The 56878-nt window shown below is 65.1% G+C and carries 53 protein-coding genes, 1 tRNA gene and 1 pseudogene (2 of these 55 only partly in view); 29 read left to right on the top strand and 26 right to left on the bottom strand.

The window, feature by feature from the left end; genetic code table 11:
- The 3 genes and pseudogenes from AC5V87_RS00240 to AC5V87_RS00250 all read left to right on the top strand — a co-directional run.
- Positions 1 to 169, top strand: partial view of a hydrogen peroxide-inducible genes activator gene (locus tag AC5V87_RS00240; RefSeq protein ID WP_456841628.1) — the final stretch only. 758 nt of this gene lie to the left of the window's left edge; only the last 169 of its 927 coding nucleotides appear in the window; its start codon lies off the left edge, out of view; it ends in the stop codon at positions 167 to 169.
- 1 nt (position 170) lies between these two features.
- Positions 171 to 614: pseudogene (locus AC5V87_RS00245) on the top strand (GNAT family N-acetyltransferase); the annotation flags it as partial.
- A 12-nt stretch (positions 615 to 626) separates the two neighbouring features.
- Positions 627 to 1223, top strand: a complete 597-nt coding sequence (locus AC5V87_RS00250; protein ID WP_495372014.1) for a glutathione S-transferase family protein — start codon at positions 627 to 629, stop codon at positions 1221 to 1223.
- 9 nt (positions 1224 to 1232) lie between these two features.
- Here the strand turns inward: AC5V87_RS00250 and AC5V87_RS00255 are convergent, their stop codons facing one another.
- The 4 genes from AC5V87_RS00255 to fabA all read right to left on the bottom strand — a co-directional run bounded on the left by AC5V87_RS00255 (position 1233) and on the right by fabA (position 4161).
- Positions 1233 to 1370 carry a hypothetical protein gene (locus tag AC5V87_RS00255; RefSeq protein ID WP_456841631.1) on the bottom strand — a complete coding sequence of 46 codons (138 nt, stop codon included), beginning with the start codon at positions 1368 to 1370 and terminating at the stop codon, positions 1233 to 1235.
- 74 nt (positions 1371 to 1444) lie between these two features.
- Positions 1445 to 2242 carry an enoyl-ACP reductase FabI gene (fabI, locus tag AC5V87_RS00260; RefSeq protein WP_495369657.1) on the bottom strand — a complete coding sequence of 266 codons (798 nt, stop codon included), beginning with the start codon at positions 2240 to 2242 and terminating at the stop codon, positions 1445 to 1447.
- 134 nt (positions 2243 to 2376) lie between these two features.
- Positions 2377 to 3600, bottom strand: coding sequence for a beta-ketoacyl-ACP synthase I (gene fabB, locus AC5V87_RS00265; RefSeq protein ID WP_456841633.1), 1224 nt, complete (start codon positions 3598 to 3600; stop codon positions 2377 to 2379).
- A gap of 39 nt (positions 3601 to 3639) precedes the next feature.
- Positions 3640 to 4161: a bifunctional 3-hydroxydecanoyl-ACP dehydratase/trans-2-decenoyl-ACP isomerase gene (gene fabA / locus AC5V87_RS00270; protein WP_456841634.1), complete on the bottom strand. Its 522-nt coding sequence runs from the start codon at positions 4159 to 4161 to the stop codon at positions 3640 to 3642.
- 356 nt (positions 4162 to 4517) lie between these two features.
- Here fabA and irrA point away from each other — a divergent pair, with 356 nt between their 5' ends.
- A complete protein-coding gene (gene irrA, locus AC5V87_RS00275) occupies positions 4518 to 5009 on the top strand; it encodes an iron response transcriptional regulator IrrA (RefSeq protein ID WP_456841635.1) in 492 nt (163 codons plus the stop codon).
- Positions 5010 to 5171: 162 nt separating this feature from the next.
- Here the strand turns inward: irrA and AC5V87_RS00280 are convergent, their stop codons facing one another.
- Complete coding sequence (locus AC5V87_RS00280) at positions 5172 to 5702, bottom strand: SH3 domain-containing protein (RefSeq protein WP_456841636.1); 531 nt, start codon at positions 5700 to 5702, stop codon at positions 5172 to 5174.
- 319 nt (positions 5703 to 6021) lie between these two features.
- On the opposite strand from AC5V87_RS00280, the gene AC5V87_RS00285 reads away from it, so the two are divergent.
- A complete protein-coding gene (locus AC5V87_RS00285; protein ID WP_456841637.1) occupies positions 6022 to 7023 on the top strand; it encodes a 2-hydroxyacid dehydrogenase in 1002 nt (333 codons plus the stop codon).
- Between the two features lie 318 nt (positions 7024 to 7341).
- Here the strand turns inward: AC5V87_RS00285 and AC5V87_RS00290 are convergent, their stop codons facing one another.
- Positions 7342 to 8145 carry a HesA/MoeB/ThiF family protein gene (locus AC5V87_RS00290; protein WP_456841638.1) on the bottom strand — a complete coding sequence of 268 codons (804 nt, stop codon included), beginning with the start codon at positions 8143 to 8145 and terminating at the stop codon, positions 7342 to 7344.
- A 267-nt stretch (positions 8146 to 8412) separates the two neighbouring features.
- On the opposite strand from AC5V87_RS00290, the gene AC5V87_RS00295 reads away from it, so the two are divergent.
- A complete protein-coding gene (locus AC5V87_RS00295) occupies positions 8413 to 9774 on the top strand; it encodes a serine protease (RefSeq protein ID WP_495369658.1) in 1362 nt (453 codons plus the stop codon).
- 244 nt (positions 9775 to 10018) lie between these two features.
- Positions 10019 to 10762: a nucleotide-binding protein gene (locus AC5V87_RS00300; protein ID WP_495369659.1), complete on the top strand. Its 744-nt coding sequence runs from the start codon at positions 10019 to 10021 to the stop codon at positions 10760 to 10762.
- Between the two features lie 166 nt (positions 10763 to 10928).
- Here AC5V87_RS00300 and mutM read toward each other — a convergent pair whose 3' ends face one another.
- Positions 10929 to 11828: a bifunctional DNA-formamidopyrimidine glycosylase/DNA-(apurinic or apyrimidinic site) lyase gene (gene mutM, locus AC5V87_RS00305; protein ID WP_456841641.1), complete on the bottom strand. Its 900-nt coding sequence runs from the start codon at positions 11826 to 11828 to the stop codon at positions 10929 to 10931.
- An 81-nt stretch (positions 11829 to 11909) separates the two neighbouring features.
- Between mutM and ubiE the strand changes: the two genes are divergently transcribed.
- From ubiE to AC5V87_RS00365, 12 genes are all read left to right on the top strand, one after another.
- Positions 11910 to 12671 carry a bifunctional demethylmenaquinone methyltransferase/2-methoxy-6-polyprenyl-1,4-benzoquinol methylase UbiE gene (ubiE, locus tag AC5V87_RS00310; protein ID WP_495369660.1) on the top strand — a complete coding sequence of 254 codons (762 nt, stop codon included), beginning with the start codon at positions 11910 to 11912 and terminating at the stop codon, positions 12669 to 12671.
- On the top strand, positions 12668 to 14242 hold the full coding sequence (ubiB, locus tag AC5V87_RS00315) for a 2-polyprenylphenol 6-hydroxylase (protein ID WP_456841643.1): 1575 nt from the start codon (positions 12668 to 12670) through the stop codon (positions 14240 to 14242). The genes ubiE and ubiB overlap by 4 nt, the downstream gene beginning before the upstream one ends.
- Positions 14243 to 14299: 57 nt before the next feature.
- Positions 14300 to 15751 carry a bifunctional phosphopantothenoylcysteine decarboxylase/phosphopantothenate--cysteine ligase CoaBC gene (gene coaBC, locus AC5V87_RS00320; protein WP_495369661.1) on the top strand — a complete coding sequence of 484 codons (1452 nt, stop codon included), beginning with the start codon at positions 14300 to 14302 and terminating at the stop codon, positions 15749 to 15751.
- Positions 15748 to 16206: a dUTP diphosphatase gene (dut, locus tag AC5V87_RS00325; protein ID WP_456841645.1), complete on the top strand. Its 459-nt coding sequence runs from the start codon at positions 15748 to 15750 to the stop codon at positions 16204 to 16206. Before coaBC ends, dut begins: the two co-directional genes overlap by 4 nt.
- 299 nt (positions 16207 to 16505) lie before the next feature.
- Positions 16506 to 19010 (top strand): sensor histidine kinase, encoded by a 2505-nt coding sequence (locus AC5V87_RS00330; RefSeq protein ID WP_456841646.1) that lies wholly within the window; start codon positions 16506 to 16508, stop codon positions 19008 to 19010.
- Positions 19007 to 20539 (top strand): tRNA (adenosine(37)-N6)-threonylcarbamoyltransferase complex ATPase subunit type 1 TsaE, encoded by a 1533-nt coding sequence (gene tsaE, locus AC5V87_RS00335; RefSeq protein ID WP_456841647.1) that lies wholly within the window; start codon positions 19007 to 19009, stop codon positions 20537 to 20539. The genes AC5V87_RS00330 and tsaE overlap by 4 nt, the downstream gene beginning before the upstream one ends.
- 77 nt (positions 20540 to 20616) lie before the next feature.
- Positions 20617 to 20934: a PilZ domain-containing protein gene (locus AC5V87_RS00340; protein WP_495372015.1), complete on the top strand. Its 318-nt coding sequence runs from the start codon at positions 20617 to 20619 to the stop codon at positions 20932 to 20934.
- Between the two features lie 138 nt (positions 20935 to 21072).
- A complete protein-coding gene (locus AC5V87_RS00345) occupies positions 21073 to 21795 on the top strand; it encodes a nucleotidyltransferase family protein (RefSeq protein WP_495369662.1) in 723 nt (240 codons plus the stop codon).
- 282 nt (positions 21796 to 22077) lie between these two features.
- On the top strand, positions 22078 to 25224 hold the full coding sequence (gene addB, locus AC5V87_RS00350) for a double-strand break repair protein AddB (protein WP_495369663.1): 3147 nt from the start codon (positions 22078 to 22080) through the stop codon (positions 25222 to 25224).
- Positions 25218 to 28727, top strand: a complete 3510-nt coding sequence (gene addA / locus AC5V87_RS00355) for a double-strand break repair helicase AddA (RefSeq protein ID WP_456841651.1) — start codon at positions 25218 to 25220, stop codon at positions 28725 to 28727. Before addB ends, addA begins: the two co-directional genes overlap by 7 nt.
- Before the next feature lie 67 nt (positions 28728 to 28794).
- Positions 28795 to 29115 (top strand): thioredoxin, encoded by a 321-nt coding sequence (gene trxA / locus AC5V87_RS00360; protein WP_008540017.1) that lies wholly within the window; start codon positions 28795 to 28797, stop codon positions 29113 to 29115.
- A gap of 144 nt (positions 29116 to 29259) precedes the next feature.
- Positions 29260 to 30267: an ATP-dependent DNA ligase gene (locus AC5V87_RS00365; protein ID WP_495372016.1), complete on the top strand. Its 1008-nt coding sequence runs from the start codon at positions 29260 to 29262 to the stop codon at positions 30265 to 30267.
- A gap of 16 nt (positions 30268 to 30283) precedes the next feature.
- On the opposite strand, the gene AC5V87_RS00370 is transcribed toward AC5V87_RS00365, so the two are convergent.
- From AC5V87_RS00370 to aroA, 12 genes are all read right to left on the bottom strand, one after another.
- Positions 30284 to 31024 (bottom strand): metallophosphoesterase family protein, encoded by a 741-nt coding sequence (locus AC5V87_RS00370; RefSeq protein ID WP_495369664.1) that lies wholly within the window; start codon positions 31022 to 31024, stop codon positions 30284 to 30286.
- 159 nt (positions 31025 to 31183) lie between these two features.
- Positions 31184 to 32527: a bifunctional folylpolyglutamate synthase/dihydrofolate synthase gene (locus AC5V87_RS00375; RefSeq protein WP_495369665.1), complete on the bottom strand. Its 1344-nt coding sequence runs from the start codon at positions 32525 to 32527 to the stop codon at positions 31184 to 31186.
- Positions 32524 to 33465, bottom strand: coding sequence for an acetyl-CoA carboxylase, carboxyltransferase subunit beta (gene accD / locus AC5V87_RS00380; protein WP_456841654.1), 942 nt, complete (start codon positions 33463 to 33465; stop codon positions 32524 to 32526). Before accD ends, AC5V87_RS00375 begins: the two co-directional genes overlap by 4 nt.
- A gap of 172 nt (positions 33466 to 33637) precedes the next feature.
- Entirely contained in the window at positions 33638 to 34474 is an 837-nt protein-coding gene (trpA, locus tag AC5V87_RS00385) for a tryptophan synthase subunit alpha (RefSeq protein WP_495369666.1), read from the bottom strand.
- Complete coding sequence (gene trpB / locus AC5V87_RS00390; protein WP_495369667.1) at positions 34471 to 35688, bottom strand: tryptophan synthase subunit beta; 1218 nt, start codon at positions 35686 to 35688, stop codon at positions 34471 to 34473. The genes trpA and trpB overlap by 4 nt, the downstream gene beginning before the upstream one ends.
- Positions 35685 to 36356, bottom strand: a complete 672-nt coding sequence (locus tag AC5V87_RS00395; RefSeq protein WP_495369668.1) for a phosphoribosylanthranilate isomerase — start codon at positions 36354 to 36356, stop codon at positions 35685 to 35687. The genes trpB and AC5V87_RS00395 overlap by 4 nt, the downstream gene beginning before the upstream one ends.
- Positions 36357 to 36420: 64 nt before the next feature.
- Entirely contained in the window at positions 36421 to 36813 is a 393-nt protein-coding gene (locus tag AC5V87_RS00400) for a lipopolysaccharide assembly protein LapA domain-containing protein (protein ID WP_456841658.1), read from the bottom strand.
- Positions 36814 to 36884: 71 nt separating this feature from the next.
- Entirely contained in the window at positions 36885 to 37190 is a 306-nt protein-coding gene (locus tag AC5V87_RS00405) for an integration host factor subunit beta (protein ID WP_008539997.1), read from the bottom strand.
- A gap of 171 nt (positions 37191 to 37361) precedes the next feature.
- Positions 37362 to 38342 (bottom strand): signal peptide peptidase SppA, encoded by a 981-nt coding sequence (sppA, locus tag AC5V87_RS00410; RefSeq protein ID WP_456841659.1) that lies wholly within the window; start codon positions 38340 to 38342, stop codon positions 37362 to 37364.
- A gap of 274 nt (positions 38343 to 38616) precedes the next feature.
- On the bottom strand, positions 38617 to 40323 hold the full coding sequence (gene rpsA, locus AC5V87_RS00415; RefSeq protein WP_456841660.1) for a 30S ribosomal protein S1: 1707 nt from the start codon (positions 40321 to 40323) through the stop codon (positions 38617 to 38619).
- A gap of 269 nt (positions 40324 to 40592) precedes the next feature.
- Positions 40593 to 41231 carry a (d)CMP kinase gene (gene cmk, locus AC5V87_RS00420; RefSeq protein ID WP_456841661.1) on the bottom strand — a complete coding sequence of 213 codons (639 nt, stop codon included), beginning with the start codon at positions 41229 to 41231 and terminating at the stop codon, positions 40593 to 40595.
- The gene (gene aroA / locus AC5V87_RS00425) at positions 41228 to 42565 is read right to left on the bottom strand and encodes a 3-phosphoshikimate 1-carboxyvinyltransferase (RefSeq protein ID WP_495369669.1); all 1338 of its coding nucleotides are present in this window, start codon (positions 42563 to 42565) and stop codon (positions 41228 to 41230) included. Before aroA ends, cmk begins: the two co-directional genes overlap by 4 nt.
- A gap of 170 nt (positions 42566 to 42735) precedes the next feature.
- Between aroA and AC5V87_RS00430 the strand changes: the two genes are divergently transcribed.
- Both AC5V87_RS00430 and AC5V87_RS00435 read left to right on the top strand, forming a co-directional pair.
- The gene (locus tag AC5V87_RS00430; protein WP_456843489.1) at positions 42736 to 43143 is read left to right on the top strand and encodes a TIGR02300 family protein; all 408 of its coding nucleotides are present in this window, start codon (positions 42736 to 42738) and stop codon (positions 43141 to 43143) included.
- Between the two features lie 91 nt (positions 43144 to 43234).
- Positions 43235 to 43310, top strand: a tRNA-Ala gene (locus AC5V87_RS00435).
- Between the two features lie 99 nt (positions 43311 to 43409).
- Here AC5V87_RS00435 and AC5V87_RS00440 read toward each other — a convergent pair.
- Complete coding sequence (locus AC5V87_RS00440) at positions 43410 to 43868, bottom strand: MarR family winged helix-turn-helix transcriptional regulator (protein WP_283082904.1); 459 nt, start codon at positions 43866 to 43868, stop codon at positions 43410 to 43412.
- Between the two features lie 155 nt (positions 43869 to 44023).
- On the opposite strand from AC5V87_RS00440, the gene AC5V87_RS00445 reads away from it, so the two are divergent.
- From AC5V87_RS00445 to AC5V87_RS00480, 8 genes are all read left to right on the top strand, one after another.
- Complete coding sequence (locus AC5V87_RS00445) at positions 44024 to 44449, top strand: organic hydroperoxide resistance protein (RefSeq protein ID WP_495369670.1); 426 nt, start codon at positions 44024 to 44026, stop codon at positions 44447 to 44449.
- Between the two features lie 176 nt (positions 44450 to 44625).
- A complete protein-coding gene (locus AC5V87_RS00450) occupies positions 44626 to 45843 on the top strand; it encodes a CaiB/BaiF CoA transferase family protein (RefSeq protein ID WP_495369671.1) in 1218 nt (405 codons plus the stop codon).
- Positions 45844 to 46060: 217 nt separating this feature from the next.
- Positions 46061 to 47377: a sn-glycerol-3-phosphate ABC transporter substrate-binding protein UgpB gene (gene ugpB, locus AC5V87_RS00455; protein ID WP_495369672.1), complete on the top strand. Its 1317-nt coding sequence runs from the start codon at positions 46061 to 46063 to the stop codon at positions 47375 to 47377.
- 48 nt (positions 47378 to 47425) lie between these two features.
- Positions 47426 to 48307 (top strand): sn-glycerol-3-phosphate ABC transporter permease UgpA, encoded by an 882-nt coding sequence (gene ugpA, locus AC5V87_RS00460; protein WP_495369673.1) that lies wholly within the window; start codon positions 47426 to 47428, stop codon positions 48305 to 48307.
- Complete coding sequence (gene ugpE / locus AC5V87_RS00465) at positions 48307 to 49155, top strand: sn-glycerol-3-phosphate ABC transporter permease UgpE (RefSeq protein ID WP_456841666.1); 849 nt, start codon at positions 48307 to 48309, stop codon at positions 49153 to 49155. Before ugpA ends, ugpE begins: the two co-directional genes overlap by 1 nt.
- Before the next feature lie 13 nt (positions 49156 to 49168).
- On the top strand, positions 49169 to 50254 hold the full coding sequence (locus AC5V87_RS00470; RefSeq protein ID WP_495369674.1) for a sn-glycerol-3-phosphate import ATP-binding protein UgpC: 1086 nt from the start codon (positions 49169 to 49171) through the stop codon (positions 50252 to 50254).
- Between the two features lie 291 nt (positions 50255 to 50545).
- Positions 50546 to 50971: an Hsp20 family protein gene (locus AC5V87_RS00475; RefSeq protein ID WP_024338612.1), complete on the top strand. Its 426-nt coding sequence runs from the start codon at positions 50546 to 50548 to the stop codon at positions 50969 to 50971.
- A gap of 50 nt (positions 50972 to 51021) precedes the next feature.
- Positions 51022 to 51294, top strand: coding sequence for a BQ00720 family protein (locus tag AC5V87_RS00480; protein ID WP_007598581.1), 273 nt, complete (start codon positions 51022 to 51024; stop codon positions 51292 to 51294).
- Positions 51295 to 51505: 211 nt separating this feature from the next.
- On the opposite strand, the gene AC5V87_RS00485 is transcribed toward AC5V87_RS00480, so the two are convergent.
- The 6 genes from AC5V87_RS00485 to AC5V87_RS00510 form a co-directional block, all read right to left on the bottom strand.
- Positions 51506 to 51736: a hypothetical protein gene (locus tag AC5V87_RS00485; protein WP_456841668.1), complete on the bottom strand. Its 231-nt coding sequence runs from the start codon at positions 51734 to 51736 to the stop codon at positions 51506 to 51508.
- Positions 51737 to 51853: 117 nt separating this feature from the next.
- Positions 51854 to 52315, bottom strand: coding sequence for a PTS IIA-like nitrogen regulatory protein PtsN (gene ptsN / locus AC5V87_RS00490; RefSeq protein WP_008141251.1), 462 nt, complete (start codon positions 52313 to 52315; stop codon positions 51854 to 51856).
- 238 nt (positions 52316 to 52553) lie between these two features.
- Positions 52554 to 53165, bottom strand: a complete 612-nt coding sequence (gene hpf / locus AC5V87_RS00495) for a ribosome hibernation-promoting factor, HPF/YfiA family (protein ID WP_495369675.1) — start codon at positions 53163 to 53165, stop codon at positions 52554 to 52556.
- A gap of 171 nt (positions 53166 to 53336) precedes the next feature.
- Positions 53337 to 54965: an RNA polymerase factor sigma-54 gene (gene rpoN / locus AC5V87_RS00500; protein WP_495369676.1), complete on the bottom strand. Its 1629-nt coding sequence runs from the start codon at positions 54963 to 54965 to the stop codon at positions 53337 to 53339.
- A gap of 89 nt (positions 54966 to 55054) precedes the next feature.
- Positions 55055 to 56068, bottom strand: a complete 1014-nt coding sequence (gene lptB, locus AC5V87_RS00505; protein WP_495369677.1) for an LPS export ABC transporter ATP-binding protein — start codon at positions 56066 to 56068, stop codon at positions 55055 to 55057.
- A gap of 245 nt (positions 56069 to 56313) precedes the next feature.
- Positions 56314 to 56878: the 3' portion of an LptA/OstA family protein gene (locus AC5V87_RS00510; RefSeq protein ID WP_495369678.1), read on the bottom strand. 161 nt of this gene lie beyond the right edge of the window; only the last 565 of its 726 coding nucleotides appear in the window; the start codon falls outside the window, past its right edge; the stop codon is at positions 56314 to 56316.

A 56878-nucleotide genomic window follows, 5' to 3' on the forward strand; every position in this document is an offset into this window, starting at 1 on the left:
TTCGGTCTCGCTAGCGCGCTTCCGCGACCCGCAACCCTCGCGCACCATTGGGATGGTCTGGCGCAAGACCAGCCCGCTGGCGCGCCAGCTCCTGCAAATCTCCGAGGTGGTGTGCCTGTCGGCCGGCAAGGCAAGACCGCGCCAGGCCGCGCGCAGCCCGCGGGCTTGAGATGCCGCATCTGGTCATCCGCCCCGCGCGCACCGGGGAATATGACGAGATCGGCCGGGTCTGGATGGAGAGCTGGGTCTCGACCGGGCTCGCCGAGGCCAGCGACTTCCTGCTCGCGAACCTGCGCGCGCGGATCCGGCGCGAGATGGAGAACGGCTGGAGCCTGTACGTCGCCGACGACAACGGCACCATCGCAGCGATGCTGGCGCTGCATCTGCCAAAGCTCTGTCTCGACATGCTGTTCGTCGCGCCCGCCTATCAGGGACAATCAATCGGGCGGCAATTGCTCGCCTTCACGCGCACGCAAATGCCGGACGAAATGCATCTTCGTTGCGTGCGCGAGAACGAAAAGGCCTGGCGCTGGTATGAGCGCGAAGGCTTTGTGTTCGAGAAGGAAGAGATCGAACCGTCGAACGGGTTTGTGATGAAGTACTACCGGTGGAAAGGGAATCTCTCCATGATCAAACTCTACTGGTCGCCCCGCTCGCGCTCGTTTACGACGCTCTGGTTGATGGAAGAGAGCGGCCTGCCTTATGAGCGCGTGCTGACCGACATCTCGACCGGCGCGCAGAAGGCGCCCGAGTTCCTCAAGATCAATCCCATGGGCAAGGTGCCGGCACTCAGCGACGGCGATGCTGCGCTCGGCGAAGCCGCCGCAATCTGCGCCTACATCGCCGACCGCTATACCGAGACGAAGCTGGCGCCGGCCGTGACCGATCCACGCCGCGCGCGCTACCTGCAGTGGCTGTTCTTCTCGCCCGGCTGCATCGAGCCGGCCATCATCCAGATCTTCACCAAGATCGAGGTGCCGACCTCGACCGCGGCCTGGGGCAGCGCGACGCAAGTCTTTGACGTGCTGGAAGCTGCGCTCGAGAAGGGCCCGTGGATTCTCGGCGAGGAATTTTCGGCCGCCGACGTCACGGTCGGCTCGGGCCTGAACTTTGCGGTTCGCTTGTTCAAGATGGTGCCGTCGCGCCCCGCGTTCGACGCTTATATCGCGCGCTGCATGGCGCGGCCCGCGTTTCAGCGCGCGGAGAAGATCGCGGCGGGCTGAACAGCCCGCTTAGAGTTTGATCTTGAGGACGGCGAGCCCGGATTGCTGGACCAGTCCGGAGGACGTCGCCGACAGGCCATAGCGGAGGCCGAGATCAAAACCCTTGCCGTCGGCCGCAACGAGCCCCAGCGCGGTCGAGGGTGGCAAAGGAACGCAAGCGACGTGCCCAAGTACCAGATGGTGGGCAAGCTGCGCTTGGCCCACCCTACGGAAAATCGCGGCTATTCCGTCTTCAAATCGTCGGGGCGCGGCATCAGCACGATGTTGTAGCCGGAATCGACATAGTGGATTTCGCCGGTGACCCCGCCTGACAGCTCCGACAGCAGATACAGCGCCGAGCCGCCGAGCTCCTCGAGCGTGACACCGCGGCGGAGCGGCGAATGCTTTTGCATGAAGGCGAACATGGCGCGCGCCTCGCCGATGCCGGAGCCGGCGAGCGTGCGGATGGGGCCGGCGGAGATCGCGTTGACGCGGATGCCGCGCGGTCCGAAATCGGCGGCGAGGTAGCGCACGGAGGCTTCCAGCGCCGCCTTGGCGACGCCCATAACGTTGTAATTCGGCATCGCGCGCTCGGAGGCGCCGAAGGTCAGTGTGATCATGCTGCCGCCGTCGGTCATGAGCTCGGCCGCGCGTTTTGCAACCTCCGTGAAGGAGAAGCAGGAGATCACCATGGTGCGCGAAAAATTCTCGCGGCTGGTGTCGGCGTAGCGGCCCTTCAGCTCGTTCTTGTCGGCGAAGCCGATCGCGTGAATGACGAAATCGAGCTTGCCCCATTTTTCGCGGAGTGCAGCGAAGGTGGCATCGACGCTGGAGATGTCCTCGACGTCGCACGGCAGCACCAGATCGACGCCAAGGGATTCCGCCAGCGGCTTGACGCGCTTGCCGAGAGCCTCGCCCTGGAAGGTGAAGGCAAGCTCGGCACCGTGGGCATGCAGCGTCTTCGCCATGCCCCAAGCGATCGAATGATCATTGGCGATGCCCATGATCAGACCGCGCTTGCCTTTCATCAAACCTTCCATCTCGTAATTACGCTCCGCTCTCCGTCATGCCCGGGCTTGTCCCGGGCATCCACGTACTCTCGCAGCTAGTAGCAAAGACGTGGATGGCCGGGACGAGCCCGGCCATGACGAAAACTACCAGCGTATGCAAGGCCTCACGCATCCAGCCGACTGAACACCAGCGTGGCGTTGGTGCCGCCGAAGCCGAAGGAGTTCGACAGCACGGTGCCGATCTTGGCGTTGTCGATCCGCTTGCGCACGATCGGCATGTCGGCAAACACCGGATCGAGCTCCTGGATGTGCGCGCTCTCGCAGATGAAGCCGTTGTTCATCATCAGCAGCGAATAGATCGCCTCCTGCACGCCGGTGGCGCCGAGCGAGTGGCCGGTCAGCGCCTTGGTCGCCGAGATCGGCGGACACTTCTCGCCGACGCCGAACACTTTGCGGATCGCCTCGATTTCCGGAGGATCGCCGGCGGGCGTCGAGGTCGCGTGCGGGTTGATGTAGTCGACCTTGGTCTTCACCGTCGACATCGCCATGCGCATGCAGCGCTCGGCGCCTTCACCCGACGGCGCAACCATGTCGTAGCCGTCCGAGGTCGCGCCGTAGCCGACGATCTCGCCGTAAATGCGCGCGCCGCGCGCCTTGGCATGCTCGAGCTCTTCCAGCACCAGCACGCCGGCGCCGCCGGCAATGACGAAACCGTCGCGATTGAGGTCGTAGGGACGCGAGGCGGTGGCGGGCGTGTCGTTGTATTTCGAGGACATCGCGCCCATGGCGTCGAACAGCACGGACAGCGACCAGTCGAGCTCCTCGCAGCCTCCGGCGAAGATGACGTCCTGCTTGCCGATCTGGATCGTCTCATAGGCGTTGCCGACGCAGTGGTTCGAGGTCGCACAGGCCGAGGAGATCGAGTAGTTCACACCCTTGATCTTGAACCAGGTCGCGAGCGTCGCGGAGGCCGTGGACGACATCGCCTTCGGCACCGCAAACGGACCGACGCGCTTCGGGCCCTTGGTGCGGGTGATGTCGGCGGATTCGACGATGGTGCGCGCCGAGGGGCCGCCGGAGCCCATGATGATGCCGGTGCGGATGTTGGAGACCTCGTCGGGCGACAGGCCGGAGTCCTGGATCGCCTGCTCCATGGCGATGTGATTCCACGCCGCGCCCTGTCCGAGAAAGCGCATCGCGCGGCGGTCGACCACCGTCGCGGGATCGATCGTCGGCGCACCCGCGACCTGCGAACGGAAGCCGAGTTCGGCATATTTCTCAGCCCGCGAAATGCCCGACTTCGCCTCGTGAAGGCTCGCAAGCACTTCCTGGGTGTTGTTTCCGATCGACGAGACGATGCCCATCCCGGTGACCACAACCCGCCTCATGACAGCCTCGCCTTAATCGTTGTCTTCTTGCTAATGCGCTCAGCCCAGGCTCGTGCCCTGCTTGAACAGGCCGACCTTCAGATCCTTGGCGCGATAAATAATCTGGTCATCGACCGAAAGCCACCCGTCGGCGATACCGAGCACCAGCTTTGAACGCATCACGCGTTTGATATCGACGTTGTACACAACCTTGCGGGCCTCGGGCAGCACCTGGCCACCGAACTTCAATTCGCTGAGGCCGAGGGCGCGGCCACGACCTTCGCCGCCGATCCAGCCCAGATAGAAGCCGACCATTTGCCACAGCGCATCGAGGCCGAGGCAGCCGGGCATCACCGGATCATTCTTGAAGTGGCAGCCGAAGAACCAGAGATCGGGCTTCACGTCGAGCTCGGCGCGGACCAGGCCCTTGCCGAACTCGCCGCCGGTGTCGGTAATTTCCGTGATGCGGTCGAACATCAGCATCGGCGGCAACGGCAGCTGGGCATTGCCTGGACCGAACATCTCGCCGCGGGCACATGCCAGCAGATCTTCATATTCGTAACCGTTGCGCTTGTTCAGCATGCACGAGCCTCTGTTCTAATCCCGATTGAGCGGCGTTTTTTGGCGAAAATGGGCCCCGTCTCGATCGGAGAGCAACGCCAAGTGCCACCGCCGGGCGCCGCTCCCGCAAAGGCCGCCCGGATGGACTGCCGGCCTGGCTTTCCCTGCCTGGCCGCACCAAAATCGGCTAGCGGAACCGCGCGCTCTCTAACACACGCCATTTCGGTGGCAAAGCGCTGTCATGAAGGTAAAATGACGGGGGTCCGCGCCCAGTTCCAAGGGTGATTAGAACCTCTCTAGTTGCGAGAAACTTGCATCTGCATCTATCTGTCCATATATTGCAGATAGATAGTGTCAATGCGTGCCGAAATCTGGAAATGAGCGAGAATACACCGCATCATCACGATGACGATGCCCACACGGCGACCCTGCTGTCCGGCCGCCAGCCGGCGCTGACCGGCTGCCCGTGGCACGACGTCAACGAAATGCTTCAGTCGGCCGGCCTCCGCCCGACGCGCCAGCGCATGGCGCTCGGTTGGCTGCTGTTCGGCAAGGGCGCGCGCCACCTTACGGCTGAAATGCTCTACGAGGAAGCGACCCTCGCCAAGGTCCCGGTGTCGCTGGCGACCGTCTACAACACGCTGAACCAGCTCACTGACGCCGGCCTGCTCCGCCAGGTCAGCGTCGACGGCACCAAGACCTATTTCGACACCAACGTCACCACCCACCACCATTATTACCTCGAGAACAGCCATGAGCTGGTCGATATCGAGGATCCGCATCTGGCGCTGTCCAAGATGCCGGAGGTGCCGGAAGGTTACGAGATCTCCCGCATCGACATGGTCGTGCGGCTGCGCAAGAAGCGCTGAGATCGGTCCGAAGCTGCCGATTTGATCGACATGGTCGGGCTTATTCCGCTCCCGGCCATTGTCGTTCTGACTCGTCATTCCGGGATGGCGCGCCAGCACCAGACCCGGAATCTCGAGATCCCGGGCTCGATGCTTTGCATCGCCTTGGGATGACGCTTCGCGTCAATTCACCTGCTCGTCCGAATAGACGCCCCAGAGGCGTTCCTGCTGGATCCAGCCGTCAAAACCGTTGCCGGTGACGCGGCACCAGTTTGCGGCACACTTTTTCACCTGGGTGATCACGCCGGCCTGGAGCCTTGCTGCAACCGCGCTTTCGGGATCGGCGCGATCGTAAATCGGCGCCAGATCGTCCTTGTGCTTCATGGTGACGACTGCGGTGCGGCGGCCCGACAGCAGCGAGTGATAGACCCAGCCCTCGGCGCCCTCGGAATCACGCACCCGGCGCCAGTTCTCGAACTCCGCCGTGATCTCGACCGGCAGGCCGGCGCGGGTGTAGACCCAGGCGACGTCATTGTCCTTGGTCGGACCGGCGCGGACGTTGACGTGGTCGGACTTGAGGCTGACATAGCGCGGCACGGGCAGCCCGCTGGCAGTCTGGGGCGTGTTGTCCTTGGCCGAATGCGAGGGGCCGACCGAGGCGCCCAACCAGGTACAAACGAGGGCCATCACCGAACAAAAACGCCCCAACGCCATCAACCCGTCTCCTGTCGAAGACCCGGTCGGGCCAGGTCCTCTCCCCAAATTCCATACCCCGCCTTTGCGCCCCACCCGCCCCACGCGGGTGTTCCCGAAGCTGACCCGTGGTTCTTGTCTTGGCCCGGCCTTCTGCTAGAGAGGACGGGCAGTTGAACAACCAGTTTGCCCCGATTTTCCGGCCGGAAATGTCGGGAGAGCTTCAAGGAAACGCCGGGGACGACACGGCAAGGGCAGTGTCGAACAACCGGGTTAATGAGGCCTGAACGGCCAGCCTTTGGTGACAGAGGCGGCAGCGAGCGCCTCATGAGGGCAGGACATGTCGGTGAAGAAAAAGCCCCTCGTCGTGGTGACGCGCAAGCTGCCGGACTCGATCGAGACGCGGATGCGCGAGCTGTTCGACGCGCGGATCAATCTCGAGGACACGCCGATGTCGGGCGAGCAGCTCGCGGAAGCCGCGCGCACCGCCGACGTGCTGGTTCCGACCGTCACCGACCACATCACCGCCGACATCGTCAACCAGCCGGACTGCAAGCTGCGCCTGATCGCTAATTTCGGCAACGGCGTCGACAATATCGACGTCGAGGCCGCGCATGCCCGCGGCATCACCGTCACCAACACACCGAAGGTCCTGACCGAAGACACCGCCGACATGACCATGGCGCTGATCCTGGCCGTGCCGCGCCGGATGATCGAAGGCGCCTCGATCCTGACCGAAGGAAAGCCGTGGGCGGGCTGGTCGCCGACCTGGATGCTCGGCCACCGCATCGGCGGCAAGCGTCTCGGCATCATCGGCATGGGTCGCATCGGCCAGGCGGTGGCGCGCCGCGCCCGCGCCTTCGGCCTTCAGATCCACTATCACAACCGCCGTCCCGTCGCCCCGAAGATCGCCGAGGAACTTGGCGCGACCTATTGGGAAAGCCTCGACCAGATGCTGGCGCGGATGGACATCATCTCGGTGAACTGTCCGCATACGCCCGCGACCTATCACCTGCTCTCGGCGCGGCGGCTAAAGCTGATCCGCAAGGACGCCTATATCGTCAACACCGCGCGCGGTGAGGTCACCGATGAGGACACGCTGATCAAGCTGATCGAAGGCGGCGAGATCGGCGGCGCCGGCCTCGACGTCTACGAGCACGAGCCGGCGGTGAACCCGAAGCTGGTGCGGCTCGCCAAGGCCGGCAAGGTAACGCTGCTGCCGCATATGGGCTCGGCCACGATCGAAGGCCGCGTCGAGATGGGCGAGAAGGTCATCATCAACATCCGTACCTTCCTCGACGCCCACAAGCCGCCGGATCGCGTGCTCCCGAGCATGCTGTGAGGGCCCGGCTAATTCGCGATTTCAAGACCAACCGCCACGTCCTCCCCTGTGCGGGCAAGCCGACGCAGTCGCGTCTCCTCCATCGCTGACGAAAGATCTCGGATGAGGTCCATAAGCTCTGGTGCGAGTTGACCCGTATTCACGACCTTGATGACGTAAGGAGGCTTAAGGGCATTCATTCCGCTGCCGAAAATTGAATCCAAGAAGGCGGCCACGCTATCCCCATGCCTTCCGGTGCCCCCATTGCTGCCTTGAGGGATCGAAAGTCTTGAGCTGTTTTCCAATCAGTTGCGTCGAGTTCTACTGTTTGCACACGCGCTACTCGCGATGGATGCTTAGATCGTCGAACACCGGCCCGTCGCCATTGAGCGGATTGGCCGGATCGCGCGTGTAACGCAGCGTCTCGAAGCGCATCGCGCGCGCATCGATCATCAGGAGGCGGCCGACAAGGCCGTCGCCGAAGCCGACGATCTCGCGGATCGCCTCCAGCGCCATCATCGAGCCGAGCACGCCCGCAAGCGCGCCCATGACGCCAGCCTCGGCGCAGGCCGGCACGGTGCCGGGCGGGGGCGCCTCAGGGAACAGGCAGCGATAGGTCGGATTGAACTCGCCCTGCTCGTTTGTCTCGTGCGCGCGGATGGTGGTGAGCGAACCGTCGAAAGTGCCGAGCGCCGCCGTGATCAGCGGCCGCTTCGCGAAGAAACAGGCGTCGGAAACGAGATAGCGCGTCGAGAAATTGTCGGAGCCGTCGAGCACGAGATCGTAGTCGCCGACCAGCGAGAGCGCATTGTCGGCATTGAGCCATGTGGCGTGACCGACGAAGCGGACATGCGGATTGAGCGCGGCGATCCGCTCCGCCGCACTCTCGACCTTGTGGCGGCCGATATCGGGCGTGGTGTGGATCACCTGACGCTGGAGGTTCGACAGCGAGACCACGTCGTCATCGACCACGCCGAGCGTGCCGACGCCGGCTGCGGCTAGATACATCAAGGCGGGCGCACCGAGCCCGCCCGCGCCGATCACCAGCACGGAGGCCTTTTTCAGCGCAGCCTGGCCGGGACCACCGACATCGCGCAGCACGATGTGGCGGGCGTAGCGTTCGAGTTCGTCCGGGCTCAGCATCGTCGTACGTCTCTCCTACCACGCCCTCGCTCTAACTCCTCGTGGTGAGGAGACGCGAAGCGCCGTCTCCGCACGATGCGTCGCATCGCCGGGCGAACCATGAAGGCCCGCTGCGGCAGCCCGGCCTTCATCCTTCGAGACGCCGCTCCGCGGCTCCTCAGGATGAGGTTTTGGCCCTTATTGCAGGCCTGAACCACCCCAACATTGTTCGCGACCAACGAGATGTGCTTCAATGGCTTGGCGTTCAATGGGCTGGCTGGATTTGTCATGAGATCGATGCTTGCGGCAACACTGATGTTGGCGTCTGCCACGGCTGCGAACGCCCAGATGACGACGCCACAGGTCCCCGGCACCAGGCCGAAAATCGTCCAGACCGTTCCGATCAAGCCGCCCGCCCCCCAGACGCCGTCGGAGACGGCGGATGGCATGACGCAAGGAGAGCGCCTGGCGCTCCAGTCCGATCTCGCCTGGGTCGGCCAGTATAACGGTGCCATCACCGGCGATATCAGCACGCGGATGGTCGAAGCCATCAAGGAATACCAGAAGCTCAAAGGCGGCAAGCCGACCGGCGTGCTCAACCCGCAGGAGCGCGCCGCGCTCGCCGAGACAGCGCGGCGGAAGCAGGAGAGCGTCGGCTGGAAGATCGTGACCGAGATGACCAGCGGCGCACGGCTCGGCATTCCCGCAAAACTGGTGCCGCAGCAGGTGACCGACGCCAACGGCTCGAAATGGACCTCGCCGACCGGCACGGTGCAGGTGTTGCTAAGCCGCCGCAAGGAGGCGAACCCGACCACGGCTAAGCTCGCGGATGCGGAGAAGAAGGAGCCGGCCGGCCGCAAGGTCGACTACACCGTGGTCAAGCCCGACTTCTTCGTGCTGTCGGGATTGCAGGGCCTGAAGAAGTTTTACGTCCGCGGCACCTTCAAGGGCGACGAGGTCCGCATCATGACGATCCTCTATGACCAAGCCACCGAGAACACGGTCGAGCCGGTCGTGATCGCGATGTCGAGCGCGTTCAATGCGTTCCCGTCGGGGCCGCAAGCCGGGCCGCCGCCGCGCAAGAGCGTCGAATACGGCACCGGCATCGTCGTCAGCGACGACGGCGCGATCGTCGCGGACCGCCTCGTCACCGATAGCTGTCTCGCGATCACCATTGCCGGCTATGGCAGGGCCGACCGGCTCGCCGACGACAAGGAGCACGATCTCGCGCTGCTGCACATCTACGGCGCGCGCGGCCTGAAGCCGCTCAGCCTCACAGGCGGTGGCATGAAGGCGAGTGTCGATGTCGTCGGCATCGCCGATCCCCAAAGCCAGGGCGGCGCCGCCAACATATCGAGCGTCAAGGGCGCACTGGCGCCGGTCACGAGCAGCGACTCGGCATTGTCGCCGCCGCCCGCGGTCGGATTTTCAGGCGGCCCGGCCATCGATGGCGACGGCAAGTTCGCCGGCATCGCGCTGCTGAAGCCCGCGATGGTTGCAGGACCTGCGACGACAGTGCCGGCATCGCAGGCGGTGATGGTCAGCGCAGGCACCGTGCGCGACTTCCTGAAAGCGAACGCGGTCACAGCGAACGGCACCTCGACCGACGCCAGAGCCGCCGTCGTGCGCGTGATCTGCGTGCGGAAGTAGGCAAGCGCGACACTCCCGGACCCGCGGCGCGTGCAAGTCATGCGCGCGAGTACGGGTCCAGTGTTGGTACGGATTGGCTGGCATTCCCGATTCTGCCATCATCGTTACCGTTGATTCGGACATCCGCGATCCTTTGGATCGGGCAGGGCACGTCCTGAGCGAGAAGAGCTCAGCATCGAGAAGCGATGCACGTTCGCGTGGCGTTACCCCAACGACCCAGACATTCCAAAGGATTGAACTTTCCATGCATACGATCGTACTGGCCACCCAAAAGGGCGGCAGTGGCAAAAGCACGCTCGCCATCGGACTCGCGCTGGCAGCCAAGCAGGCCGGCTTCACCGTCCGCCTGATCGAGACCGATCCGCAGGGCACGCTGTCGAACTGGGCCCGCCGCCGCAACAACGACGACGTCGTCGTCGAGCCGATCTATCACGCCGCCGATTTCGCGCCGCGCGTCAAGATGCTGGCGGACAGCGGCCTGCAGGTCGCGATCGTCGACACCGCGGCCGGCCTGTCCGCCGTGACCACCGCCGCGATCCGTCATTCCGACCTCTGCCTGGTCCCGTCCCGGCCGACCGTCGCCGACATCGAGGCGACCGTCTCGACGCTGAGCGTCGCGCGCGCCTGGAAGCGGCCCTACAGCTTCGTGCTGAACCAGACCCCGATCCGCGGTCAGCGCATCGACAACGCCGCGGGCGCGCTCGCCGAGGAAGCCGCGCTCGATCTCGCGGAGGTGCTCGCACGGCCGCTGATCGTCATGCGCAACGACCACCAGGACTCGCTCGCCAGCGGCCTCGCCGTCAGCGAGTTCGCGCCGAACGGCAAGTCGGCCGACGAGATCCGCGGCCTCTGGCGCTGGATCGAGAACCGGCTCGAGCTCGAGGCTACGACCAATGTCCTGATCGACCAGGTCATCTCGGCCGCCAACGGCATGTTGCACGTCGCCGCCGAGCTTGTGGCGGACGAGACCACGACACTGGCGTACTGAGCGGGGCGATCGCTCGGGCGCCAGGCGGCTCTTCCCTATCCGGTGACACAAGCGACGAAGCAATTCGGTCACCAGCCCGGCCGGATTGCTTCGCTGCGCTCGCAATGACGGCGTGGTGGGATCGTCGTCTTCGCCGAGACTCACGACCTCCCGGCTGCGATCCATCTCATTTCTGACATTTCGGACACCAGAAGGTCGACCGGCCATTCTGGGTGAAACGCTTCACCGTGCCGCCGCAGCCGGGCGTCTTGCATTTCTCGCCCTCGCGGTCGTAGACCTTGAAGGAATGCTGGAAGTAGCCGAGCTCGCCCGAGGTCTGGCGGTGATCGCGCAATGACGATCCACCGGCCTTGATGGCGTCGTTCAGCACGGTGTGGATCGCGCTGACCAGGCGCTTCGCGTGGTCGGTCGGCTCGCCGCCGCCAGCGCCCTTGCGACCCTTGGTCGCGAGCGTCGCGGCGATCCGGCGCGGCGACAAATGCGAGCGGTGCAGCGCTTCGCAGACATAGATGTTGCCGAGACCCGCGACCACGCGCTGGTCGAGCAGCGCGGCTTTGAGGCTCGTGGTCTTGCCTGCGCAGGACCGCGCCAGCATCGCGGCGTCGAATTCGTTGCCGAGCGGTTCGGGGCCGAGCCCGCGCAGCAGCGGCTCATCGTCGAGCGCGTTGCGCGCAATCACTTTCATGTAACCGAAGCGGCGCGGATCGTTGAAGACGATGTCGGCGCCGGAGGACATCCGAAACAGCACGTGGTCGTGTGCTGAATCCTTGCCCTTCGGATAGCGAAACTCGCCGGGTGCCGCGTCGTTGTCCGGCTTGACGACGCGAAACGAGCCCGACATGCCCAGATGCATCAGCAGCACGTCGCCGGAGGCAAGATCGGCCATGAGATATTTTGCGCGGCGGCCGAGGCCCGTGACGACTTGCCCCTTGAGCCGGGCCACGAAGTCCGGCTGGAACGGAAAGCGCAGGTCAGGCCGGCGGGCCTCCGCCCTGAGGATTTTCGCGCCCTCCATGACGGGCTGAAGGCCGCGGCGGACGGTCTCGACTTCGGGCAATTCAGGCATGGTCAGGCATTCACCTTATGAAGGCGGTGTGATAGCGCCATTGCGGCGGGCAGGCTATGGTCCGCCTCGTGGAGTAGAGTAATGGATCGGCCGGGCGAAACCACGCATTTTGGCTTCAGGGACGTGCCCCTGGGGGACAAGCAGACGCTGGTGAACGATGTGTTTCACAGCGTGGCGTCGCGCTATGATTTGATGAACGACCTGATGTCCGGTGGCCTGCACCGGGTCTGGAAGGACATCATGATCAACACGCTCGACCCGCCCAGGAGCGATCGGCCGTTCGCGTTGCTCGACGTTGCCGGCGGCACCGGTGACATCTCGTTCCGCGCCGCCAAGGCGGCCGGCGCGGGCTTCCATGCCACCGTCTGCGACATCAACACCGACATGCTGGCTGTGGGCCGCGAGCGTGCCGCCAAGCGCCATCTCGACACCCAGGTCGATTTCGTCGAAGGCAATGCCGAGGCGCTCGCCTTCGCCGACCGCAGCTTTGATGCATATACGATCGCTTTCGGCATCCGCAACGTGCCCCGGATCGACCTGGCGCTGCGCGAGGCCTATCGTGTGCTGAGGCCCGGCAGCCGTTTCCTGTGCCTCGAGTTCTCCACCGTCGAGGTGCCCGGGCTCGACCGGATCTACGATTTGTTCTCGTTCAAGGTGATTCCGCCGCTCGGCCGCATGGTGACGGGCGATGCCGAGTCCTATCAGTATCTCGTCGAATCGATCCGCAAATTTCCAAGGCCCAACGTCTTCGCCGACATGATCCGCGACGCCGGCTTCGCCCGCGTCAGCTGGCAGACATTGTCCGGCGGCATCGTCGCACTGCATTCGGGCTGGCGTTTGTGATCTCTGCCTTCACCCACATTGCGCGCCTGATCCGCGCCGCGTTCGTATTTGCGCGCGAGGGCGTGTTCGGCTCGGTCGATCCCAGCCTGGTGCCGCCGCCCGGCCAGCTCGCGCTGAAACTTGCGCGCATCGTCGAGCGGCGAGGCGTCAAGCAGGGCCCGCGAATCTCGCGCGCGTTGACGCGGATGGGTCCGGCCTATCTCAAGCTCGGCCAATTCCTGGCGACGCGCCCCGACGTGGTCGGCTTCAACATGGCGCGCGACCTGGAAAGCCTTCAGGACCGCTTGCCGCCGTTTCCGCAGGCAGAGGCGGAAGCTGCGATCGCGACGTCGCTGGAGCGGCCGCTCAAGGACGTGTTCGTCAGCTTCGGCCCGGCGGTCGCAGCTGCCTCGATCGCGCAGGTGCATCGCGGCGAGGTGCAGCGCGATGGCATTCGCAGGCCTGTCGCGGTCAAGGTGCTCAGGCCGAACGTTGCCGCGCGCTTCCGCCGCGATCTCTCCGACTTCTTCTTCGTCGCGCACAAGGCCGAGACCTATTCGGCCGAGGCGCGGCGCCTGCGTCTGGTCGAGGTCATCAACACCATGTCGCGCTCGGTCGCGATGGAGATGGACCTGCGGCTCGAGGCCGCCGCGCTGTCGGAGATGGCGGAGAACACGCAGGACGACCCCGACTTCCGCGTGCCGACCGTCGACTGGGACCGCACCACGCACAACGTGCTGACCATGGAGTGGATCGACGGCATCGCGCTGAACGATCACAAGCGCCTCGAAGAGGCGCAGGTCGATCTGCCCGATCTCGGCCGCAAGGTGATCCAGAGCTTCCTCCGCCATGCGCTGCGCGACGGCTTCTTCCACGCCGACATGCATCCGGGCAACTTGTTCCTGGACGAGGCCGGCCGCCTCGTCGCGGTCGATTTCGGCATCATGGGCCGGCTCGGCATGAAGGAGCGGCGCTTCCTCGCCGAGATCCTGCTCGGCTTCATCACCCGTGATTATCGCCGCGTGGCGGAAGTGCATTTCGAGGCGGGCTACGTGCCTGCGCATCATTCGGTCGAGAATTTCGCGCAGGCCATCCGCGCCATCGGCGAGCCCATTCACAACCGCACCGCCGAGGAGATCTCGATGGCGCGGCTGTTGACGCTGCTGCTCGAGGTCACCGGCCTGTTCGACATGACGACGCGGCCCGAGCTGATCCTGCTGCAGAAGACCATGGTGGTGGTCGAAGGCGTCGCCCGCGGCTTCGATCCCAAGCTCGATATCTGGAAGATCGCCGACCCCGTGGTGCGCGAGTGGATCGAGCGCAACCTCGGTCCGATCGGCCGCGTGCAGGGCGCGCTCGCCGGCGGCGGCGAGCTCGCCCGCGTGATGATGCGCCTGCCCGACATCGCCCAGCGCTCGGTCGCGGTGCTCGAGCAGCTCGAGACCATGACCCGGGAAGGCCTTCGCCTGTCGCCGGAGAGCATCGCCGCCATGGGCCGGAGCGAGGGCCGCAAGAATCGCTGGCGCACCGTGGCGCTCTGGATCATTGCCGCGACCTTCATCGGAATCCTGATCGCCGTCCGGAATCTCTGATTGCAGTGCAATCACGCAAATGATAGCATCGCTATCATTTCGTGCTGGAGGGCTGTCATGGCAAGCCTGACCATCCGCAAGCTCGACGACGCCGTCAAAACCTATTTGCGGCTGCGCTCGGCCAAGAACCACAGGTCGGTCGAGGAAGAGGTCCGGGTCATCCTGCGGGAGCTGATCGAGGGCCGCGAGGAGCCGCTGACGCCTTTTTCGGCGCCCCCGGCGCTATCCACCGCCCCCACGCCGCAGCGCACCGGCGCGGTTCCTGAGGTCAGCGTCACCCTGATCATCGGCGGCGGCATCGCGGCGTACAAGTCGCTCGACCTGATCCGCAGGCTGAAGGAACGCCGCGTCGAGGTCCGCTGCGTGCTGACCAAGGCCGCGCAGCAATTCGTCACGCCGCTCGCGGTCAGCGCGCTCTCGCATGAGCGCGTTTATACCGATCTGTTCGATCCTCAGAGCGAGTTCGATGCCGGCCACATCCGCCTCGCGCGCGACTGCGACTTGATCGTGGTGGCTCCGGCGACCGCAGACCTCCTGGCGAAGATGGCCAATGGCCATGCCGACGATCTCGCCAGCGCCATCCTGCTCGCGACCAACCGCAAGATCCTGCTGGCGCCGGCGATGAACCCGCTGATGTGGAACAACGCGGCGACGCGGCGCAACGTCGCGCAGCTCCAGCGTGACGGCGTGGTGCTGATCGGGCCCAATTCCGGCGAGATGGCCGAAGCGGGTGAAGCCGGTGTCGGCCGCATGTCCGAGGCGATCGAGATCGCCACCGCCGCCGAGCGGCTGCTGCGGCCGCCAGTGCCGAAGCCGCTCGCCGGCAAGCGCGTGCTGATCACCGCGGGTCCCACCCACGAGCCGATCGATCCGGTGCGCTACATCGCCAACCGTTCCTCGGGCAAGCAGGGTTTTGCCATTGCCGCCGCAGCACAAGCCGCCGGCGCCGAGGTGATCCTGGTGAGCGGCCCGGTCGATCTCGACGATCCCGCCGGCGTCACAGTGAAGCACGTCGAATCGGCACGGCAGATGCTGGAGCAGGTGCAGACCGCGCTGCCCGCCGACATCGCGATCTTCGCCGCTGCCGTCGCCGACTGGCGCGTCGCCAATGAGGGCGAGCAGAAGCTGAAGAAGACCGCAGGCAGCATGCCGCAGCTTCAGCTGGTCGAGAATCCCGACATCCTCGCCACGATCTCGAAGCTGACCGACAAGCGCCCGCCGCTGGTGATCGGTTTTGCTGCCGAGACCGAACACCTCATCGACAACGCGAAATCAAAGCTTCAGCGCAAGGGGTGTGACTGGATCGTCGCCAACGACGTCTCACCCGCGACCGGCGTGATGGGCGGCGACCGCAACACCGTCCACCTCATAAGCCGCAAGAATGGTGAGAAGGACGGCGAGATCGCTGTTGATTCCTGGCCCGTGATGACCAAGGAACAGGTTGCGATCGAGCTGGTCGCGCATGTCGCAAAAAGCGTGACCGGTAAATCCCTGGAGTCCGCATCTTGAGCACGAAAGTCGCGGTCGAATTGCAGCGCCTCGCCCATGCCGAGGGCCTGCCGCTGCCGGCCTACCAGACCGCCGAGGCCGCCGGCCTCGACCTGATGGCCGCAGTGCCGGAGAGCGAGCCGCTGACACTGGCGCCCGGCCAATATGCGCTGGTGCCGACGGGCCTTGCGATTGCGTTGCCGCCCGGCTTCGAGGCCCAGGTGCGACCGCGCTCGGGCCTTGCCGCCAAGCACGGCGTCACCGTGCTCAACGCGCCGGGCACGATCGACGCGGACTATCGCGGCGAGATCAAGGTGATCCTGATCAACCACGGCACCGGGCCGTTCGTGATCAAGCGCGGCGAGCGCATCGCACAGATGGTGGTCGCACCCGTGGTGCAGGCCGCGCTGGTTCCGGTGGCGAAATTGTCGGAAACGGATCGCGGCGCCGGCGGATTTGGTTCAACGGGACGCTAGCCGAGCTGCGAGTTGGATTCACCTCTCCCGCTTGAGAGGTCGCGGAGCGGAGCGACGCGGGTGGGGGCGTAGCTTCGATCCGGGCGCGCGCTTCGCACGACAAGCTAACACACGGCAATTCCAGCCAAATCACCCGCAGAGCTACGCGAGCCTGGAACCCAGCGCCCCGCATTTTTTTGGGGCCGCCTTTGCGTTCACGATCTGGACTCTTACCGCCGGAGTCGCGGTGGGGGTATTGTCGTTTGATTCGCGTGCGGCGGGGGTCGCCGCGCGCAAATCCGTGCGGTCTTGGGGCAACTATGTCAGGCGTGATCGTGTCGATGCGTCGGACGCTGCTGTCGTGCACATCGTTGGCGCGCAACAGCTTGTTGGGAGGCGCTCTCGCAGCGCTGCTGCCGGCTGCGCCGGCCAAGGCCGACGACCTCGTCGACACCCTCTCCACATTGCTGGATTTCAACCGGCAGGAACTCGCAGTGCTTGCCACCGCGCTGGCCCTGCTCGGCTTCTCCGTGATGGCCGCGATCCTGTTGATGCGCACGCGCGTGCGCACCGCGAAGAACGAGGCGCGGCTGCGCGCGCGGATCGGGGAACTCCAGCTCCAGGCCGACCGCTACGGCGCGCTGCTGTTTGCCGAGCCGCAGATCATGATCTCCTGGCCCGCCGGCGACAACCGCGCCCAGATCACGGGCGACATCTCGATGGTGCTGCCGCGCGATTCCTCGCCGCAGCGCGTGCTGGCGTTCGGAACCTGGCTGCCGCCGGAACCGGCGCTGCAGATGGACCACGCGGTCGATGCGCTGCGGGAGCGTGGCGACGGGTTCCAGCTGACGCTGACCACCGCACATGGCCACACGCTGGAGGCCATCGGCCGCGCCATCGGCGGCCAGGCCATTGTCAGGATTCGCGAGCTGTCCGGACTGCGCCGCGAACTGGCCGAAACCCATCTGCGCTACAAGGCGCTCTCCGACGAGACCGAGATGCTGCGCGGCTTTGCCGCTGCCGCACCGTGGCCGATATGGGCCAAGGCCGCGAACGGCGCGCTCACCTACGCCAATCCGGCTTATGTCCGTGCGACCGAGGCCGCCAGCATCGCCGATGCCCACGAGCGCAAGCTCGAGCTGCTCGACAGCGCCGACCGCACCGCGATGGAACGGGGGCTGAAGGACGCGGCCACTTTCACCTCGCGGCTGCCGATCGTCGTCAGTGGCGAGCGGCGCATGTACGACGTGCGCGCGGTCAATGTCGGCAGCAGCAGTGTCGGCGTCGCGATCGACGCCAGCGAAGCGGATGCGCTGAGCTCGGCGCTGGTGCGGATGGCCGAAGCACATCGCCGCACACTGGACCAGCTCTCCTCCGGCGTTGCCGTATTCGATGGCCAGCGGCGCCTTGCCTTCTACAACGATTCCTATCGGCGGCTGTGGGACCTCGACCGCACCTTCCTCGACGCCAATCCCGACGATTCCAGCGTGCTCGACCAGCTCCGCGCCGCGCGCAAGCTGCCGGAGCAGCCTGATTTCCGCGCCTGGAAGGCCAAGCTGCACGAGGCCTATCGCGCGGTCGAGGCCGCCCACGACACCTGGTATCTGCCCGACGGGCGCGCGCTCTCCGTCGTCACCACGCCGAATCCGGAAGGCGGCGTCACCTATCTGTTCGACGACGTCACCGAAAGCCTCGATCTCGCCCGCCGCTTCGACGGCCTGATCCGCGTCCAGCGTGAGACACTCGACAGCCTCGCCGAAGGCGTCGCGGTGTTCGGCAGCAACGGCAAGGCCCAGCTGTTCAACCCGGCCTTCGTCCGGATGTGGAAGCTCTCCAGCGACGCCATGCGTGACGAGCCCCACATCCAGACCGTCGAGGGCTGGTGCCATCAGCTGTTCGACGATCCCGTGGTCTGGCGCCAGATCCGCGAGGCCATCACCTCGATCGAGAACCGCGGCGATGTGCCGCTGAAGCTGGAGCGCAAGGACGGCAGCGTGCTCGACGGCATGATCCGCCCGCTGCACGACGGCGCCACCATGCTGACGTTCCAGGACATCACCGACACCGAGAATGTCGAGCGCGCGCTGCGCGAGCGCAACGAGGCGCTGGAAGCCGCCGACCAGATGAAAGTGGATTTCGTCCACCACGTCTCCTACGAGCTGCGCTCGCCGCTCACCACCATCATCGGCTTCGCGCATTTCCTCAGCGATCCCTCGACCGGGCCGCTGACGCCGAAACAGGCCGAATATCTCGACTACGTCACCAAATCGACCAACGCGCTGCTGGCGCTCACCAACAACATCCTCGATCTCGCTACCATCGATGCCGGCGCGATGAAGCTGGAACTTGGACCCGTCGACGTCAGCAAGGCCATCGAGCTCGCCGCCGAAGGTATCCAGGACCGGCTCGCCACCGACCGCATCCGCCTCAAGGTCGAGATCGCGCCCGATATCGGGACTTTCATCGGCGACGAGAAGCGCGTGGTGCAGGTGCTCTATAATCTCCTCGCCAATGCCGTCGGGTTTTCTCCACAGGATTCCACCGTCGGCATCAGCGCGCGGCGCACAGAGCGCAGTGTGGTCTTCACCGTGACAGATTCCGGGCCCGGAATACCCGCCGACATGAAGGACAAGGTCTTCAACTGGTTCGAAAGCCGCTCGCAAGGCTCGCGTCACCGCGGCGCCGGGCTCGGCCTGTCCCTGGTGCGCTCCTTCGTCGAGCTGCATGGCGGCAAGGTGCGGGTGGATTCGATCGTCGGCCGCGGCACGGTCGTGATCTGCGAGTTCCCGACCGACCAGGCGGCGCATCGCGACGCCGCCGAATGATCGCGCCAACCACATTCTCCGTCGCGCTTCACAACGAGACGGCCACCGCACAATTGATGGCCGATCTCGCGCTGCTGGTCGGCCCCGGCGATGTCATCACGCTCACCGGCGATCTCGGCGCCGGCAAGACCGCAGCCGCCCGCAGCTTGGTCCGCTACCTCGCCGGCGAGGACGAGCTGGAGGTGCCGAGCCCGACCTTCACGCTCGTGCAGGGCTACGAGCTGCCGCCCTTCCCGGTGATGCACGCCGACCTCTACCGCGTTGAGGACGAGAGCGAGCTCGAGGAGATCGGCCTGTCGCCGCTGCCCGATGCGACGCTGGTGCTGATCGAATGGCCCGAGCGTGCGCCGTCGGCGATGCCCGAAGACCGTATCGACATCGCGCTGACGCACCGGCCGGCGCTAGGCTCAAATGCGCGCGCGGCCGACATCACCGGTTACGGCAAGGCCGCCGCCACTGTTGCGCGGCTGCAGGCGCTGCGTGAGTTCCTGGATGCGTCGGGCTACATGGATGCAACGCGCAAGCACATGGCGGGTGACGCCTCCACCCGCTCCTATGCGCGGCTGCGGCGCGACCACGAGATCGTCATCCTCATGAACTTTCCGCAGCGGCCTGACGGCGCTGCGCTCTATAACGGGAAATCCTACAGCGCGGCGGTGCATCTCGCAGAGAACGTCAGGCCGTTCGTCGCCATCGACGAAGGCCTGCGCGCGCAAGGAATCTCGGCGCCGACGATCTACCATGCCGATCTCGATCATGGCTTCCTGATTACCGAGGATTTCGGCAGCGAAGCCGTCGTCGAAGGCGATCCACCGCGCCCGATTCCCGAGCGCTACGAGGCCGCGACCGACGCGCTCGCCATGCTGCACGGCAAGACGCTGCCGGAGACATTGCCGCTGGCGGATCAGACCTATGCTATTCCGGTCTTTGACATCGAGGCGCTGCTGATCGAGATCGGCTTGATGCCGGAATGGTATCTGCCCGACCGCAACGCGCCGCTGAGCGCCGAGGCACGCGACGAATTTTTCGCGATGTGGCGCGAGCTTTTGCAGAAGCCGCTGGCCGCGCCGAAGACCTGGATCATCCGCGACTATCACTCGCCCAACCTGATCTGGCTCGCGGACCGCGCCGGTATCGAGCGCGTCGGCGTGATCGATTTTCAGGACACCGTGCTCGGGCCGCAATCCTACGACGTCGTCTCGCTGCTCCAGGACGCCCGCATCGACGTGCCTGAAAACATCGAGCTGACGCTGCTGTCGCGCTACATCAAGGCGCGCCGCTCGGGCGATGCGGGCTTCGACGCGGCAGGCTTTGCCGAGCTCTACGCCATCATGTCGGCGCAGCGCAACACGCGCCTGCTCGGCACCTTCGCCCGGCTCAATCGTCGCGACGGTAAACCGCATTATTTGCGCCATCAGCCGCGGATCTGGACCTATCTCCAGCGCTCCCTGGCTCATCCAACGCTCAGCGCTTTGCGCGACTGGTATCTCGCCAACGTGCCGCCGCCGGTCGCCCCGACCGGAACCTGATTTACGGCCTGTTAGCCATCCCATCGGTATCATCGCCCGCAGGCAGCCGGAGAATGACGGGGCTGGAGCAAGGGCAGATGGCAGTGAAGGCGGACCAGCGCGGCAACAGCCGGGTTGTTTTCGAACGCGGGATTCCGGCCCAGATGATGGGAATCGACGGGACCTGGCGGCGCGACTGCACCATGGAGGACGTCTCCGAGAGCGGCGCCAAGCTGACCATCGACGGCTCGGTCGAAGGGCTCCACCTGAAAGAATTTTTCCTGCTGCTGTCCTCAACCGGACTCGCGTACCGGCGCTGCGAGCTGGCCTGGGTCAATGGCGACCAGATCGGTGTCAATTTCCTCAAGCTCGGTGACAGGAAGAAAAAGGCGCGTTCCACATCTGTTGGAGCGTAACGGCAACACCCGTCGCACAACCGTCACGGCGGCTGGCTAAGGCGGCTGAGATGCGGTGCGGCGCGGTGAACTCCGTGCTAGGATTGCTGCGAACGCGAAATCGATAGGTCAGAGAAAGCAGATCTGAGAAAGCAATTGATGCCCGTCAAACCGACCAAAGCCATGGTGCTCGCTGCAGGATTCGGCCTGCGCATGCGTCCGTTGACGGATAAGATGCCAAAACCCCTGGTGCGGGTGGCCGGCCAGCCGCTGCTCGATCATGTGCTCGACAAGCTCGGTCAGGCGGGTGTCACCGACGCCGTCGTCAACGTGCACTATCTGCCCGACCAGATCATCGACCACACCGCATCGCGGCAGCATCCGCGTGTGACCATCTCGGATGAGCGCGACCAGGTGCTCGGCACCGGCGGGGGCGTGGTCAAGGCGCTGCCGCTGCTCGGCGATGCGCCGTTCTTCCACGTCAATTCCGACACGCTGTGGATCGACGGCGTGCGCTCCAATTTGGCGCGGCTTGCAGAGAATTTCGATCCGGCGCGGATGGACATCTTGCTGCTGATGGCGCCGACCGCGACCAGCATCGGCTATAGCGGCCGCGGCGATTACGGCATGACGCCGGATGGCGCCCTGCGCAAGCGCAAAGAAAAAGAGATCGTCCCGTTCGTCTATGCCGGCGCTGCGATCCTGTCGCCGGCGATCTTCACTGACGCGCCGCAGGGCGAGTTCTCGCTGACAAAGATGTTCGACCGCGCCAACGAGCAGGAGCGCCTGTTCGGCCTTCGCCTCGACGGCGTCTGGATGCATGTCGGCACGCCCGATGCGGTGCACGCCGCGGAAGAGGCGTTTTTGGAGAGCGTGGCGTAGGGCCGCTCCAAGCACCGCGCCGCAGGGTGTGCCCACCATTAAAGCTCAGAAAGCCGGTGAGAGACGCGTGGGCACGGCGCGCAAGCGCGCCTTTGCCTACCCTGCGGCACTGCCCGTCATTCCCGGGCGCGCGTAAGCGCGAACCCGGAATTTCGAGATTCCGGGTTCGATGCTGCGCATCGCCCCGGAATGACGGTGGGAGAGCGGGGACGACTCCCTCCCGGCGCATGACCATTCGCCCCCGCCTCCCTATATTGCCCTGATTCCCGAATCAGGCAGCCCATGCGCGTCGTCAGCGTTCCCCTCTCAATTCCGTTCCTGCGCACGGTCGTCTCGCGCCTGCTCGACGGCCAGCTGGTCGGCGGCTTCGAGGCGCGCAAGGAACCGGCGCGGCTGGCCGATGCCACGCTGTATCTGCCGACACGGCGCGCCATGCGCGTCGTCCGCGAGATCTTCCTCGACGAGATGAAGGCGGACGCAGTGGTGCTGCCGCGCATCGTCGCGCTCGGCGACATCGACGAGGACGAGCTCGCTTTCGCCGACGAAGGCGAACAGTTCTCGGGCACGATGCCGATCGAGATCCCGCCGCGGCTCGGCGAGCTGGAACGGCGGCTGACGCTGGCGCAGCTCGTCGCCGCCTGGGCCAAGGGCCCGGTGCTGTCGCCGCTGGTGGTCGGCGGCCCCGCCTCCACGCTTGCGCTTGCCGGCGATCTCGCCCGCCTGATCGACGACATGGTGACGCGCGGCGTCGACTGGAGCGCGCTCGACGGGCTCGTGCCTGATAATCTCGACCGTTACTGGCAGCACTCGCTCGAATTTTTGCGCATCGCTCGCATCGCCTGGCCTGCGCATCTCGCCGAGATCAACCGCATCGAGCCCGCGGCGCGGCGTGACCTTCTGATCGCAGCGGAAGCAAAGCGCCTGACCGCGCATTCCCATGGTCCCGTGATCGCGGCCGGTTCGACCGGCTCGATGCCGGCCACCGCAAAATTCCTCCATGCGGTCGCATCGCTGCCGCATGGCGCCGTGGTGCTGCCGGGCCTCGACACCGATCTTGACGAGGATGCTTGGCGCAGCATCGGGGGGTTGCGCGATTCGCTCGGCAAGTTCGCCGAGCATCCGGCCTCGAATCATCCGCAATATGCCATGCACGCGCTGCTGGAGCGGTTCGGCATAAAGCGCAGCGACGTCGAGATCCTCCAGCCGCCGGCGGACGGCGGTCGCGATCTGCTCGCCTCCGAATCGATGCGGCCGTCGGCCAAGACGGAAGTCTGGCACGACCGGCTGAAACAGCCGGATGTTGCTGCGAGGATCGCGGGCGGCATGAAAAACCTCACGGTGGTCGAGGCCTCCAATCCCGAGATGGAAGCACTTGCGATCGCCATCGCGATGCGCGAGGCGCGGCATCTCGACAAGTCGGCGGCGCTGGTGACACCGGATCGCGCGCTGGCGCGGCGGGTGATGGCGGCGCTGACGCGATGGGATCTCGCCTTCGACGATTCCGGCGGCGACGCGCTGATGGAAACCTCCGCCGGCGTTTTCGCGCGCCTTGTGGCGGAAGCGGCGATCAAAGGATCGGAGCCGCCGACGCTGCTGGCGATGCTGAAGCATCCGCTGTGCCGGCTCGGCCGCGCGCAAGGCGCATGGAGGACGGCGATCGAAGCCCTCGAGCTCGCAGTTCTGCGCGGCACGCGCCCGCCTGCCGGCACCGGCGGTCTCCTGCGCGAATTCAACCGCTTTCGCGACGAGCTAACAAAACTGTGGCGCGGCGAGGTCTCCGCGCTTCATAAGGCCGAGCCGCGCGCGCATCTCAAGGCCGAAGACCTCGATCGAATCCAGGCGCTGATCAATGTCTTGCAGAGAGCCCTGGCGCCGATCGAGAGCCTGCCGCCGTCGAAGCCGCATGATTTCGCCGAGCTCGCGCACCGCCATCGCGAGATCATGATCGAGCTGTCGCGCGACGAGCAGGGCATCCCGCTCGCCTTCGAGGAGCGCGAGGGCCTCGCACTCGCGAGCGCCTTCGACGATCTCCTGCGCGGCGGCACCACCAGCGGATTGATGGTGCCGCTGCCTGACTATGCCGACGTGTTCCAGACCGCATTCAGCGATCGCGCGGTGCGGCGGCGCGACAGGCCCGGAGCGCGCCTCCAGATTTACGGTCCGCTGGAATCGCGCCTGATGCAGGCCGACCGCGTCATCATCGGCGGCTTGATCGAGGGCGTGTGGCCGCCGGCGCCGCGCATCGATCCCTGGCTCAGCCGGCCGATGCGGCACGAGCTCGGCCTCGATTTGCCGGAACGCCGTATCGGCCTCTCCGCTCATGACTTCGCGCAGCTGCTCGGTGGCGATGAGGTGATCCTCACCCATTCCGCCAAGGCCGGCGGCGCACCGGCCGTGGCCTCGCGCTTTCTGCATCGCCTCGAAGCGGTCGCAGGTGACGATCTCTGGAAGGCTGCTGTTCGCGCCGGCGAAAAATATGTGCAGTTCGCCGGCGCGCTCGATCAGCCCGCCGAGGTCAGGCCGATCAAGCAGCCCGAGCCGCGGCCGCCGCGCGCCATGCGGCCGTTGAGCATGTCCGTCACCGCGATCGAGGACTGGCTGCGCGATCCCTACACGATCTACGCAAAGTACATCCTGCGGCTCGACGCGCTCGATCCCGTCGACATGCCGTTGTCGGCGGCCGACCGCGGCTCGGCGATCCACGATGCGATCGGCGAGTTCACGGAGACCTATGCCGCGCGTCTGCCCGACGATCCCGCACGCGTTCTGCGCGCGATCGGCGAGAAGCATTTTGCGCCGCTGATGGAGCGGCCCGAAGCGCGGGCGCTGTGGTGGCCGCGCTTCCAGCGCATCGCGCGCTGGTTCGGCGAATGGGAGATTGCGAGGCGTGATGCGATCGAGGCGATCACGGCGGAGACCCGCGGCGAGATTTCGATCGCGCTCGGCAACAACCGCAGCTTTCGCCTCTCCGCCCGCGCCGACCGCATCGAGCGGCGCCAAGGCGGCGGCTACGCCATTCTCGACTACAAGACCGGCCAGCCGCCGACCGGCAAGCAGGTCCGCATGGGTCTGTCGCCGCAACTCACGCTGGAAGCCGCAATTCTGCGCGAAGGCGGTTTCCCTGACATCGACGCGGGCGCGTCCGTCACCCAGCTCGTCTACGTCCGCCTGAGCGGCAACAATCCGCCGGGCGAGGAGCGCATCCTCGAGCTCAAGTACAAGCCCGGCGACGAGCCGCAGCCGCCCGATACCGCTGCCGCAGAAGCGCGGGCCAAGCTGGAGGCACTGATCCGCGCCTTCGAGGACGAGAACCAGCCCTACACCTCGCTGAACCTGCCGATGTGGGCGAACCGCTACGGCACCTATGACGACCTCGCCCGGATCAAGGAATGGTCTGCGGCCGGCGGCCTGGGGATCGAGGAATGGTGAAGCTGCCGCGTCCCATTCCCGACGAAGTTCGTGCGCGGCAGGCGCGCGCGTCCGATCCGACCGCGTCGGCCTTCGTGTCGGCCAATGCCGGCTCGGGCAAGACCCATGTGCTGGTCCAGCGCGTGATCCGCCTGTTGCTGTCTGGCGTGCCGCCGGAAAAGATCCTCTGCATCACCTTCACCAAGGCCGCCGCCGCCAACATGGCCGAGCGCGTGTTCACCACGCTTGGCCATTGGGTCACGCTCGACGATGCCGGGCTGGACGCCGCGATCCGTGCCGTCGGCATCCCGCATCCGAGCGCAAAGTTGCGCCGCGACGCGCGAAAACTGTTCGCCTGCGCGCTGGAGACGCCCGGTGGGCTGAAGGTGCAGACCATCCACGCGCTGTGCACGCGCCTGCTCCAGCAGTTTCCGTTCGAGGCCAATGTGCCGGCACGCTTCGCCGTGATCGACGAGCGCGATCAGAACGACATGATGGAGCGCGCCAATCTGAAGGTCCTGCTGGAAGCCGCCCGCGATCCGGAGACGATCACCGGCCGCGCACTGCTCACCGCGATGGCGAGTGCCGCCGACGTCACCTTCAAGGAGGTCGTGCGCGAGGCGTGCCTCAGCCGCGACCATTTCATGGCCTGGACCGACGAGGCCGGCAACGCTGAAGCTGCTGCTGCGCAGATGGCGGCAGTACTGGGCGTCGATGCAAGTGATCGCATCGAGGACGTCGAGACCGAGATCCTCGATGGCCCGTTCCTGCCGCGTTCGCGCTGGGACGACATCGCCTTTGCGCTGGAGGACGGCAGCAAGTCCGACAATGACCAGGCTACGCGCCTCCGCGAGGCAAAAGTGTTTTCCGGCGCGGCGCAGGTCGATGCCTATCTCTGCCTCTTCCTCACGGATGAGAAGCTGCCCCGCAAGGCGGTTCTGACGAAGAAGTTTGGCGAGCACAATCCATCCGTCGCGCGTCTGTTCGAGAACGAGGCGCAGCGCCTCGCTGGACTGATCGAGAAGCGCCGCGCCGTGACCATGCGCGACCGCACCGCGGCCCTGCTGCACATCGCGACCGCGGCGGCGGCAAACTACCGCCGCGAGAAGCAAGAGCGCGGCCTGCTCGACTATGACGACCTCATCGACAAGACACTGGCGATGCTCAACCGCGTCTCCTCGGGCTGGGTCCATTACAAGCTCGACCGCGGCGTCGATCACGTCCTGATCGACGAAGCCCAGGATACCAGCCCGCGGCAGTGGGACATCGTCGCGCATATCATCTCCGAGTTCACCGCCGGTGAAGGCGCGCGCGAGGGGCTGAACCGCACGGTTTTCGCGGTGGGCGACGAGAAGCAATCGATCTTCTCGTTCCAGGGAGCGGCGCCCCACGAGTTCGACGCGCGCCGGCGCGAGCTGCATCGCAAGTTCACCGCGGCCGGGCTGAAATTCGATCCGGTCGCCTTCACCTATTCGTTCCGCTCGGGCGCGGCGATCCTGCACTCCGTGGACCATGTCTTTCGCGATCCTCAGATCTACAAGAGCATCCACTCGGTCGAGATCGGCCATCCCCTGCACAACGCGCTGGCCGACGCCGGCCCGAGCGTGATCGAGCTGTGGGACCTTGCGGAAGCCGATGACAGGCAGGAGATCGAGGGCTGGCGCGCACCATTCGATGGTGTCGCCGCCACCAGCCCCGAGATCAAGCTCGCGCGTCGCATCCAGACCGAGATCAAGCGGCTGGTCGAGAGCGGCACGCTGACCGGGCACGAAGGCGAGCGCCGTCCGCTGCGCTATGGCGACATGCTGATCCTGGTGCGTCGACGCGGCAACGCATTCGATGCGGTGATTCAGGCGCTGAAGCACGCTGGCGTCCCGGTCGCCGGCGCCGACCGGCTCAAGCTCACCGAGCACATCGGCATCATCGACCTGATGAATCTCGCCGATGCGCTGCTACTGCCGCAGGACGACCTGGCGCTCGCGGTGGCGCTGAAGAGCCCGCTGTTCGAGCTCGACGACGACGATCTGTTCCAGCTCGCCCATGCCCGCAAGGGATCGCTGCGGCGCGCGCTCGGCGAGCATGCGGCGGAAAGCGAGAAGTTCAGGGCGGTGCTGCGGCGCCTCGAGGCCTGCGAGGTCCGTGCGCGCGAGGAGACGCCGTTCGCCTTCTACGCCTGGCTGTTAGGGGGCGACGGCGGGCGCGCGCGTATCCTGCGCCGGCTCGGCCATGAGGCCAATGACGCGCTCGACGAGTTCCTGGAGCTGGCGCTGAGCTACGAGCGCAAAGCGCCGGCCTCGCTGCAGGGCTTCATGGCCTGGCTGCGCTCGGCCGACACCGAGGTGAAGCGCGACATGGAGATTTCGCGCGATGAGGTGCGGGTGATGACCGTTCACGGCGCCAAGGGCCTCGAGGCTTCGGTCGTGTTCATGGTTGACACCACGTCGTCGCCCGCGGACTCGCAGCGGGTCCGTTTGATCAACGTGCCGCGCGGCAATGGAGGCGAGGTCGTGGTCTGGGCCGGGCGCAAGGCCGACGACCCCAAGCCGGTTGCCGACGCGCGCAAGGCAATGCTGGAGGAGACCGAGGACGAATATCGCCGCCTGCTCTATGTCGCGATGACGCGCGCGGCTGACCGGCTGATCGTCGGCGGCTGCATGCCTGGCAATATGAGGACGGTCCGCAAGCTGAGCTGGTACGACCTCATCGACACCGGGCTCGCCGCATCGGGCCTGAACAAGGAAACGATCGAGACGCCGCTTGGGAAGGTGACTCGATTCGCCCGTCCCGAGGATGTCGCAGCGCTCGGCACACCAGCAACATCAGCGGACCAAACGATCATCCTGCCGGATTGGCTGCGGACGCCCGCGCCGCATGAGAGCGCGGAAGATGATCCCGTGCGCCCCTCCGGCCAGTTTTCCGGAGAAGGCCGCTCGGTGCGATCAGGCGAATCGGTGCAGTCCCGCGCGTTGGCACTGCAACGCGGCACGCTGGTGCACCGGCTGCTGCAATCCCTGCCCGACATCGCCTCGGAGCGCCGGCGCGAGGCCGCGCTCGGCTTCATGGCGCGCAACGCCTCGGACTGGTCCGAGGCCGACCGCACTGCACTCGCCGAAAAGGTGCTCGCCTTGATCGCCGAGCCGCGCTTCGCCCCAGTCTTTGCCGCCGGCAGCCGGGCGGAGGTCGCCATTGTCGGCAAGCTCGATCGGCCGGACCGTCCTCCGGCGCTGGTATCGGGCCAGATCGACCGGTTGGTCGTTCGTCCGAATGAGGTTCTGATCGTCGATTTCAAGACCAACCAGGCGGCCCCCAACAGCGCGGCGGAGGCGCCGGCGGCCTATGTCCGACAGCTCGCCCTGTACCGGGCGGTGCTGGCGCGGCTTTATCCCCAAAAGCCCATCCGAGCCGTCCTGCTCTGGACCGAGGCCCTTGAATATATGGAGATTTCAGCCCCCGCGCTGGACGCGGCGCTGGCATCCCTTCATCTCGGCGTGAGCGTCCTTGACCCGGCAAGGGGCCGTTCATAGGTTGACGCCATGATCCCGGGCGCGATTCCCATTCGCGCCGATTCTTTCAACCGAGTGAGGTACTGCAATGGCCGTTAGCAAGGTTTCCGACGCCGATTTCGAAGCCGAAGTGCTCAAGGCGAACGGCCCCGTAGTCGTCGATTTCTGGGCCGAATGGTGCGGCCCCTGCCGCATGATCGCTCCTGCCCTCGACGAGATCGCCGGCGCAATGGGCGACAAGGTCAAGATCGTGAAGCTCAATGTCGACGAAAGCCCGAAGACCGCGTCCAAATATGGCGTGATGTCGATCCCGACCCTGATGATCTTCAAGGGCGGCGAGATGGCCTCCCGCCAGGTCGGCGCGGCGCCGAAGGCGAAGCTCCAGCAGTGGATCACCTCCGCGGTCTGATCCACGCGATTTACGATTATTTTCGACAACGGCCGGCGAAATGCCGGCCGTTTGCGTTGGTGGGACGTGTCCTGTGCATGACGAGTCCCGCCCTTGCCCGCCCCTCCTCCAAAACGTGCGAGAAAGTCCGCCTCCCTCGTTGCGATGGAGGCGCGGTCGGTCGACGCCATCCCGCGCGGCAAGGAGTGGCAATACGAGCCGAAATGGGATGGTTTTCGTTGCCTGCTGTCGCGTGATGGCGCTCACGTCGATCTGCGCTCGAAATCCGGCGAGGACCTCGCGCGCTATTTTCCTGAAATTGTCGCCGCGGCGCTGGCGCTGAAGGCGGATCGCTTCACGCTCGACGGCGAGATCGTGGTGCCGCAGGGCAAGGGCTTTTCCTTCGATGCGCTGCTGCAACGGATACATCCCGCTGCAAGCCGCGTGACGAAGCTCGCGCAGCAAACGCCGGCGCTCTATCTCGTCTTCGATCTGCTCGCGACGGCCAGGGAGAAGCAGCTTGCCGAAAAGCCGCTAAGCGAGCGACGGCCGGCGCTGGAAGCATTTGCCAAGGCCCATTTGAAGGGGGGCATCTTCCGTCTCTCGCCGGCGACAACGAGCTACACAACCGCGAAAAAATGGCTGGCGCAATCTGGCGGCGGTTCGGACGGTGCGATCGCCAAGCGCCTCGACCTGCCTTATCAGGCGGGAAACCGCGACGGCATGCAGAAGATCAAGAAATTCCGCAGCGCCGATTGCGTGGTCGGCGGCTTCCGCTATGCCACCAACAAGATCGCCGGCCGCAGGGTGGTCGGCTCGCTGCTGCTCGGGCTCTACGACGACAAGGGCCTGCTGCACCATGTCGGCTTCACCTCGGCGATCAAAGCCGAGGCCAAGCCTGACCTGACCGACCGGCTGGAGGCGTTGATCGCCGAGCCCGGCTTCACCGGCAACGCGCCTGGCGGACCGAGCCGCTGGTCCACCGAGCGCTCGGCCAAGTGGTGCCCGCTCAAGCCGAGGCTGGTGATAGAGGTCTGCTACGACCATTTCAGCGGCGAGCGTTTTCGCCACGGCACCTCGATCCTGCGCTGGCGCCCCGACAAGGCCCCGCGGCAATGCACGTTCGATCAGTTGAAGCAGAAGGTGGCCGATCCGATGAATCTGCTGGAGTAGCCCGCACGCAGGCGGGCTACTTGATCCACCCCGTTGCCAGCGCGTTCGCCAGCTCCGGCTGATTGTTGCGGCGGGCGAGTGCGGCTACCGCCTCATGATCGTAAGCTACATGGCGGAACGTCACCTGCCAGTCGCCGTCAGCGAGTTCGAGAAGCGCATAGCGCGCGTGCGGCGTGCCGGCTTCGACGACATGCGGGAACGGGTGCTTGTCGCGATAGCCGGGGCTGCCGACGCTGCCGGGATTGACGATCAAGCGGCCGTCCCGAAGCCGCACGGCGCGGGCGAGATGGGTGTGAGCGCAGAGGATCAGCGGCTGTGAGATACCTTGCGCGAACTGCTCGATGCGATCAAGCGGCGACAGCGCCACGGTGCCATCAGGGTGCACCGTGTCGAGCCAATAGATCTCGTCGCTCTCAGGCGTCGCGTGACAGAGGAAGACCTGATCGCGAAACACCCGCGTCATCGGCTGTGCACGCAGCCAGTCGAGCTGCGTGGCATTGAGCTGCGCGTGCGCTGGACGGTCCCACGAACCCATCTTCTCCGGCGGACGATCGAGCAAATAGCGGTCGTGGTTGCCGAGCACGTGCACAGCATCGAGCGCCATCAGGATCTCGATGGTGCGCCGTGCATCGAGCGGGCCGCTCAGCATGTCGCCGAGGTTGACGATGTCGGCGATACCCTGGGCGCGGATGTCGGCGAGCACCGCCTCCAGCGCGAGATCGTTTCCGTGCACGTCGGCAATCGCGGCTAAACGCATTGTTGTCCTCGCTCTCGCGCCCCGGACGCAGCGCAGCGTGGAACGGTGCGCTGCAGAGCCGGGGCCATGTCGCGGCACGGGTCCCGGCTCAGCGGAGCAGCGTTGCCAGGACGATGCTACGCATCGCCAAGGCTGCACGCGTCCGGGACACGGGACCGACTATGCAGGAGGCGTGCCGTTGATGGCGAGCACGTGGCCGGCGAGATAGAGCGAACCGGTGATCAGGATGCGCGGCGGCACCTCATAGGCGAGCTTCGCCAGGGCGCGGAGCGCGGCCTCAATGCCGGGCGCGGGCTCGACGCGCATGCCGAGACTGCGCGCGGCATCCGCGAGGCGGTCAACCGGCATCGCGTTCTCGGCATCGGGAATCGGCACCGCGATGATGTGACGGGTGAGCCCGGCGAAATTGGCGAGAAAACCCTGCGCGTCCTTGTTGGCCATCATGCCTGATATGACGACCAGCGGCCGCGACACCCGCTCTTCGAGATCGCCGAGGGCTGCTGCCGCAACGCGTCCGCCTTCGGCATTGTGACCGCCGTCGAGCCAGATTTCCGAGCCCTGCGGTCCCCAGGAGAGCAATTCGCCCGAGGTGATGCGCTGCATCCGCGCCGGCCATTCCGCACCGACGATGCCGGCCTCGAATGCCGCGTGATTGATCCTGAAATTCGAAATCGCGCGCAGCGTCGCAATCGCAAGACCTGCATTGTCGAACTGGTGGCGGCCGAACAGGCGCGGCGCCGCGAGATCCATCAGGCCGCGCTCGTCGGAATAAACAAGGCGCCCGTGCTCGACATTGACGTGCCAGCTTTCGTTCGCGGCAAACAGCGGCGCGCGCATGCGCTTTGCGTGCGCCTCGATCACGGCCATCGCCTCGTCCGCCTGCTCGGCGCAAATCACCGGCACGCCGCGCTTGATGATCGCGGCCTTCTCGCCGGCGATCGACGCCAGCGTATCGCCGAGAAAATCCATGTGGTCCATGCTGATCGGGGTGATGACGCAGGCCGCCGGCGTATCGAGCACGTTGGTCGAATCGAGTCGGCCGCCAAGGCCGACTTCGAGCAGCACGACATCGGCAGGATTATGCGCGAACAGAAGGAAGGCGGCAGCCGTCTTCAGCTCGAACACCGTCGCAGGCTCGCCGGCATTGACGCGCTCGACTTCTTCGAGTGCCGCGCGCAGCTCGTCATCGCCGACGAGCACGCCGCCGCCGGCGCGGCCGAGGCGAAAACATTCGTTGATGCGGACGAGGTAGGGCGAGGTGTAGGCGTGGACGCGCAAGCCGGCGGCTTCCAGTGTCGCGCGCAGATAGGCGAGCGTCGAGCCCTTGCCGTTGGTGCCGGCGATGTGGATCACCGGCGGCAGCTTGCGTTCAGGGTGTCCGAGCCGCTCGAGCAGGCGGTGCATCCGCTCGAGCCCGAGATCGATGCGTTTCTGATGCAGGGCCGACAGCCGCCCGATCACTTCGCCGAGCGACGGCTTTGCGCTGTCAGGGGACGCGTTCACGCGTGGGGCGCAGCCGGCGCTGTCTCAGCCGCCGATACGATCTGGGCGGGGCTGACGACTGGCTGCACTGCTTTCGACGCACCATCCTGCGCCGGCGCCTTGGTCAGCAGGCGGCAGAGCCGCGCCAGGGTCGGACGCAGCTCGTGGCGATGCACGACCATGTCGACCATGCCGTGCTCCTTCAGATACTCGGCGCGCTGGAAACCCTCCGGCAGTTTCTCGCGGATGGTCTGCTCGATCACGCGCGCGCCGGCAAAGCCGATCAATGCGCCGGGTTCGGCGATGTGCACGTCGCCAAGCATGGCGTAGGACGCGGTGACGCCGCCGGTGGTCGGGTTGGTCAGCACGACGATGTAGGGCAGCTTTGCCTCACGCAGCATCTGCACCGCGACCGTGGTGCGCGGCATCTGCATCAGCGACAGGATGCCTTCCTGCATGCGCGCGCCGCCCGAGGCGGCGAACACGATGAACGGCGACTTCTTCTCGACCGCGAGCTCCAGCCCGCGCACGATGGCCTCGCCCGCGGCCATGCCCAGCGAGCCGCCCATGAAATCGAAATCCTGCACGGCGACGACGACGGCCGCGCCTTCGAGCTTGCCGTAGCCGACCTTGATCGCGTCGTTGAGGTTGGTCCGCGCCCGCGCATCCTTGATGCGGTCGACATATTTCTTCTCGTCGCGGAACTTGAGCGGATCGGGCGTCACGTCAGGCAGTGCGACATCGAACCAGGTCTCGTTGTCGAAGATCGACTTCAGACGCGCCACCGCGCCCATGCGCATGTGGTAGTTCGAGCCGGGGATGACGAACTGGTTGGCCTCGACGTCCTTGTAGAACACGAGCTGCCCGGAATCCGGGCACTTGATCCACAGATTCTCCGGCGTCTCCCGCCGCAGCATGTTGCGGATCTTCGGCCGGACCACATTGGTAAGCCAGTTCATGGTTTGCTCCGATGTGCGAGCCCGCACGGGATCGCCTGAAGAGATATATGGCGGCCGGGCCGCTGCCCGGCAAGCCGCCGTGTCGCCCGCGTTAGAGCATGATCCGGAAAAGTGTGAAGCGGTTTTCCGACAAGATCATGCTCAAACTAAAGAGCTAAAGCGGAATTATGGCCTATTCGGCCGCCTGTTTCGCAGCCCTAACGCCCTGGGCCAGGGCCGCCGTCAGCTCAGCCACGGCGTTAACTGTTTTGGCGGTCGCCCGCCCCTCGGCATCGAGGCTGTTCTTGAGCGCATCGACCAGCGCGGTGCCGACCACCGAACCATCGGCCTTCTCGGCAATGGCGCGCGCCGCCTCCGGCGTGCGGATGCCAAAGCCAACGCAGATCGGCAGCTTGGTATGCCGTTTGATGCGCGCGACAGCTTCACCGACGGCATTGGCATCCGCCGCTGCTGCTCCGGTGATGCCGGCGATAGAGACGTAGTAGACAAAGCCCGACGTGTTCGCGAGCACCGCGGGTAGGCGCTTGTCATCGGTGGTCGGGGTCGCCAAGCGAATGAAGTTCAGGCCCGCCTTCAGCGCGGGAATGCAGAGCTCGTCGTCTTCCTCCGGCGGCAAGTCGACGATGATCAGGCCGTCCACGCCTGATGTCTTGGCATCAGCCAAAAACTTGTCGACGCCATAGATGTAGATCGGATTGTAATAGCCCATCAGCACCAGCGGCGTGACGTTGTCGTCCTTGCGGAAGTCGCGCACCAGCTCCAGCGTCTTCTTCAAGGTCATGCCGATCTTGAGAGCGCGCAGACCAGCCGCCTGAATCGAGGGACCATCCGCCATCGGATCGGTGAAGGGAATGCCGAGTTCGATGACGTCGGCGCCTGCCTTGGGCAGCGCCTTGACGATATTGAGCGAGGTCGTGAGATCGGGATCGCCGGCCATCACATAGGTGACGAAGGCCGAGCGGCCGGCGTTCTTGAGCTCGGCAAAACGGGTGTCGATACGCGTGGTCACTTGCTCTTGCCCCTCAGGATGTCGCCGACTTGCGGGACGTCCTTGTCGCCGCGGCCGGAGAGATTGACGACCATCAGGTGGTCTTTCGGCCGCTTCGGCGCGAGTTCCATCACCTTGGCGATGGCATGTGCGGGCTCGAGCGCGGGGATGATGCCTTCGAGACGCGACAGCAGCTGGAACGCGCCGAGCGCCTCGTCATCGGTCGCGGAGAGATAATTGACGCGGCCGATCTCGTGCAGCCAGGAATGCTCGGGGCCGATGCCGGGATAGTCGAGGCCGGCCGAGATCGAATGCGCGTCCTGGATCTGGCCGTCTTCATTCATCAAGAGATAGGTGCGGTTGCCGTGCAGCACGCCGGGACGGCCGCCCGCGATCGAGGCCGCATGCAGGTGCGTGAGCCCATGGCCAGCGGCTTCGACGCCGAAGATTTCGACGGAGGGATCGTCGAGGAAGGGATGGAACAGGCCCATCGCGTTCGAGCCGCCGCCGATGCAGGCGACCAGCGAATCCGGCAGCCGGCCCTCGATCTCCTGCATCTGCGCCTTGGTCTCGTTGCCGATGATCGACTGGAAGTCGCGCACCAGCGTCGGATAGGGATGCGGGCCGGCGACCGTGCCGATGCAGTAGAAGGTGTTGTGCACGTTGGTGACCCAATCGCGCAGCGCCTCGTTCATGGCGTCCTTGAGCGTGCGCGTGCCCGACTGCACCGGAAACACCTTGGCGCCCAGCATTTCCATGCGGATCACGTTGGGCTGCTGCCGCTCGACGTCGACGGCGCCCATATAGACCACGCATTCCAGGCCAAAGCGCGCGCACAGCGTCGCGGTCGCGACACCGTGCTGGCCGGCGCCGGTCTCGGCGATGATGCGCTTCTTGCCCATGCGCCGCGCCAGCATGATCTGGCCGAGCACGTTGTTCACCTTGTGCGAGCCGGTGTGGTTGAGCTCTTCGCGCTTGAGGTAAATCTTCGCACCGCCGAGATGCTCGGTCAGACGCTCGGCGAAATAGAGCGGCGAGGGCCGGCCGACGTAGTTCTTCAGATAGCCGTTCATCTCGGCCTGGAAGGCCGGATCGGCCTTGGCCGCGGTATAGGCCTTCTCGAGTTCGAGGATCAGCGGCATCAGGGTTTCGGCGACGTAGCGTCCGCCGAAAATGCCGAAATGGCCACGCTCGTCGGGGCCGCTGCGGTAGGAGTTTGGTTTGGCGATGTTCATCGTACGCTCAACTCTTGACTTGCATCTTGGGTGGCGCGCGCGGCGCGAATGAAGGCCTCGATCAGTGCCGGATCCTTGACGCCGGGAGCGCTCTCGACACCGGAGGACACGTCGACGCCGCCGGCGCGGGTGACGCGGAGCGCTTCGGCGACGTTGCCGGCATCGAGCCCGCCCGAGACCATATAGGGCAGTTTCAGATCGAGATTTTCCAGGAGGTGCCAGTCGAATGGCGCGCCCAGGCCGCCGGGCCGGGTCGCATCCTTCGGCGCCCGCGCGTCGAACAGGATACGGTCGGCGACCGCGGCGTAGCCGGGCAGCACGGCGAGATCGGCCGCGGTTGCGACCGGCACCGCTTTCATTACAGGGCGGCCGAACCGCTGCTTGATGTCACGCAGCCGCGCCATGCTTTCCTTGCCGTGGAGCTGAAAGATATCCGGCGACAGCGCATCCATGATGTTGTCGAGCGTGGCATCATCGGCATCGACGGTGAGTGCGACCTTGAGCGCGCGCCGCTTCACCCGGCGGCCGAGGTCACGGCCGGCTTCCAGCGACAGATGCCGCGGCGACGGCGGAAAGAACACGAACCCCACCATGTCGGCGCCGGCGTCGAGCGCGACGTCAAGCGTCTCGCGCGTGGACAGGCCGCAGATTTTGACGAGCAGGGACATGGTCTCAAAGCGGTTAGCGGCCGCAAGGAGCAGCCGGAAACGGGTTTTTCGGTCGGGGCCGCTTCTACAACGTCGCGCGCTGCTTGTCTCGCCCGACAGGCCCGTAAAGGCCGAGCCCCGAGGGGGCGGGAAGGCGCTGGGGCTCGGGCTTTGCTGCGGCCATCTGGGCTCGCAGATCGGCCAGCTCGACCCTGGCAGCCCGCGCATCCGCATCGTTCCGCCGCGCTGCCCGCCGCCAGCGCCGCTGGCCGAACCAGACTGCACAGCCGCCGGCGACGACCCCGATGGCGGCCACCAGGATCAGCAGCAGGAACAGCGGCAGCCGCACCGCGAAGGACGGATCGTCGGTGACGAAGGGATCGAGGGAGACCGTGACGAAATGCCGGTTGGCGACGGCGAAGGTCACCAGGATCAGGCCCAGCGGAATCACGATCAGCGCGGTCAGGAACTTTCGCATCGCGATCGCTCGTCTTGAATCAAGCTTGCTGCCGCATGATGCGGCCGTCCGGTTAAGCGCCGACGACAGCCTTAGTCTGCAGCGCCGGGATCCGGATGGTCGCGGTTCAGCCGCTCGCGCATTTCCTTGCCGGTCTTGAAGAACGGAACGCTCTTCTGGTCGACGGGCACGTGGGCGCCGGTGCGTGGATTGCGCCCGGCGCGTGCAGGGCGATGCTTGACCGAGAAGGCACCGAAGCCGCGCAGCTCGACGCGGTCACCGCGCGCGAGGGCCGCTACGATCTCTTCGAGAATCGCATTCACAATGTTCTCGACATCCCGCTGGTACAGATGCGGGTTGTGCTCGGCGATACGCTGAACAAGTTCGGATTTGATCATCGAGAGATAGGACCCGGAAGCGTGCGGATGACCATTTCCGTGAAAATACTGTGATCTGTCAAGACGCTAAATCAAGGTTGAGCGTCGCGAAAATGCGTGACAAATGCCGGAAAAGCGGGCTGAGCGGCCACCCGCCAAGCGGGAAAATCCTCCGGCCCTCGCCCGGTTCCGTCAATTCGACGCCGCCGGCTGCCACAGGGCCAGCATTCCATCCATTCCGACCCGATCCACGGCCTGCACCACGCCGGCTTGCCCGATCTGATGCGCAATCGAGCCTAAACCAAGCGCTTCCAGCGTCACGGCCGCCGCAGTCTTGAGGAACGGCAGATCGGAAAAGCGCGGCTGCAGCTTGTAATCGCGCACCGAAAGACCCTTCTTGACGCCCTTCTGCTCGACCAGCCAGGTCACCGCCGTCTTCTCGTCGCCGATCTGATCGATCAGCTTGAGATCGACCGCCTGGCGTCCGGTGAAGACGCGGCCGTCGGCGACTTTTTCGAGCTGCGTGTCATCCATGCCACGCCGTTCCTTCACCAGGCCCTTGAACCAGGCATAGGAATCCTTCACCAGCGCATCGAGCGCGGCCCGGGCCTCGGGACTGGTCGGCTCAAAACCGTTCGGCGCGGCCTTCAGCGGCGAGGATTTGACCTCCTCCACCTTGACGCCGATCGTCTTCAGGAGCTCGGCGACATTTGGATACTGGAACAGCACGCCGATCGAGCCGACCAGCGAGCTCTGCTGCGCGATGATGTGGTCGCTCGCGATCGCGGTGATGTAGCCGCCGGAGGCAGCAAGGCCTTCGACCACGACGACGAGCGGCTTCTTTGCTTTGAGCCGCGTGAGCGAATCGTAGAGTTGCTCGGAGCCGGCGGTGGTGCCGCCCGGCGAGTTGATGTGAACGATGACGGCCGCGGCCTGCGAGTTCTCCAGCCGCTCCAGCGCCTGCGTGCGATCAGAATCGCTGCGGATCAGGCCTTCGATCTGCACCCGCGCGATCGAGCCCGCGGATGCGAAGGTGCCGCGCGCGCCGGGTGTTGCGACCAGCGCGAAGCCCGCAATCGCCGCGATCGCGATCAGCGCGGCCATCACGCGCCAGAACGTCAGCTTGCGACGGATTCTGCGGCGATCGACGATGATGTCCGAATCGAGCGACATCGGAATATCTCCAAATGAAAGGCGCGTCCAAGTGAAAGGCCTGGCGCGTTGTGCCGTCACAGCGTGACGATTGGCTTATCTCGATACATCAATTGCGGCGCAATTTGAAGAAAACAAGGCTGTACCTGCGTAGCCCGGAAGGCCGCCACATACTGCGCTGTCGTCCCGGACAAGCGCTTAGGGCGTCCTTGTCCGGGACGACAGCGGGGTAGCCGGCAACAAAAAAGCCCCGGCTCGCGCCGGGGCTTCGATGTCAGCAAAACGAAGGCTTCGCTTACTTGCTGTCGCGGTTCTTGAGCGCGGTGCCCAGGATGTCGCCGAGCGTCGCACCCGAATCGGAGGAGCCGTACTGCGCGATGGCTTCCTTCTCTTCGGCGACTTCGAGCGCCTTGATCGACACCTGGACCTTGCGGGCCTTCTTGTCGAACTGGATCACGCGGGCATCGACCTTCTCGCCGACGGCGAAGCGTTCGGCGCGCTGGTCGTTGCGGTCACGCGCGAGCTCCGAGCGCTTGATGAAGGTGGTGAAGTCGGTGCCGGCGATCTTCACCTCGATGCCGCTCTCCTTCACTTCGAGCACTTCGCAGGTCACGACCGCGCCCTTCTTGACATCGCCCGGCTCGGCGAAGGGATCGCCTTCGAGCTGCTTGATGCCGAGCGAGATACGCTCCTTCTCGACGTCCACATCGAGCACCACGGCCTTCACCATGTCGCCCTTCTTGTAGTTGTCGATCACCTGCTCGCCCGGAAGCTTCCAGTCGAGATCGGAGAGATGGACCATGCCGTCGACGTCGCCCTCGAGACCCAGGAACAGACCGAACTCGGTCTTGTTCTTGACCTCGCCCTCGACGACCGAACCGGTCGGGTGACCTTCGACGAAGACCTCCCACGGGTTGCGCATGGTCTGCTTGAGGCCGAGCGAGATGCGGCGCTTGACGGAATCGACTTCCAGCACCTGCACGTCGACTTCCTGCGAGGTCGACACGATCTTGCCGGGGTGCATGTTCTTCTTGGTCCACGACATCTCGGAGACGTGGATCAGGCCTTCGATGCCCGGTTCGAGCTCGACGAACGCACCGTAGTCGGTGATGTTGGTGACGCGGCCGGTGAAGCGGGCACCCAGCGGGTACTTGGCTTCGATGCCCTGCCACGGATCGTCCAGCAGCTGCTTCATGCCCAGCGAGATGCGGTGCGTCTCGTGGTTGATCTTGATGATCTTGACCTTCACGGTCTGGCCGATCGAGAGCACCTCGGTCGGATGGTTGACGCGGCGCCACGCGATGTCGGTGACGTGCAGCAGGCCGTCGATGCCTCCGAGATCAACGAACGCACCGTAATCGGTGATGTTCTTGACCACGCCGTCGATGACCTGACCCTCTTCGAGGTTCTGCACCAGCTCCTGGCGCTGCTCGGCGCGGGTCTCTTCGAGAACCGTGCGGCGGGACACCACGATGTTGCCGCGGCGGCGGTCCATCTTGAGGATTTGGAACGGCTGCGAGTTGTTCATCAGCGGCGCGACGTCGCGGATCGGACGGATGTCGACCTGCGAGCGCGGCAGGAACGCCACGGCACCGTCGAGATCGACGGTGAAGCCGCCCTTGACCTGGTTGAAGATGACGCCGTTGACCTTCTCGTTGTTCTGGAACGCCTTCTCGAGCTTGCCCCAGCTCTCTTCGCGGCGCGCCTTGTCGCGCGACAGCACGGCTTCGCCGAGGGCGTTCTCGATGCGATCGAGGAACACTTCCACCTCGTCGCCGACCTTGAGGTCAGAGTCACGGCCGGGGCCGGAAAATTCGCGCAGGGCCACGCGGCCCTCGGTCTTCAGGCCGACGTCGATGACGGCCATGTCCTTTTCAATTGCAACCACCCTGCCCTTGACGACGGAGCTTTCCTGCAGGTTGCCACCTGCGAAGGACTCGTCGAGCATCGCGGCGAAATCGTCGCGCGAGGGGCTATAGGTATCAGCAGAAGTCGAAGCCATTTGTTCTCCAGTTGCGGATGTCTTGCCGGCCGTTGGATTCAAGGGCGCATCGCACGCGCAGTGTCGGAAGGTCCGCAAAACCTTCGAGCGACCGCTCGTTGCTCCGGCCTTGCAGCAAGAACAACGGAAGCGGGCCGGCTGAGGCCCGCGCATTCGATACGTGGAATTCTTGTGTCCGGAGCCTGGATCGCGCCGGTCCCCAAATTAGGGACCGAAGGTATCGACCTCAAAGAGCGGGAGCGGGCACTTCCTCCAATGACGGCGGCGGCTTAACCCCGCGACCGGCCCGCTCGGACAGCCTCGATAATGTCGATGGCGGCCCGGACGCCGCCTTCTATATCCAGTTGGGAGTTATCTAGCAAGTAAGCATCGGGGGCCGGTTTTAAAGGCGCAATCGGCCGGTTCTTGTCACGCTCGTCGCGCTGGATGATGTCGGCGAGCACGGCCGCCTCGTCCACTTGCTCGCCCCTCGCCCTCGCCTCCATGGTCCGGCGCCGCGCACGAACCCTGGGGTCGGCAACGACGAAAATCTTTACGTCGGCATGCGGGCAGATCACGGTTCCAATGTCCCGGCCGTCCAGCACGGCGCCGGGCGGATCGGCGGCAAATTGCCGCTGGAAATTGAGCAGGACCTCGCGAACCCTGGGGATGGCCGAAACGATGGACGCGCCCTCACCGGCCTCCTGGGTCTTCAGGGCGGGATTGCCGAACTTTTCGGGATCGAGTTCCAGCGCCGCCTGCACCGCCGCCGCCTCGTCCCGGAGATCATGACCCGACTGCATCAGGGCATAGGCCACCGCGCGATAGATCACACCGGTATCGAGATGACGGTAGCCGTAATGATGGGCAAGGCGCTTGCCGAGCGTCCCCTTGCCCGAGGCGGCGGGCCCGTCGATGGCGATGATCATGAAAACTCGGCCCCTAGCGAACGCATCATCGGAATGAAGTCCGGGAAGCTGGTGGCGATGAAGGCGGTATCGTCAACGGTCACGGGCTGGTCGGATGCGCACCCCATCACCAGCGCGGACATCGCGATGCGATGATCCATATGGGTCGCGACTGTGCCGCCGCCGGGGACATGGCCACGGCCCTCGACGATCAGATCGTCGCCGGAGATTTCGACCTTGACGCCGTTGACGCGGAGCATGTCAGCCGTGGCCTCGAGACGGTCGGATTCCTTGACGCGCAGCTCCTGCAGGCCGCGCATGATGGTCGTGCCTTCGGCGAAGGAGGCCGCGACCGCCAGCACGAGATATTCGTCGATCATCGAGGGCGCGCGCTCCGGCGGTATCTCGACGCCGCGCAGTTTTGACGCGCGCACGCGCAACTGCGCCATCGGCTCGCCGGCATCGCGCCGCACCTCGCTCTCCTCGATCGAGGCGCCCATTTCGCGCAGCGTGGTGAACAGGCCGGTGCGCAGCGGATTGGTCATGACGTCGGACAACACGATGTCGGAGCCTTCGACGATCAGCGCCGCGACGATGGGGAATGCCGCAGAGGACGGATCGGCGGGCACGACGACGTTGGCACCATGCAGCTCGGGCTGACCGACGAGCGTGATGCGGCGGCCATGCTGGCCTTCCGGCACCGAGGTGATCTCGGCACCAAAATGCTTCAGCATCAGCTCGGTGTGGTCGCGGCTGGCCTCGTTTTCAATGACCGTGGTGGTGCCAGGCGCGGCCAGGCCCGCCAGCAGCACGGCCGATTTGATCTGGGCCGAGGCGACCGGAGTCTTGTAGGTGATCGGCAGCGGATCGCGCGCGCCCTGGACGGTCAGCGGCAGGCGGCCACCCTCGCCGCCGGAAACGACCCTGGCGCCCATCTTTTCGAGCGGATCGAGAATCCGGCGCATGGGGCGGCTGCGCAGGGAGGCATCACCGTCGAAAATCGCCGAGATCGGGCAGCCGGCCACGGCGCCCATGACCAGCCGGCAGCCGGTGCCCGAATTGCCGAAATCCAGCGCCGCGCTGGGCTGTGCAAAGCCTCCGACGCCGACGCCCTGAACCTTCCAGGCGAAATCGCCGGTGCGCTCGACCTGAGCGCCAAGAGCCTGCATGGATTTGGCGGTGTTGAGGACGTCCTCGCCTTCCAGCAAGCCCGAAATCCTGGTCTCGCCGACCGCAAGCGCGCCGAGGATCAGGGCGCGGTGGGAGATCGACTTGTCCCCGGGCACCCGCACTTTCCCGGTCAGTGGACCGCTGGCGCGCGACCGAAGGGGCGTCGGCTTGTCGGAATGGGTCACATTATGTCCTTGGATAGGCCCGAAACATCCCTGCGGGGCTCGCGGGGGCAGGTATCACATGGTCTCTCCGTCGTCACGGGCATGTCTTTCTCCCGTAATGCGCTATTGACAGCGGGCCGCCAACTAGCCAAGTGAAGCACCGCTTTTCAGACATTCCCAGGATTCCTGCCGTGGCCAAGTCCGAACTCGGAACCAAACGTATTTGCCCGACCACGGGCAAGAAATTCTATGATCTCAACAAGAATCCGGTGATCTCGCCCTATACCGGCGAAGTGGTTCCGATCGCCCCGATTGCCCCTGCGCGCGCGCCCCGTGGCGCCGAAGCCCGCAACATGGCCCAGGATACCGCGCCGGAGCCGGCTGAGGCCGAAGAGTTGGTCTCCCTCGAGGAGGCCGATGCCGAGGAGAACACCGGCAAGGTCAAGGCCGTGGTGCCCGAATCGGAGGACGATATCGAGGTCGACGAGACCCTCGACGACGACGATGACGATGATTCGACCTTCATTGCCGACGAAGAAGAGGGCGATGAGGACGTCACCGACATCATTGGTGATGTCGGAGGTGATGAAGAGACTTGAGATCAGCCCTGATCTGTGAAAAAGGGTGCACCGCGCGAGTCGGAAGGCTCGCCGGTCGGGAGTGATCCCCCAGGGTCATCCCGCGATTTAAGGGGCCATAGCTCAGCTGGGAGAGCGCTTGCATGGCATGCAAGAGGTCGGCGGTTCGATCCCGCCTGGCTCCACCAGCCTTCGCTGGCTTCGCCAGCTTCGGCTCGGCAAGCCTTATCGCAGCGAAGGCTGCCGCGGCGCGGCCCGAAGGGCGAAGCCGGCCTCCACGAATTCCCCTACTCCCCGATCACCGCATTGAGCCGATCCCTCAATGCGACGATCTCATCCTTCATTGCCACCAGCTCCGACACCGAACAGTCCGAGGCCGCCAGAATCGATTGCGGCACGCTGCGTGCCTTTTCCTTCAGTGCGTGGCCCTGCGGCGTCAGGGCGATCAGCACTTGTCGTTCGTCCTCGCTGGAGCGGGTACGCCTGACCAGATGCGCGGCCTCTAACCGCTTCAAGAGCGGCGTCAGCGTGCCCGAATCCAGGAACAGCTTCTCGCCGATGTCCTTGACCGGGACGTCGTCGCGCTCCCACAGCACCAGCATCACCAGATATTGCGGATAGGTGAGGCCGAGCCGGTCAAGCAGCGGCTTGTAGACGCGGTTGAAGGCATGCGCGGCGGAATAGACCGCGAAGCAGATCTGGTTGTCGAGGCGCTGCGGGTCCAGCGCCGGCACTTTCCGGGGCATCACGAATCTCACGACGTTTCTCCCATCCTGGGGCCGGCCGGCGGCAGATTCAATTGCGGACAATTAAATGTGAGGCTGCACAATTTCAATTGCGCGCAATCTAATTGTCCGCGATATAGAGCGGGTCCCAACCCGGAACCCCAAGGGAGACGAAAATGTCCGTGAACGTCCTCTATAAGACCAGCGCAAAAGCCACCGGCGGCCGCGACGGCCATGCTGCGACCCTCGACGGCGCACTCGACGTCAAGCTTACCACGCCGAAGGAGCTCGGCGGTGGCGGCGGCGCCGGCAACAATCCCGAGCAGCTGTTCGCGGCCGGCTATGCCGCCTGCTTCATCGGCGCGATGAAGTTCGTGGCCTCGCAGGGCGGCCCGAAGGTTCCGGCCGACGCATCGGTCACCTCGACCATCGGCATCGGCCCGCGCTCCGAGGGCGGCTTCGGCCTCGACATCGACCTCGCCGTCTCGCTGCCGGGTCTCGCCCGTGCGGAGGCCGAGGCGCTGGTTGAGAAGGCGCACCAGGTGTGCCCGTACTCCAATGCCACGCGCGGCAATGTCGACGTTCGCCTGACGGTCGTCTGATCTGACGATGGATTGGCTGGCCCGGGATCCCCCTCGGGCCGGCCGCTTCCGCTTGATTTGCCGCGCCGCGGGATTGGCGCGCGGCGGCGCATGCGGCCCTACGCCCGGCGCCATTGCTGGCGCAAACAAACCTCGCTAGGCCTGTGACCAAACGACCGACACAGGGAAGCGAAGGCATGACTGAAGCCGCCAGTTCTGGAGCAGCATTGGGCGCAATGAGCGGGCTGCGCGTCATCGATCTCACGCGCGTGCTCGGCGGTCCCTATTGCACCCAGATCCTCGCCGACCACGGCGCCGACGTCATCAAGGTCGAGCCGCCGGCGGGCGACGAGGTGCGCGAATGGGGTCCTCCCTTCCATGAGGAGGACGCGGCCTATTTCGTCGGCATCAATCGCAACAAGCGCTCGATCGGCCTCGACCTCGCCTCCGACGGCGGCCGCGTGGTGTTGCTGAAGATGCTGGAGACGGCCGACGTCCTGATCGAGAATTTCAAGCCCGGCACGCTGGAGAAATGGGGCATCGGCAACGAGGTGCTGCGCGAGAAATTCCCGCGCCTCGTGCATTGCCGGATCTGCGGCTTCGGCGCCGATGGCCCGCGTGGCGGCAATCCCGGCTATGACGCCATCATCCAGGCCATGACCGGCATGATCGCGGCGACCGGCTCGGTGGAGAGCGGCCCGATGCGGATCGGCGTGCCGCTGGTCGACATCACCACCGGTCTTTATGCCGCGATTGGCATCCTGATGGCGCTCTCCGAGCGGCAGCGTTCGGGCAAGGGCCAGTTCCTGGAAACGACGCTGTACGAGACCGGCCTTGCCATCATGCATCCGCACACCGCGAACTATTTCATGCATGGCAAGCCGCCTTCGCTCACCGGCAACGAGCATCCGAACCTCGTTCCTTACGCGATCTTCCCGACGAAGACCGACAACATCTTCATCGGCGTCGGCAATGACGGCACCTTCCGCAAGCTCGCCAAGGAGATCGGCAAGCCCGAGCTCGGCACCGATCCGCGCTTTGCCCGCAACAAGGACCGCATCGCCAACCGCGAGGCACTCCGCGCCGAGCTGGCCGCGGTGTTCAGCCAGCACGAGGCCGAGCCGCTGTGCAATCGCCTGCTTGCGGCGGGTCTGCCTGCCGGTCCGGTGCAGAAGATCGACCAAGCGTTGACCAACCCGCACACGATCGCGCGCGGTGATGTCATCGAGAAGGACTGGTACAAGGGCGTGGCCTCGCCGATCCGGCTCGACCGCAGCAAGCCGAGCCTGCGCAGCCTGCCGCCGAAATTCAGCCAGCACGCGGCCGAGGTGCTGGGCGAGTTCGGCTACTCCAAGTCGGAGATCGACGCGATGGTCGCCAAGGGCGTGGTCTGCGGGCCCGAGCGCAAGCGCTAGGGTCCGACCGCCTCACTCGGCAGATGCCGCACTGCGGCGCGAGCCGCACACGTGCAGCGCGAATGCATGAGGCTGCCCGCGTCGCATTCGCCTATTTGACGGCTTCCCTTTTCCAGCGCTTGCCGCTTTCGTTTCGGCCGCTTACACAGTCATGTGAACGTCATATGGCGCTGCTAGCGCAAGCGCTCTTCATTGACGGGCAAGGGAGGTTTTCTTGATGACTCTTCGATATTTTGGCGCGGCTGCAGCTGTTGCACTCACGGTTGGTCTCAGCGCCTCGCCGGCCTTGGCCCTGACCGAAATCCAGTGGTGGCATGCGATGACCGGCGCCAACAACGACGTCATCGTCAAGCTCGCCAACGACTTCAACGCCGCGCAGAGCGACTACAAGGTGATCCCGACCTACAAGGGCAACTACGCCGATACGATGAACGCGGGCATCGCCGCGTTCCGCGCCGGCAACGCGCCGCATATCATGCAGGTGTTCGAGGTCGGCACCGCGACCATGATGGCCGCGACCGGCGCCGTGAAGCCGGTCTACAAGCTGATGGCCGAGACCGGCGAGAAGTTCGATCCGAAGGCCTACCTGCCCGCGATCACCGGCTACTACTCGACCTCGAAGGGCGAGATGCTGTCGTTTCCCTTCAACTCGTCATCCACGGTCATGTGGGTCAATCTCGACGAGCTGAAGAAGGCCAATGTCGAGATCCCCAAGACCTGGCCTGAAGTGTTCGAGGCCGGCAAGAAGCTGAAGGCGGCCGGTCACGACACCTGCGGCTTCTCGGGCTCGTGGGTCACCTGGGTCAATCTCGAGCAGCTCTCGGCCTGGCACAACGTGCCGCTCTCGACCAAGGCCAACGGCCTCGACGGCTTCGACACCGTGCTCGAATTCAACGGCCCGCTCCAGGTCAAGCATCTCGAAAACCTGGTCGAGCTGCAGAAGACCAAGGTCTACGACTATGCCGGCCGCACCAACACCGGCGAAGGCCGCTTCACCTCAGGCGAATGCCCGATCTACCTGACCTCGTCGGCGTTCTTCGGCAACGTCAAGGCGCAGGCCAAGTTCAACTTCACCGCCGTGCCGATGCCGTATTATCCGGACGTGAAGGGCGCGCCGCAGAACTCGATCATCGGCGGCGCTTCGCTCTGGGTGATGGGCGGCAAGTCGGCCGACGAATACAAGGGCGTCGCGAAGTTCCTGACCTTCCTCTCCGACACCGATCGCCAAGTCTACATCCACAAGGCCTCCGGCTATCTGCCGATCACCAAGGCGGCCTACGCCAAGGCGAAGGAAGAAGGGTTCTACAAGGACCAGCCCTATCTCGAGACGCCGCTGCTCGAGCTGACCAATAAGGAGCCGACCGAGAACTCGCGCGGCCTGCGCCTCGGCAACATGGTGCAGCTGCGCGACGTCTGGTCGGAAGAGATCGAGCAGGCGCTGGCCGGCAAGAAGACCGCCAAGCAGGCGCTCGATGCCGCCGTCGAGCGCGGCAACACGATGCTGCGGCAGTTCGAAAAGACCGCCGTCAAGTAAGGCGATCAGCGGCAGGCCGGTCGCCCGGCCTGCCGCTGCTGGGGCATCATGCAAAAGCAAGCCATTTTCCAGTCAAAGCTATTGCCCTACGCGCTGGTTGCCCCGCAACTCGCGATCGTCCTGATTTTCTTCTACTGGCCGGCCCTGCAGGCCGTGATCCAGTCCTTCCTGCTCCAGGACGCCTTCGGCCTGTCGTCGAGCTTCGTGTGGTTCGACAACTATATCGAGCTGTTCAAGGACCCCGCTTATTTCGCCTCGATCGTCCGGACTTTCTTCTTCTCGTTCGCCATCGCGATCTCGTCGCTGTCCTTTGCGCTGCTGCTCGCCGTGATGGCTGACGAGCCGCTGCGCGGCTCGATGCTCTACCGGACGCTGCTGATCTGGCCCTATGCGGTGGCGCCGCCCGTCGTCGGCGTGCTCTGGATCTTCATGCTGCATCCCTCGCTTGGCGTGCTCTCGCGCTACATGCGCGGCCTCGGCATCGACTGGAATCCGCTGCTCGACGGCAACCAGGCCGCGGCGCTGATCATCCTCGCCGCCGCCTGGAAGCAGATCTCCTACAACTTCCTGTTCTTCCTCGCCGGTCTCCAGAGCATCCCGAAGAGCGTGATCGAGGCCGCTGCGATCGACGGCGCGCGTCCGATGCGGCGGTTCTCGACCGTGATCTTCCCGCTGCTGTCGCCGACCATTTTCTTCCTGCTGGTGGTCAACATCGTCTACGCCTTCTTCGACACGTTCGGCATCATCGACACCATGACCCGCGGCGGACCCGGCACGTCGACCGTGACGCTGGTCTACAAGGTCTATTCCGACGGCCTGCTCGGCGGCAATCTCGGCAGCTCCGCGGCGCAATCGGTGATCCTGATGATCATGGTCATCGTGCTCACCGCAATCCAGTTCCGCTTCGTCGAACGCAAGGTGACCTACTGATGGTCGAGGAAGAGGGCATCAGGCGCTACGTCGCGCACATCATCCTCTGGATCGGGATCGCCATCGTCGCGTTCCCGGTCTACATCGCCATCGTCGCCTCGACCCAGGACAACGCGCTGATCGCCAACGGGCAGATGTCGCTGCTGCCGGGCGGGCACTTCCTCGAGGTCTACTACCAGACCATCTTCATCGGCACGAGCGGCTCGACCCGCGAGCCGGTCGGCAACATGATGCTGAACTCGCTGGTGATGGCGCTGGCGATCGCAATCGGCAAGATCGCGATCTCGATCATCTCGGCCTATGCGATCGTGTATTTCCGCTTTCCGTTCCGGATGGCGATCTTCTGGATCATCTTCATCACCTTGATGCTGCCGGTCGAGGTGCGCATCTATCCGACCTACAAGATCGTCGCCGACCTGCACATGCTCGACAGCTATGCTGGTCTGGCGCTGCCGCTGATCGCATCGGCGACGGCGACGCTGCTGTTCCGCCAGTTCTTCATGACCGTGCCGGACGAATTGCTGGAGGCCTCGCGCATTGACGGCGCCGGTCCCTTGCGCTTCTTCTGGGATACGCTGCTGCCGCTGTCGCGCACCAACATGGCGGCGCTGTTCGTGATCCTGTTTATCCTCGGCTGGAATCAATATCTCTGGCCGCTCTTGATCACCACGCGCGACGACATGCAGACCATTCAGGTCGGCATCCGCAAGATGATCACCACCACCGACGCGCTGACCGAATGGCCGATCGTGATGGCGACCGCCGTGCTGGCCATGCTGCCGCCGGTGTTCGTCGTCGTCGTGATGCAGAAATTGTTCGTGCGCGGCCTAGTCGAGACGGAAAAGTAAGAAGCGAGTTTTCATGGCTAACGTCACCCTGCGCAACGTCCGCAAGACCTACACCGGCGGCTTCGAGGCCATCAAAGGCGTCAACGTCGATGTCGCGGACGGCCAGTTCTGCGTGCTGGTCGGCCCCTCCGGCTGCGGCAAGTCCACGCTGCTGCGCATGGTCGCGGGGCTCGAGACCGTCACCGGCGGCGAGATCGACATCGGCGGCCGCGTCGTCAACCAGGTCGAGCCCGCCGATCGCGACATCGCCATGGTGTTCCAGAACTACGCGCTCTACCCGCATATGAGCGTCTACAACAACATGGCCTATGGCCTGCGCAACCGCGGCATGGCCGAGGCCGAGATCAAGACCCGTGTCGAGCAAGCCGCCCGCGTGCTCGAGCTCTCCGCTATGCTGGAGCGCAAGCCGCGCCAGCTCTCCGGCGGCCAGCGCCAGCGCGTCGCCATGGGCCGCGCCATCGTGCGCCAACCGAAGGTGTTTTTGTTCGACGAGCCGCTCTCCAACCTCGACGCCAAGCTGCGCATCGCGATGCGCGTCGAGATCCGCAAATTGCAGCGGCGGCTCAACACGACGTCGATCTACGTCACCCACGACCAGCTGGAAGCAATGACGCTCGCCGACATTCTTGTCGTGATGAACGGCGGCCAGGTCGAGCAGGTCGGCAATCCCTTGGCGATCTACGAGAAGCCGGCGACGACCTTCGTCGCCTCCTTCATCGGCGCACCGCCGATGAACCTGATGTCGACGCGTCCCGAGGAGATCAAGTCGCAGCTCGGCGGCAGCGCAGGTGAAGCCGGCATCCTCGGCATCCGCCCGGAGGATTTCGTCATCACCGATGAGACACCAGCCGGCGGCGTGGTGCTGCCGTTAACGGTCGAAGCCATCGAGCGCGTCGGTGCAGAGACCTTCGTCTACGGCTCGCGCGAGCAGGACGATCAGCGCGTCGCCGCCACCCCGGGCGAGCTGCCGCCCGGCGAGGTCATCGTCCGCATCCCTGGAACTGAGGCCCCCGCCATCGGCGCGAGGATCCGCGTCGCTGCAATCCGCTCAAAACTGCATCTGTTCAGTGGCGACGGGCGGACGCGGATCGAGGCGTGAGCGGTTCCGAGGGCCCTCACCAAGAGCGCGAAAACAACCCCATGCACAGTAGGAAGGGGTCCTGTTTTCATTGAGATAAATCGCCCCCGAATTCGTCATGCCTGCGCCTCCGGGCGCTGTGACGAATTGTAAGCATTTTGTGCGATGGCAGAGCCGTGGGCGGCAGAAGCGCCCATCCACAACCCCCGCTACGTCCTTGAACGGACACGGGGATATGACCATATTGCTGACCAAGGGGTGCCTTGACGGGCCCCGAAGCACCAAAGTCGCTTCGAGAGGACTTTGTAAACTATGTCTCGTGTTCCCACGCTTTCCAGTCCGTTCCTTCTGGGCTTCGACGAGATCGAGCGCGTGCTCGACCGCGTCGTCAAAGGCGCCGACGGCTACCCTCCCTACAATATCGAGAGGTGTGACCGCACGGACGGCCAGCCCGAGCGGTTGCGCATCACACTGGCGGTCGCCGGATTCACCCGCGATCAACTCGATGTAACCATTGAGGAAAACCAGCTCGTGATCCGCGGACGGCAGCAGGACGACAAGACCCGGCAATACATCCATCGCGGCATCGCCGCGCGCCACTTCCAGCGCACCTTCGTGCTGGCAGAGGGGATGCTGGTGCTGGGTGCGGATCTGAAGAACGGGCTGTTGTCGATCGATCTGGCCCGGCCTGAGCCGGAGAGGATCGTTAAGACAATCGCTATCAATGAGCACGAATAATGGAACGAGTAGCGGACTCGACCGCTTAGTTCGTTAGAGGAGTCGAGACCATGAGTGAAGGTCACGTTGCGTTCGAATACGAAGCCAAGAACGTCTCGCCGGAGACGCTGGCCACCCTTGGCGAAGGCCATATCGCCTATGTGAAGCAGATCCGCTCCGAGGACGTTCCGGGCCTGTTTCCCGAGGCGCCGAAGATTGCGCCGGGCCTCAAGCTGTTCGCCCTCCACGCCGCCGACGGCACACCGATCATGCTGACCGACAGCCGCGAAGCCGCAATCGCCAACGCCTGGAGCAACGAGCTGCAAGCCGTCAGCGTGCACTAAGCGCGTCGCACGAAGAGAGTTTTGGCGGGCATGCCTTCGCAGGAAGGCATGCCCGTTTTGCTTTTGATGCGATAGTCCGCTGCCCTCTCCTCGTCATTGCGAGCGCAGCGAAGCAATCCAGAATCTTTCCGCGGAGGCAGTCTGGATTGCTTCGTCGCAAGGGCTCCTCGCAATGACCGAGCGTGACGCAGGAATTCGCACCTCTCTCTCATCACTTCAGATAGCCGAGCCCCTCGCGCGCCGTGACCACGGCCCATTTGTCGGTCGGCGGCAGCGCGAGCACGCTGCTGAAATCCGCGCGCGCATGTTTGGCGTCGGATCGCATCATGTAGAGAAGGCCGCGATTGACCAAGATATCCTGGTTCTTCGGATCGAGTCGAAGCGCCTCATTGGTGACGGAGCAAAGCAGACCGAGGAAGCGCGCTGTCGAACCGCAATTCATGTCTCAAAAATCCAGCGCCCAAGCCGTGCCGGCCGGACGCGTGCGGAATTGAGAGATAGCGCCCGGCTACCAAATAAGTCGCAGACGGCGCGGCTCGGCTTCGATCGGGCGAGAGGGCTACGCCGCCGTCGCGGGCGGCAGCGCCAGCACCGAATAGATCGCCTGGGCGTCGCGCGAGGCGCGGAGCTTCTTGGCGATGTCCTGGTCGCGCAAGAGGCGGGCGATGCGGGCGAGGGCCTTGAGGTGATCGGCGCCGGCGCCTTCGGGGGCGAGCAGCAGGAAGACGAGATCGACCGGCTGGCCGTCCATCGCCTCGAAATCGATCGGGCGATCGAGCCGCGCGAACAGGCCAAAAATCTTTTCCAGCTTGGGCAGCTTGCCGTGGGGAATGGCGACGCCATAGCCGACCGCGGTGGTGCCGAGCTTCTCGCGCTGGAGCAGCACCTCAAACACGGAGCGTTCGTTCTGTCCGGTCAACTCGGCGGCCTTGGCCGCAAGTTCCTGAAGCGCCTGCTTCTTGCTGTTGACCTTCAATGCCGGGAGAATCGCCTCGGGTGCGACCAGATCGGTAATCGGCATGGAAGCTTTCCGAGGTGAATTAGACCGTCAGGTTCCGATTTGGCCTGCGTCGGAATAACCGCGCCGGGCCGGCGTCAAGAAGGTGAAGCAGGAGGGGGACTTAGCCAGTCCCTAGTCCTGATGTGGGGCGCTTCTACTCCAACGCAATCCCGGTGCCAACTCCCGCGTAGGGCTTTGCCCCGGTCATTGTTAAGGGCTGCGGATGGTACGGGGTCTCGGGCCTGCCCCCCTGCTGGCCCTAGGCCCCGGCCTTGCCATCGCCCTTTCCGCCCGGCGGGTCGATCCAGCCGACATTGCCGTCGGCCCGGCGGTAGATGATGTTCACCCGCCCGCTGGAGCCATGCTGGAACACCAGGCACGGCGCCCCGGTCAGGTCCAGTTCCATGACGGCCTCGCTGACCGAGAGCTGCTTCAGGGCGGTGGTGGACTCGGCGATGATCACGGGGTTGTAGCCGGTGACCTCGTCCTCCTCCTCGCCCTCGCCCGGCGCTTCCAGCACGTAAGCCGTTGCGTCGAGGGCGGCCAGCGCCGCGGAGGCGACATGGGCCTTGCGCGCCGAGCGGTCCTTGAGCCGGCTCTTGTAACGCTTGAGCCGCTTCTCGATCATGATCAGCGCCTGGTCGGCACTGGCATAGGCGTCCGGCGCATTCGAATCGGCCTCCAGCGTAATTCCCGAATCCAGATGCAGCGCGCAGTCGGTGCGGAAGCCGAAGCCGTCCTTGGACAGCGTGATGTGGCCGGAATAATTGCCGTCGAAATATTTGCGCAGGACCTCTTCAGTCCGGTCGGTCACGCGGCCACGCAGGGCCTCGCCGACGCTGACGCTCTTGCCCGAAATCCGAAGAGTCATGGTGATGCCTCGCTTGGTTTGCGCCCAGCCAGGATGACGCGTCATCGCAGCTGGGGTTGTTCCCTGCGCATGATCTTTTCGGAAAACCGCCGCACATTTTTCCGGATCATGCGCGTGCTTGGATCGGTCGCGATGGGGGGATGAGAGTAGCGCGATTTCGCGCCAGCGCAATCAGGCCGGTTCGGTGTTGCGGGAGCGGTCGGACAGTGCGTTGGAGAGGACGTTACCAAGGGCGCTCTGCTTGTCGCGGCGGCGTTGCACCGAGGACGGAATGCGCATGGCTTCGCGGTACTTCGCGACCGTGCGGCGGGCTATATCAATGCCCGAGGCGCGCAAGCGTTCCACGATGGTATCATCCGACAGGATCGCCGAGGGTTCTTCCGCATCGATCAGCTGCTTGATGTGATGACGCACCGCTTCGGCGGAGTGCGCCTCGCCGCCGTCGGCCGAGGCGATCGACGCCGTGAAGAAATATTTCAATTCGAATGTGCCGCGATTTGTCGCCATGTATTTGTTGGCGGTGACGCGCGACACCGTGGATTCGTGCATCTGGATGGCATCGGCGACCGCCTTCAGATTCAGCGGCCGCAGATGCGCGACGCCATGGGTGAAGAAGCCGTCCTGCTGGCGCACGATCTCGGTCGCAACCTTGAGGATGGTGCGGGCGCGCTGGTCGAGCGCGCGCACCAGCCAGGTCGCGTTCTGCAGCGCGTCGGTGAAATAGGACTTGTCGCCGTCCTTGCCGATCTTCTTCGACAGCTCGGAATAGTAGGTCTGGTTGACCAGCACGCGCGGCAAGGTGTCGCTGTTGAGCTCGACATGCCAGCCGCCATCGGGGCCCGGGCGGACATAGACGTCGGGCACCATGGTCTGCAAACGGGCCGAGCCGAACTTCATGCCGGGCTTGGGATTGAGCCGGCGGATCTCGCCGATCATGTCGGCGATGTCCTCGTCGTCGACGCCGCAGAGCTTGCGCAAGCTCGCGATGTCGCGCTTGGCCAGCAGATCGAGATGCTCGACGAGGGCCTGCATCGCCGGATCGTAGCGGTCGAGCTCGCGGAGCTGGATCGCGAGGCATTCGCTCAGGTTGCGGGCGCAGACGCCGGGCGGGTCGAATTTTTGCAGCACGGCAAGAACGTCCTCGACGTCCTTTTGCGATGCGCCAAGACGCTCGGCGGCCTGGCCGAGGTCGGGCGGCAGATAGCCGGCCTCGTCGACGAGATCGATCAGATACTGGCCGATCATGCGCTGCGCGGGTTCGGTGAAGGCGACCGAGAGCTGCTCGGCGAGATGATCCGACAGCGTCATCTCGGCCGCAACGAAGGCCTCGAGATTGTAGTCCTCGTCGCCGGAGGCGCCGCCGCCCCATTCGGTGTAGACGCTCGGCGCGGCGTCCTGCGCGTTGCGCGCGGCCGCCTCGGCCGGCTCCTCGGAGAAGACGTTGTCGAGGCCTGTGTCCAGGGTCTGCTCGATCTCGGCGCGGGTGCCGAGATCCTTGCTCATCCATTCTTCCTGGCCCGGCTCGAAAGCGTCGCCGCTGCCGCCAAAGCCGTCATCGCTGCCCTGGCTGCCTGAATCTTCGCCATCATTGTCGCTGAACTGGCCAGCCTCGGCCGGGGCCTCGCCGCCGGGGGCATCGTCGCTGGCCCGCTCCAGCAGGGGGTTGCGCTCGAGTTCCTCCTCCACGAAGGTCGTGAGATCGAGATTGGACAATTGCAGCAGCTTGATCGCCTGCATCAGCTGCGGCGTCATGACCAGCGACTGCGATTGCCGGAACTCTAATCTCTGCGTAAGCGCCATGAAGCAAGAACCGATCCAAAAGTTGGTCCGATTTTTGCTTATCCTAGTCCGAGCCCGATGTACACGTCTTGACGAATGGGAAAAACGGGCTAGAGGCGGAATTCCTCGCCGAGGTAAAGCCGGCGAACGTCGGGATCGGCGACGATCTCGTCCGGGCTTCCCTCCGTCAGGATCTCACCGGCATAAACGATATAGGCACGATCGGTGAGACCCAGCGTCTCGCGGACATTGTGATCGGTGATCAGCACGCCGATGCCGCGGTTGGTGAGATGGCGGACGAGGTCCTGAATATCGCCGACCGCGATCGGATCGATGCCGGCGAAGGGCTCGTCGAGCAGCATATAGTTCGGGCGCGTCGCCAATGCGCGCGCGATCTCGACGCGGCGGCGCTCGCCGCCTGACAGCGCGATCGAGGGCGATTTGCGCAGGCGCGTGATGTTGAATTCGTCGAGCAGGGAATCGAGCTGCTGCTCACGCTTCTTGCGCGAGGGCTCGACCACTTCGAGCACGGCGCGGATGTTCTGCTCGACGGTGAGGCCGCGAAAGATCGAGGCTTCCTGTGGCAGATAGCCGATGCCGAGCCGCGCGCGCTGATACATCGGCAGTTGCGTAACGTCGTGGCCGTCGAGCTCGATCGCGCCACGATCGGCCTTGATCAGCCCGGTGATCATGTAGAACACCGTGGTCTTGCCGGCACCATTCGGACCGAGCAGACCGACGGCCTCCCCGCGCCGCACATAGATGCTGACGCCACGCACCACCTGCCGGCTGCCGAACGCCTTTTCCACGCTATGCACAGCCAGAAAGCCGGGGCGGCGCAGCAGCTGCGGCCCGCCGGCGCCATTCGGCTTGGCGGCGCTCCGGACCGGGTGAACCGCGCGCGGCGGCTCGGGTTGGTAGTCGGCCTGATAATCGCCTTGATAGTCACCCTGGAACTGGTCGGGCGCGTGCATCGGCTGGTCACGAGCAATCGGCGGGGCGTCCCGCACCGGGCTGGTCACGAGACCCCCGACGCTGTCCCCAAGCGCGGTGATATCCCGCGCAAATCCTGGCCGGCCGCGTTTGGCGGGGCGCCGACGGAACATGCTGAATAGATCGACCATCCCCGCCTTCCAGCCTTTCGCGGTTTTTGCGCGGCGTTTGCGCAGCGTTCGCGCGATCTGCCGCGCCGGCCTCTCGCTTCGCCGGCACAGCATGAATGAAGGGATGTCTCATGCCCAGTGAAACACGCCCGAAAAGCGGCGGACCCCGCTTCGAAAGCCCTGGCCGCTAGATACAGTCTCGCTACGCAAGCTTCAACCTCGGATCGGCGCCATCCGACCCAAGTCCATGAACTTGCTTTCAGAATTCACTTTTTGCCGATGCCGGGCAGCAGCGAGGGCGGGGCCGCGCCGGGCTTGGCCGAACCGCCCGAGCCGCACTCACTGGCGCCGCCCTGCGGCAGCAGGACCTGAACGCCCCGGCCGCTGTCGGATTCCACGCGGGACACGCCGGTGGTCATGTCCACGGTCAGCCGGTCGCCGCGCATGACGTTCTTGCATTGAGTCATGACCACCTGGCCTGCGCCGCCGCCAAACATCGTGATGAGGTTGGTCTTGGTGTCGAACACGGCGGTCTCGCCTGTCACCACCTGGTCCTTCTGGGTGACCACGACATTGCCGCGCGCCTCCAGCCGCTTGATCGAGGAGCTGCCGCCCGGGCCCGGCGTTGCCGACTGCATCGGCGCACCCTTCGCGCCCTTCGCTGCGGGCTGCGGCGCGGCCGGCTTGTCGCCGCCGCCGGATTCGTAAAACACCACCAGCGTCTTCGAGGTCATGGTGGTGTCGCCCTGGATGACTTTCACATTGCCGGAGAAGGTCGCCTCCTTCTTCTTGTCGCGCATCTCGAGCGAGGCGGCCTCGATCTGGATCGGC

The organism is Bradyrhizobium sp. SOJA106, assembly GCF_059448745.1.

Bases quoted from the DNA above. Each gene is read 5' to 3' on its own strand.
- AC5V87_RS00475 (WP_024338612.1), top strand. From the start codon at position 50,546: ATGTCTCGTGTTCCCACGCTTTCCAGTCCGTTCCTTCTGGGCTTCGAC.
- ugpB (WP_495369672.1), top strand. From the start codon at position 46,061: ATGACTCTTCGATATTTTGGCGCGGCTGCAGCTGTTGCACTCACGGTT.
- AC5V87_RS00480 (WP_007598581.1), top strand. From the start codon at position 51,022: ATGAGTGAAGGTCACGTTGCGTTCGAATACGAAGCCAAGAACGTCTCG.
- cmk (WP_456841661.1), bottom strand. From the start codon at position 41,231: ATGATCATCGCCATCGACGGGCCCGCCGCCTCGGGCAAGGGGACGCTC.
- AC5V87_RS00285 (WP_456841637.1), top strand. From the start codon at position 6,022: ATGTCGGTGAAGAAAAAGCCCCTCGTCGTGGTGACGCGCAAGCTGCCG.
- AC5V87_RS00345 (WP_495369662.1), top strand. From the start codon at position 21,073: ATGCCCGTCAAACCGACCAAAGCCATGGTGCTCGCTGCAGGATTCGGC.
- lptB (WP_495369677.1), bottom strand. From the start codon at position 56,068: ATGGTCGATCTATTCAGCATGTTCCGTCGGCGCCCCGCCAAACGCGGC.
- AC5V87_RS00440 (WP_283082904.1), bottom strand. From the start codon at position 43,868: ATGCCCCGGAAAGTGCCGGCGCTGGACCCGCAGCGCCTCGACAACCAG.
- AC5V87_RS00470 (WP_495369674.1), top strand. From the start codon at position 49,169: ATGGCTAACGTCACCCTGCGCAACGTCCGCAAGACCTACACCGGCGGC.
- AC5V87_RS00485 (WP_456841668.1), bottom strand. From the start codon at position 51,736: ATGAATTGCGGTTCGACAGCGCGCTTCCTCGGTCTGCTTTGCTCCGTC.
- AC5V87_RS00405 (WP_008539997.1), bottom strand. From the start codon at position 37,190: ATGATCAAATCCGAACTTGTTCAGCGTATCGCCGAGCACAACCCGCAT.
- addA (WP_456841651.1), top strand. From the start codon at position 25,218: ATGGTGAAGCTGCCGCGTCCCATTCCCGACGAAGTTCGTGCGCGGCAG.
- AC5V87_RS00340 (WP_495372015.1), top strand. From the start codon at position 20,617: ATGGCAGTGAAGGCGGACCAGCGCGGCAACAGCCGGGTTGTTTTCGAA.
- AC5V87_RS00290 (WP_456841638.1), bottom strand. From the start codon at position 8,145: ATGCTGAGCCCGGACGAACTCGAACGCTACGCCCGCCACATCGTGCTG.
- AC5V87_RS00330 (WP_456841646.1), top strand. From the start codon at position 16,506: ATGTCAGGCGTGATCGTGTCGATGCGTCGGACGCTGCTGTCGTGCACA.
- addB (WP_495369663.1), top strand. From the start codon at position 22,078: ATGCGCGTCGTCAGCGTTCCCCTCTCAATTCCGTTCCTGCGCACGGTC.
- fabA (WP_456841634.1), bottom strand. From the start codon at position 4,161: ATGCTGAACAAGCGCAACGGTTACGAATATGAAGATCTGCTGGCATGT.
- AC5V87_RS00300 (WP_495369659.1), top strand. From the start codon at position 10,019: ATGCATACGATCGTACTGGCCACCCAAAAGGGCGGCAGTGGCAAAAGC.
- ubiE (WP_495369660.1), top strand. From the start codon at position 11,910: ATGGATCGGCCGGGCGAAACCACGCATTTTGGCTTCAGGGACGTGCCC.
- coaBC (WP_495369661.1), top strand. From the start codon at position 14,300: ATGGCAAGCCTGACCATCCGCAAGCTCGACGACGCCGTCAAAACCTAT.
- ugpA (WP_495369673.1), top strand. From the start codon at position 47,426: ATGCAAAAGCAAGCCATTTTCCAGTCAAAGCTATTGCCCTACGCGCTG.
- AC5V87_RS00400 (WP_456841658.1), bottom strand. From the start codon at position 36,813: ATGCGAAAGTTCCTGACCGCGCTGATCGTGATTCCGCTGGGCCTGATC.
- AC5V87_RS00395 (WP_495369668.1), bottom strand. From the start codon at position 36,356: ATGTCCCTGCTCGTCAAAATCTGCGGCCTGTCCACGCGCGAGACGCTT.
- tsaE (WP_456841647.1), top strand. From the start codon at position 19,007: ATGATCGCGCCAACCACATTCTCCGTCGCGCTTCACAACGAGACGGCC.
- ugpE (WP_456841666.1), top strand. From the start codon at position 48,307: ATGGTCGAGGAAGAGGGCATCAGGCGCTACGTCGCGCACATCATCCTC.
- sppA (WP_456841659.1), bottom strand. From the start codon at position 38,342: ATGTCGCTCGATTCGGACATCATCGTCGATCGCCGCAGAATCCGTCGC.
- rpoN (WP_495369676.1), bottom strand. From the start codon at position 54,965: ATGGCGCTTACGCAGAGATTAGAGTTCCGGCAATCGCAGTCGCTGGTC.
- trxA (WP_008540017.1), top strand. From the start codon at position 28,795: ATGGCCGTTAGCAAGGTTTCCGACGCCGATTTCGAAGCCGAAGTGCTC.
- irrA (WP_456841635.1), top strand. From the start codon at position 4,518: ATGAGCGAGAATACACCGCATCATCACGATGACGATGCCCACACGGCG.
- ptsN (WP_008141251.1), bottom strand. From the start codon at position 52,315: ATGCCGATTACCGATCTGGTCGCACCCGAGGCGATTCTCCCGGCATTG.
- fabB (WP_456841633.1), bottom strand. From the start codon at position 3,600: ATGAGGCGGGTTGTGGTCACCGGGATGGGCATCGTCTCGTCGATCGGA.
- AC5V87_RS00250 (WP_495372014.1), top strand. From the start codon at position 627: ATGATCAAACTCTACTGGTCGCCCCGCTCGCGCTCGTTTACGACGCTC.
- rpsA (WP_456841660.1), bottom strand. From the start codon at position 40,323: ATGGCTTCGACTTCTGCTGATACCTATAGCCCCTCGCGCGACGATTTC.
- fabI (WP_495369657.1), bottom strand. From the start codon at position 2,242: ATGGAAGGTTTGATGAAAGGCAAGCGCGGTCTGATCATGGGCATCGCC.
- AC5V87_RS00295 (WP_495369658.1), top strand. From the start codon at position 8,413: ATGAGATCGATGCTTGCGGCAACACTGATGTTGGCGTCTGCCACGGCT.
- accD (WP_456841654.1), bottom strand. From the start codon at position 33,465: ATGAACTGGCTTACCAATGTGGTCCGGCCGAAGATCCGCAACATGCTG.
- trpB (WP_495369667.1), bottom strand. From the start codon at position 35,688: ATGAACATCGCCAAACCAAACTCCTACCGCAGCGGCCCCGACGAGCGT.
- AC5V87_RS00445 (WP_495369670.1), top strand. From the start codon at position 44,024: ATGTCCGTGAACGTCCTCTATAAGACCAGCGCAAAAGCCACCGGCGGC.
- AC5V87_RS00365 (WP_495372016.1), top strand. From the start codon at position 29,260: ATGGAGGCGCGGTCGGTCGACGCCATCCCGCGCGGCAAGGAGTGGCAA.
- AC5V87_RS00370 (WP_495369664.1), bottom strand. From the start codon at position 31,024: ATGCGTTTAGCCGCGATTGCCGACGTGCACGGAAACGATCTCGCGCTG.
- AC5V87_RS00280 (WP_456841636.1), bottom strand. From the start codon at position 5,702: ATGGCGTTGGGGCGTTTTTGTTCGGTGATGGCCCTCGTTTGTACCTGG.
- AC5V87_RS00450 (WP_495369671.1), top strand. From the start codon at position 44,626: ATGACTGAAGCCGCCAGTTCTGGAGCAGCATTGGGCGCAATGAGCGGG.
- hpf (WP_495369675.1), bottom strand. From the start codon at position 53,165: ATGACTCTTCGGATTTCGGGCAAGAGCGTCAGCGTCGGCGAGGCCCTG.
- mutM (WP_456841641.1), bottom strand. From the start codon at position 11,828: ATGCCTGAATTGCCCGAAGTCGAGACCGTCCGCCGCGGCCTTCAGCCC.